Source organism: Lancefieldella rimae ATCC 49626, from assembly GCF_000174015.1.
GTDB classification, from domain to species: Bacteria; Actinomycetota; Coriobacteriia; order Coriobacteriales; family Atopobiaceae; genus Lancefieldella; species Lancefieldella rimae.
In genome coordinates this window covers 1-57,671 of sequence record NZ_ACFE01000005.1, presented here as the reverse complement: position 1 = coordinate 57,671, position 57,671 = coordinate 1, and the positions used below count along the sequence as shown (strand labels likewise).

The 57,671-nt window shown below is 50.1% G+C and carries 48 protein-coding genes and 1 tRNA gene (1 of these 49 running past the window's edge); 46 read left to right on the top strand and 3 right to left on the bottom strand.

Going from position 1 to position 57,671, the window contains the following annotated elements:
- From ATORI0001_RS07170 to ATORI0001_RS07040, 27 genes are all read left to right on the top strand, one after another.
- Positions 1 to 987, top strand: the 3' portion of a protein-coding gene (locus ATORI0001_RS07170) for an SGNH/GDSL hydrolase family protein (RefSeq protein WP_003150461.1). It extends 153 nt beyond the left edge of the window; only the last 987 of its 1,140 coding nucleotides appear in the window; its start codon lies off the left edge, out of view; its stop codon occupies positions 985 to 987.
- Between the two features lie 55 nt (positions 988 to 1,042).
- Positions 1,043 to 2,284, top strand: a complete 1,242-nt coding sequence (locus ATORI0001_RS07165) for a deoxyguanosinetriphosphate triphosphohydrolase family protein (protein ID WP_003150488.1) — start codon at positions 1,043 to 1,045, stop codon at positions 2,282 to 2,284.
- 41 nt (positions 2,285 to 2,325) lie between these two features.
- Positions 2,326 to 3,723: a replication-associated recombination protein A gene (locus ATORI0001_RS07160; RefSeq protein WP_003150454.1), complete on the top strand. Its 1,398-nt coding sequence runs from the start codon at positions 2,326 to 2,328 to the stop codon at positions 3,721 to 3,723.
- Positions 3,724 to 3,800: 77 nt separating this feature from the next.
- Positions 3,801 to 4,448: a hypothetical protein gene (locus tag ATORI0001_RS07155; RefSeq protein WP_003150476.1), complete on the top strand. Its 648-nt coding sequence runs from the start codon at positions 3,801 to 3,803 to the stop codon at positions 4,446 to 4,448.
- Positions 4,449 to 4,456: 8 nt separating this feature from the next.
- Positions 4,457 to 4,846 (top strand): ATP-binding protein, encoded by a 390-nt coding sequence (locus ATORI0001_RS07150; protein ID WP_003150465.1) that lies wholly within the window; start codon positions 4,457 to 4,459, stop codon positions 4,844 to 4,846.
- On the top strand, positions 4,836 to 5,666 hold the full coding sequence (locus ATORI0001_RS07145; protein ID WP_003150463.1) for an RNA polymerase sigma factor SigF: 831 nt from the start codon (positions 4,836 to 4,838) through the stop codon (positions 5,664 to 5,666). The genes ATORI0001_RS07150 and ATORI0001_RS07145 overlap by 11 nt, the downstream gene beginning before the upstream one ends.
- A gap of 17 nt (positions 5,667 to 5,683) precedes the next feature.
- On the top strand, positions 5,684 to 7,096 hold the full coding sequence (locus ATORI0001_RS07140) for an AI-2E family transporter (RefSeq protein ID WP_003150602.1): 1,413 nt from the start codon (positions 5,684 to 5,686) through the stop codon (positions 7,094 to 7,096).
- A 16-nt stretch (positions 7,097 to 7,112) separates the two neighbouring features.
- Positions 7,113 to 9,761, top strand: coding sequence for an alanine--tRNA ligase (gene alaS, locus ATORI0001_RS07135; RefSeq protein ID WP_003150516.1), 2,649 nt, complete (start codon positions 7,113 to 7,115; stop codon positions 9,759 to 9,761).
- Positions 9,762 to 9,765: 4 nt separating this feature from the next.
- Entirely contained in the window at positions 9,766 to 10,188 is a 423-nt protein-coding gene (ruvX, locus tag ATORI0001_RS07130; RefSeq protein ID WP_003150591.1) for a Holliday junction resolvase RuvX, read from the top strand.
- Complete coding sequence (gene mltG / locus ATORI0001_RS07125) at positions 10,189 to 11,511, top strand: endolytic transglycosylase MltG (RefSeq protein ID WP_003150613.1); 1,323 nt, start codon at positions 10,189 to 10,191, stop codon at positions 11,509 to 11,511. It begins immediately after the preceding gene.
- A complete protein-coding gene (locus tag ATORI0001_RS07120; RefSeq protein ID WP_222926886.1) occupies positions 11,468 to 12,019 on the top strand; it encodes a YqeG family HAD IIIA-type phosphatase in 552 nt (183 codons plus the stop codon). Before mltG ends, ATORI0001_RS07120 begins: the two co-directional genes overlap by 44 nt.
- 66 nt (positions 12,020 to 12,085) lie before the next feature.
- Complete coding sequence (locus ATORI0001_RS07115) at positions 12,086 to 12,634, top strand: shikimate kinase (protein ID WP_003150592.1); 549 nt, start codon at positions 12,086 to 12,088, stop codon at positions 12,632 to 12,634.
- Positions 12,631 to 13,743, top strand: a complete 1,113-nt coding sequence (locus ATORI0001_RS07110; RefSeq protein WP_003150569.1) for a dehydroquinate synthase/iron-containing alcohol dehydrogenase family protein — start codon at positions 12,631 to 12,633, stop codon at positions 13,741 to 13,743. The genes ATORI0001_RS07115 and ATORI0001_RS07110 overlap by 4 nt, the downstream gene beginning before the upstream one ends.
- Positions 13,744 to 13,812: 69 nt before the next feature.
- Complete coding sequence (locus ATORI0001_RS07105; protein WP_003150524.1) at positions 13,813 to 14,937, top strand: M24 family metallopeptidase; 1,125 nt, start codon at positions 13,813 to 13,815, stop codon at positions 14,935 to 14,937.
- A gap of 147 nt (positions 14,938 to 15,084) precedes the next feature.
- Positions 15,085 to 16,083, top strand: coding sequence for a mannose/fructose/sorbose PTS transporter subunit IIB (locus ATORI0001_RS07100; protein ID WP_003150496.1), 999 nt, complete (start codon positions 15,085 to 15,087; stop codon positions 16,081 to 16,083).
- A gap of 15 nt (positions 16,084 to 16,098) precedes the next feature.
- Positions 16,099 to 16,914 carry a PTS mannose/fructose/sorbose transporter subunit IIC gene (locus ATORI0001_RS07095; protein WP_003150466.1) on the top strand — a complete coding sequence of 272 codons (816 nt, stop codon included), beginning with the start codon at positions 16,099 to 16,101 and terminating at the stop codon, positions 16,912 to 16,914.
- 21 nt (positions 16,915 to 16,935) lie between these two features.
- Positions 16,936 to 17,853: a PTS system mannose/fructose/sorbose family transporter subunit IID gene (locus ATORI0001_RS07090; protein WP_003150472.1), complete on the top strand. Its 918-nt coding sequence runs from the start codon at positions 16,936 to 16,938 to the stop codon at positions 17,851 to 17,853.
- Positions 17,854 to 17,947: 94 nt separating this feature from the next.
- Positions 17,948 to 18,352 (top strand): DUF956 family protein, encoded by a 405-nt coding sequence (locus tag ATORI0001_RS07085; RefSeq protein WP_003150533.1) that lies wholly within the window; start codon positions 17,948 to 17,950, stop codon positions 18,350 to 18,352.
- A gap of 159 nt (positions 18,353 to 18,511) precedes the next feature.
- Positions 18,512 to 19,075, top strand: coding sequence for an elongation factor P (gene efp, locus ATORI0001_RS07080; protein WP_040324674.1), 564 nt, complete (start codon positions 18,512 to 18,514; stop codon positions 19,073 to 19,075).
- A gap of 44 nt (positions 19,076 to 19,119) precedes the next feature.
- Complete coding sequence (locus ATORI0001_RS07075; protein WP_003150560.1) at positions 19,120 to 19,485, top strand: Asp23/Gls24 family envelope stress response protein; 366 nt, start codon at positions 19,120 to 19,122, stop codon at positions 19,483 to 19,485.
- Between the two features lie 2 nt (positions 19,486 to 19,487).
- Entirely contained in the window at positions 19,488 to 19,973 is a 486-nt protein-coding gene (nusB, locus tag ATORI0001_RS07070) for a transcription antitermination factor NusB (protein WP_003150584.1), read from the top strand.
- A gap of 2 nt (positions 19,974 to 19,975) precedes the next feature.
- Positions 19,976 to 20,269 carry an exodeoxyribonuclease VII small subunit gene (locus ATORI0001_RS07065; protein WP_003150615.1) on the top strand — a complete coding sequence of 98 codons (294 nt, stop codon included), beginning with the start codon at positions 19,976 to 19,978 and terminating at the stop codon, positions 20,267 to 20,269.
- Entirely contained in the window at positions 20,270 to 21,073 is an 804-nt protein-coding gene (locus ATORI0001_RS07060) for a TlyA family RNA methyltransferase (protein WP_003150588.1), read from the top strand. It begins immediately after the preceding gene.
- A gap of 70 nt (positions 21,074 to 21,143) precedes the next feature.
- A complete protein-coding gene (locus ATORI0001_RS07055; protein WP_003150580.1) occupies positions 21,144 to 22,004 on the top strand; it encodes an NAD(+)/NADH kinase in 861 nt (286 codons plus the stop codon).
- The gene (recN, locus tag ATORI0001_RS07050) at positions 22,001 to 23,644 is read left to right on the top strand and encodes a DNA repair protein RecN (protein WP_003150595.1); all 1,644 of its coding nucleotides are present in this window, start codon (positions 22,001 to 22,003) and stop codon (positions 23,642 to 23,644) included. Before ATORI0001_RS07055 ends, recN begins: the two co-directional genes overlap by 4 nt.
- A gap of 148 nt (positions 23,645 to 23,792) precedes the next feature.
- Entirely contained in the window at positions 23,793 to 25,442 is a 1,650-nt protein-coding gene (locus tag ATORI0001_RS07045) for a CTP synthase (protein WP_003150510.1), read from the top strand.
- 77 nt (positions 25,443 to 25,519) lie between these two features.
- Complete coding sequence (locus ATORI0001_RS07040) at positions 25,520 to 26,455, top strand: site-specific tyrosine recombinase (RefSeq protein WP_003150566.1); 936 nt, start codon at positions 25,520 to 25,522, stop codon at positions 26,453 to 26,455.
- Positions 26,456 to 26,463: 8 nt separating this feature from the next.
- Here the strand turns inward: ATORI0001_RS07040 and ftsH are convergent, their stop codons facing one another.
- On the bottom strand, positions 26,464 to 28,389 hold the full coding sequence (gene ftsH, locus ATORI0001_RS07035; RefSeq protein ID WP_187446072.1) for an ATP-dependent zinc metalloprotease FtsH: 1,926 nt from the start codon (positions 28,387 to 28,389) through the stop codon (positions 26,464 to 26,466).
- Positions 28,390 to 28,457: 68 nt separating this feature from the next.
- Positions 28,458 to 29,237, bottom strand: coding sequence for a class I SAM-dependent methyltransferase (locus ATORI0001_RS07030; RefSeq protein ID WP_003150486.1), 780 nt, complete (start codon positions 29,235 to 29,237; stop codon positions 28,458 to 28,460).
- A gap of 462 nt (positions 29,238 to 29,699) precedes the next feature.
- Between ATORI0001_RS07030 and ileS the strand changes: the two genes are divergently transcribed.
- The 19 genes from ileS to ATORI0001_RS06935 all read left to right on the top strand — a co-directional run bounded on the left by ileS (position 29,700) and on the right by ATORI0001_RS06935 (position 56,388).
- Complete coding sequence (gene ileS, locus ATORI0001_RS07025; RefSeq protein WP_003150535.1) at positions 29,700 to 32,513, top strand: isoleucine--tRNA ligase; 2,814 nt, start codon at positions 29,700 to 29,702, stop codon at positions 32,511 to 32,513.
- 8 nt (positions 32,514 to 32,521) lie between these two features.
- Positions 32,522 to 33,106, top strand: coding sequence for a signal peptidase II (gene lspA, locus ATORI0001_RS07020; RefSeq protein WP_003150636.1), 585 nt, complete (start codon positions 32,522 to 32,524; stop codon positions 33,104 to 33,106).
- Positions 33,099 to 34,115, top strand: a complete 1,017-nt coding sequence (locus ATORI0001_RS07015; protein WP_003150576.1) for an RluA family pseudouridine synthase — start codon at positions 33,099 to 33,101, stop codon at positions 34,113 to 34,115. Before lspA ends, ATORI0001_RS07015 begins: the two co-directional genes overlap by 8 nt.
- A gap of 8 nt (positions 34,116 to 34,123) precedes the next feature.
- On the top strand, positions 34,124 to 35,416 hold the full coding sequence (locus tag ATORI0001_RS07010; protein ID WP_141752199.1) for a glycosyltransferase family 2 protein: 1,293 nt from the start codon (positions 34,124 to 34,126) through the stop codon (positions 35,414 to 35,416).
- A 107-nt stretch (positions 35,417 to 35,523) separates the two neighbouring features.
- Positions 35,524 to 37,047 (top strand): IMP dehydrogenase, encoded by a 1,524-nt coding sequence (locus ATORI0001_RS07005; RefSeq protein ID WP_003150526.1) that lies wholly within the window; start codon positions 35,524 to 35,526, stop codon positions 37,045 to 37,047.
- A gap of 74 nt (positions 37,048 to 37,121) precedes the next feature.
- Positions 37,122 to 39,701 carry a leucine--tRNA ligase gene (leuS, locus tag ATORI0001_RS07000; protein ID WP_003150531.1) on the top strand — a complete coding sequence of 860 codons (2,580 nt, stop codon included), beginning with the start codon at positions 37,122 to 37,124 and terminating at the stop codon, positions 39,699 to 39,701.
- A gap of 123 nt (positions 39,702 to 39,824) precedes the next feature.
- Positions 39,825 to 40,319, top strand: a complete 495-nt coding sequence (locus tag ATORI0001_RS06995) for a ribosome maturation factor RimP (RefSeq protein WP_003150599.1) — start codon at positions 39,825 to 39,827, stop codon at positions 40,317 to 40,319.
- A gap of 15 nt (positions 40,320 to 40,334) precedes the next feature.
- On the top strand, positions 40,335 to 41,582 hold the full coding sequence (gene nusA / locus ATORI0001_RS06990; protein ID WP_003150620.1) for a transcription termination factor NusA: 1,248 nt from the start codon (positions 40,335 to 40,337) through the stop codon (positions 41,580 to 41,582).
- A gap of 41 nt (positions 41,583 to 41,623) precedes the next feature.
- Complete coding sequence (gene infB / locus ATORI0001_RS06985) at positions 41,624 to 44,266, top strand: translation initiation factor IF-2 (RefSeq protein ID WP_003150534.1); 2,643 nt, start codon at positions 41,624 to 41,626, stop codon at positions 44,264 to 44,266.
- Positions 44,267 to 44,281: 15 nt separating this feature from the next.
- The gene (gene rbfA, locus ATORI0001_RS06980) at positions 44,282 to 44,698 is read left to right on the top strand and encodes a 30S ribosome-binding factor RbfA (protein WP_003150490.1); all 417 of its coding nucleotides are present in this window, start codon (positions 44,282 to 44,284) and stop codon (positions 44,696 to 44,698) included.
- Between the two features lie 2 nt (positions 44,699 to 44,700).
- Positions 44,701 to 45,726, top strand: a complete 1,026-nt coding sequence (locus ATORI0001_RS06975) for a DHH family phosphoesterase (protein ID WP_003150578.1) — start codon at positions 44,701 to 44,703, stop codon at positions 45,724 to 45,726.
- A gap of 11 nt (positions 45,727 to 45,737) precedes the next feature.
- Entirely contained in the window at positions 45,738 to 46,721 is a 984-nt protein-coding gene (gene truB, locus ATORI0001_RS06970) for a tRNA pseudouridine(55) synthase TruB (RefSeq protein ID WP_003150617.1), read from the top strand.
- Positions 46,718 to 47,761 carry a riboflavin biosynthesis protein RibF gene (ribF, locus tag ATORI0001_RS06965; protein ID WP_003150506.1) on the top strand — a complete coding sequence of 348 codons (1,044 nt, stop codon included), beginning with the start codon at positions 46,718 to 46,720 and terminating at the stop codon, positions 47,759 to 47,761. Before truB ends, ribF begins: the two co-directional genes overlap by 4 nt.
- On the top strand, positions 47,751 to 49,637 hold the full coding sequence (gene dnaG, locus ATORI0001_RS06960) for a DNA primase (protein WP_003150604.1): 1,887 nt from the start codon (positions 47,751 to 47,753) through the stop codon (positions 49,635 to 49,637). Before ribF ends, dnaG begins: the two co-directional genes overlap by 11 nt.
- A 126-nt stretch (positions 49,638 to 49,763) precedes the next feature.
- Positions 49,764 to 51,131, top strand: a complete 1,368-nt coding sequence (gene rpoD, locus ATORI0001_RS06955) for an RNA polymerase sigma factor RpoD (RefSeq protein ID WP_003150470.1) — start codon at positions 49,764 to 49,766, stop codon at positions 51,129 to 51,131.
- Between the two features lie 101 nt (positions 51,132 to 51,232).
- A tRNA-Asn gene (locus ATORI0001_RS06950) sits at positions 51,233 to 51,307 on the top strand.
- A 471-nt stretch (positions 51,308 to 51,778) separates the two neighbouring features.
- Positions 51,779 to 53,071 (top strand): substrate-binding domain-containing protein, encoded by a 1,293-nt coding sequence (locus ATORI0001_RS06945; RefSeq protein WP_244851849.1) that lies wholly within the window; start codon positions 51,779 to 51,781, stop codon positions 53,069 to 53,071.
- Between the two features lie 135 nt (positions 53,072 to 53,206).
- Positions 53,207 to 54,715, top strand: a complete 1,509-nt coding sequence (locus ATORI0001_RS06940) for a sugar ABC transporter ATP-binding protein (RefSeq protein ID WP_003150456.1) — start codon at positions 53,207 to 53,209, stop codon at positions 54,713 to 54,715.
- A gap of 17 nt (positions 54,716 to 54,732) precedes the next feature.
- Positions 54,733 to 56,388 carry an ABC transporter permease subunit gene (locus ATORI0001_RS06935; RefSeq protein ID WP_155811577.1) on the top strand — a complete coding sequence of 552 codons (1,656 nt, stop codon included), beginning with the start codon at positions 54,733 to 54,735 and terminating at the stop codon, positions 56,386 to 56,388.
- A 194-nt stretch (positions 56,389 to 56,582) separates the two neighbouring features.
- Here the strand turns inward: ATORI0001_RS06935 and ATORI0001_RS07700 are convergent.
- On the bottom strand, positions 56,583 to 57,671 hold a 1,089-nt coding region (locus ATORI0001_RS07700; protein WP_155811576.1), incomplete at its 5' end, for a L,D-transpeptidase family protein.

The following is a 57,671-nucleotide window of genomic DNA, read 5'->3' as shown; positions in this document are numbered from 1 at the left end:
CTGGCTTGGCATCCCGGACTCTATCGCCAAATGGCGCGATGCACGTCCGGTGTTTTGCTTTCTTTTACAACCGACTCTCAACATATTGCGCTTGAGCTCTTGGTAGAAAAACCGCCGCAAGGCACCCAAGCGGTACTGCGTCAGGTACCTTCAGGCATACAGGATTCCTTGGCCGTTAGTGTCGATAAGAAGCAAACGGTCCTGGTACCTATTTCGATAGACAATGAGAACAAGACCTCACGACTCTCTTTTGGAGAGCCCGATGTTTTGCGTTTTAGCGTAGAGGACCAAGAAGATACAAAAGGGACGCCGCGGCTTCCGGGGTTTGGTGAGGTTCATCAGGTACGGATATGGTTTCCTTGTCTGACAGGTGTTTTGGTCCGAACCCTTTTTGGAGACGGATCGTTCTTCTCGCCAGTAGAGGCACAAAAAGGACTGGTAGTCATAGGAGATTCTATCGCCCAAGGTTTTGTGGCGGGAAGCCCGACTCGGACGTGGCCCGCACAGCTTGCGCATAAACTCAAACTCAGTCTGTGTAATCAAAGCATTGGCGGACAAATCTTTCAGGCAGAAGTGATTGAGAAGCCAAATGTGGCTTGGGATATAGAGCTTGTAATTGTAGCCTTGGGTTCAAATTATCGTTTTGAAAAAACCAATAAAGGGCAGGTAAAGCAGGATATCAGGCGGACATTGCATGAAGTTGCACAAGAATATAAAAACTCCCGAATCATTGCAATAACACCATTTCCTCACTTTGAAACACGGTATCCCACGCATCCTCTTTCTTGTTTTTCTGACGTAGAGGATTTTATTTTTGAATCGGCGAGATCCGAGCATATTGAAGTCATTCGTGGAGCGGATCTGATTGACGCAAACCCCAAACTCTTTGCGGACGATGACCATCCCAATGTACACGGAGCCACTCAGATAGCATCTCGTCTTGCAGATGCTCTCAAAGAAGTTTCCAAGACTTTCGAGCGGTTTTAATTTGTGTCCGGACACACCTTTATCATAGTTTCAAAATTAAGGATTGGAGGCGTACATGATACGCATGAACACCCTTGCTCCAACGCTTACAGGGTCCGTATCAAAAGAGCTTGAGAAAGAAATTGCGGCCCAGGTGAATTCGGGTACGTTGAGCCCGTTTGCGTGTCGGGAGGAGGCTATAGTACGTCGTGATATGTCGCGCGATACAGACAGTGCGCTCAGGCCTGCTTTTGTGCGCGATACCGAGAAAATCCTGCATACGCCGGCATACAATCGACTGAACGGAAAAACGCAGGTATTTTCGTTTCGCTCCCATGACGACATTACGAGACGCGGCTTACATGAACAGCTTGTTGGCCGCATAGCGCGTGATATCGGACGAGCTCTTGGGCTTAATCTCGATCTCATTGAAGCCATTGCCCTCGGTCATGATGTTGGACATACTCCCTTTGGTCATGCGGGTGAGTATTTCTTAAATGACGTGTATCAAAAACACACGGGGCGTTGGTTTTTCCATAACGTCCAGAGCGTGCGCGTACTCGATGGGCTCTACAAGAGAAATCTTTCTTTGCAGACGCTTGATGGGGTCATTTGTCATAACGGTGAGTTCGAACAGCAGATTTTGGAAATGAGCAATCTCGGCTCGTTTGAAGAATTTGATCGGATTGTTGAAGATTGCTGGGTAAGGGGAGATCAGACCATTGGTCATCTGCGGCCTATGACGCTTGAAGGCTGTGTGGTGCGCATCTCAGATATCATTGCGTATGTGGGAAAAGATCGCCAAGATGCCATTCGTGCCGGCGCAGCCACTGAAAAGTCCTTTGATGACGGTCTTGGTGGTGCGTATAATACGTGGGCTCTTTCTGCCTTTACGGCGGATATTATTGAGCACAGTTTTGGTAAGAACCGCATCTCAATGAGTGAAGCGGCATTTCAAGAGATGAAGCGTGCTAAACGTGAGAATTATCAGAAGATCTATGGTTCAGCGGAGGCCAATGGAGATTTTTCTGAGGATATTAAAGACCTTTTTGCCAGGCTTTATGACTATGAGCTTTCTGTTCTTGCCTCAGGAAATACGTCACACGCTCTTTTTAAGCATCATATAGAGCCACTCCAGAAACATCTTTCCTATTACGGCAATACCTATGATTGGGAACAGGACCCCCATCGTGTCGTGGTAGATTTCATCTCTGCAATGACTGATGATTACTTTGTAGCAACCTGTGAAGCTCTCTTTCCGGAAGCTCGCAAGCTGTTTCCTCAAAGGTCTTATTTTGAGGATGGGGTTTATGTGTAAGTGCAGGTGTCTCTTGGCAGTCGGTTCGTTACAATAGATGTATGGATACATTGTTTTCAGGCATACATCGTGCTGCCAAGCACGCAAATGCGCCCCTTGCCGCCCGCATGAGGCCCCAGACACTTGAGGGGTATGTGGGACAGACGCAGGCGGTGGGCGAGGGTTCATGGCTGCGTCGCGCCATTGAGCACGATACCCTTTCTTCTGTGTTGCTCTATGGGCCTGCGGGTACCGGAAAGACAACGCTCGCGCATATTATTGCAAACAGCACCCATGCGGCGTTTGTTGAGGTTTCGGCAATTACGGGTACGGTAAAAGACTTGCGTCGTGAAATAGAAGCTGCCGAGTCTCGTCTTCTTACCGCAGGAACGCGTACGATTCTATTTATTGACGAGATCCATCGATTTAATCGCTCTCAGCAAGATGCTCTGCTCCATGCAGTGGAAGATCGTACGGTAGTGCTTATCGGTGCCACTACGGAAAATCCGTATTTTGAGGTCAATAGCGCACTGATTTCACGCTCTCGCGTCGTGGAGCTCTATCCGCTTGATGATGAAGCCATTTCTCATCTGATTGAGCGTGCATGTGAAAGTTCTGATGGTCTTGCGGGCGCGTATACGCTTAACCCCGATGCTCTGCAAGAGATTGTTACCCTTGCGGGCGGCGATGCAAGAGCGGCCCTCACGTCTCTTGAGCTTGCAAGCCAGATGGCGTCTCCGGCTGAAAATACCGAGACAAAAGATGCAGACCAAAAGGATGTGGGTCAAAAAGAACCCATTGTTATTACGTTGCAGCATGTTTTGGAGGCAAATCCTCGCCGCGGCCTGCCTTATGATAAGGCGGGTGATATGCACTATGACGTTATCTCTGCTTTTATCAAGTCCATGAGAGGATCCGATCCTGACGCTGCTCTTTATTGGCTTGCGCGTATGATTGATGCCGGAGAAGATCCTAAGTTTATTGCTCGCCGTATTATGATTTTGGCATCCGAAGATATCGGTAACGCCGATCCGGAGGCCTTGCTTATTGCCGAGGCGGCGTTTCGGTCGGCAGAAGTCATCGGATATCCGGAGTGCCGCATCAATCTTGCTCAGGCGGTACTCTATATGGCACTGGCTCCCAAATCAAATGCCGCTGAAGCAGGCATTGATGCTGCTTTGGCAGAAGTGCGAAAAGGTCCTCGCCGTGAGGTTCCTCCGTATTTGCGAGATCGTCACAGGCCCGGTTCGGATGAGTATGGAGCTTATCTGTACCCCCACAATTACCCAGGAGGATGGGTCGAGCAGCGCTACTTGCCCAAAGGTCTTTCCCGTGGCGCGTTCTTCTCGCCGTCTGATCGAGGTTGGGAGGCGTGGAGGCTTGAGGCCATTGCCCGCGACAGAGGGGAAACAACATCTTCACAAACAAACAAAAAATCCAAGCCCAAAGGGTCAAAGTAGTTTGAGATGGGTAGAATAGGAACTGTCACTGATTGCTTGCCCCGTGGTACTGCATCGTCTGTAAGGAGAGGTACTCAATGAATTACATAGATATCGTACTGATACTTTTGGTAATCGCCGGTATTTGGGCGGTAGTTGAAATTGCCTTGACGGTGCGTTCGGCACGCAAGTCGATTGAAGAGGTAACCGTTTCGGCTAATCAGACTATCGAGCAGGCGCAGCCCATCATAGCCAAGCTTGATGGCATGATGGATGATCTTGATCCCACAATCAAGCAGATTCCCGCTCTTATGGAAAAGGTCGATACTACCGTTGACAGCGCTAATACCTCTCTTGAGAGCCTTAATGTGGTTTTAGGAGACGTTGCCGCGGTGTCAGGAGCCGCATCGGCAGTAACGGCAACCGTAAGCAAAGCCGCCTCCGATGCAGTAAGCGGTGTCGTCGATTCCGTCTCTAAGCTCGGAAGCGGTATTGGCTCTGTGGTAAATCCCTCAAAGCTTGCCGCTGCCGCTCAGGCTCGCCTTCACGGTGCTTCAAAAGAAGCAAGAGAAGGAACGGATGAAGTTTTGGAAGAGCTTCCTTTGCTATCTCAAGAGAGAACATCTCCAAAGCCAAAGCATGACGGCCCTGCATATGTTGACTATGGTGATGAGGCTAAAGGAACAAAATCCTCTTTTGTGGTAAACACCACACAGGATACCAAGCCGTCAAAAGATAAAGAGTAGTGGTGGGGATGAATCAAAAGGTCGTAACCCTTACGGTTCCAGCTGATGGTACCTTTGCTCGCTCGGTTCGTATGACTGCCGCAAATTTAGCGGTTCTTGTGGGTATGAACGTCGATGAGCTTGAAGATATCCGCATGGCTGCTGAGGAAGGGTTTGTGTATGCCTGTGGCACGCAGCCAGAAAACGTTGAAGTTATATTTACTCTCCAAGATGGCTCCATAGCCATGGACTTTAGCCTTGGCGAGAAGGATCCCGAGGATTGTGGAGATGTGGCTGAGGGTCAGCCTTTGGAGCTTGTCGAGTTACTTCTTTCGGCAATTTGTGACGATTTTTCTCTTGACGATGAAGGCTATACACTCCACCTTCTTAAGGTGACAGGCGGACCTTATGCCGGATAACGATGCTGCCAAACAAAAAGCGGCACGCAGGGCGGCACGTAGGATTTCCAGGGGCACTCCTGCATGGGATAAAGACCGTACGCGCAAGCTCTTCGCGCAGTATCAAGAGACACATGATTCCGAGGTAAGAGATCAGCTTATTGTGAGCCATCTTAATCTCGTGCGCTTTTTGGCTTCAAAATTCAAAAACCGTGGCGAGCCGCTTGATGATTTGATTCAAGTTGGAACAATCGGTCTTATCAAAGCAATTGACCGCTTTGATCCTTCAAGAGGTCTTGAGTTTACTACGTATGCCACACCTACCATTATGGGAGAGATCAAACGTCATTTCCGCGATAAGGGCTGGTCTGTTCGGGTTCCTCGTCGCCTGCAAGAGTTGTCTGCAAAAGTGAACCAAATAACTGATGAGCTTACGACAGAGCTTCAACGCAGTCCCTCCATTGAGGAGATTGCCAAAAAACTTGGGGTTTCCGTCGATGAGGTACTTGAGGCGATGGAGTCTTCAGGTGCGTATAGCTCGGTTCCTCTTGAGGGTGGAGGATCATCGGTTGACGGCGATGAAGCTCCCTCCATTATTGATCAGTACATTACTGAAGACGAAGCGCTTGCCGGATCTGACGATCGAATTGTCTTGGAAGATGCCATTGCTGATTTTTCTCCTCGAGAACAAGAGATTATTCGGATGCGTTTTGTTGAAGGTTTGACACAGGTTGAAATTGCCGAAAAACTCGGCATTTCTCAAGTACAGGTATCTCGTCTTCTGAGACGTACGCTCAAACGCATTCAAGAAAAGATTGATCCTGAAAGTGTGACCCGATAGGGCCGGAGGAGAGGCTTGTGCAAGGTAAAAACAAGCGCTTTACCAGCGTTCCTTTGGTAAATGAATCGGCATGGCGACGCCGTGGTATTGTTGCGTGGGCTTTGCTCGGTATGGCCGGTGTGTTTGTTGTGGTAATTATGGCGCTTGGAAGCGTGAGTCAAGCGGTAGAGCTTCTCGCCATTGGTGGAATCGTTGCATTTATATGTGCGCCTCTTACCAATAAGCTTGAGACGTGGAAGGTGCCGCGTGCTCTTTCGGCACTCATTGCGCTTATCGTTGTGCTGCTTATTCTTGTAGGCTTTATTGCGTTAATTGCGCAGCCGTTGATAGACGAATCGCTCATCTTGCTGAGAAACGCCCCTCTGTATGCAAGGCAGATTCAAGATATGGTGCAAGAAGCGTGGATAACCTATGACGCCATAGGAAATTCGGCTGTTCGCAGTACCGTCAATTCAATTATTCTGCAGGCATCCAATCTTGGTGTTTCGTTTGCGGGGGAAGCGTTTCGGTGGCTTTCCGCAAATGCCCTGAGCAATATTTCCACGCTAGGCGAGCACTTCATGAGTTTCTTTTTGGGACTGGTACTCGCGTATTGGCTTGCCAAGGATTATCCCGTTATGGTAAGAGAGCTTGCCGTCATTGCGGGTCCTCAACGAGACGATGAAGTGAGGTTGCTTCTTGCCATTTTAAGCCGTTCCGTTGGCGGATATATGCGCAGCACCATTGTGACGTCTATAGCAAACGGCGTACTTGCCTATGTCGGTTGTTTGTGTATTCAAAACCCCTATGCGGGGCTTATCGGTACCATTGTGGGTGTTTTGCATATCATACCGGTTGTTGGCCCTGTTTTTTCTGCCGGTATTGCGTTGATTCTTTCGGTATTACAAAGTCCAATGCTCGGGCTTTGGACGCTTTTAGTTCTTGTCGTTGCTCAAAACGTAACCGACAATGTCCTGTCTCCTGTGGTCATGGCCTCAAGTGTTAAGGTGCACCCGGGGCTTTCTCTCGTAGGCATTATGATTGGCGGTGCCCTCGGGGGCATTGTGGGAACAATTTTAGCCATTCCTATCACCGCAGCTCTTCGAGGAGTTTTTGTATATTACTTCGAGGCGCATACCGGCAGACAGATTGTCTCCTATGATGGAGCGCTTTTTAACAGTACGCCGTTTCATGACGCAGACGGCAATATTCATCCTGCGTTTGATGCTTTGGATGACGATTCGTTCTTTGAGTCCACGCGCTTGGTCGACAAGAGCGAGGCGGTTTGTGTTGAAGCGGATGAAAAGCCGGAAAAAACAATCAATATCGCCGAAGATATTGCAAAAGTTTTTTCAAAATTTTCAACTCCTGAAAATATAGGCGACCAACAAGTGTCGAGTACGGTAGACTCAGAAGCCGAAAACAAGTCGTCTTTGCCGAAAGAGAAATAGAACTGGAGCACTTTATATGTCTAATTACAAGACCATGACCACAGCTGAGATTCGCAAGAATTTCCTTGCCTTCTTTGAGTCAAAGGGATGCAAGGTATATCCCTCATCGTCGCTGGTACCCTCAGATCCGTCGCTTCTTCTCGCCAATGCGGGAATGAATCAGTTCAAAGAATACTATCAGGGCATTAAAACGATGAAGGAGATCGGTGCCACTTCATGTCAGAAGTGTTTGCGCACCAATGATATCGACAACATCGGCGATAATCGTCACCTGTCCTTCTTTGAAATGCTGGGCAATTTCTCGTTTGGAGGTTATACCAAACGAGATGCGTGTACATGGGCCATGGAGTTCATTTCAAGTCCAGAGCATCTTGGTCTGCCGCTTGATCGTCTGTATTTTACGGTATTTACCGATGATGATGAGGCTGCCGAGATTTGGCACTCGTTAGGTGTTGCCGAAGATCATATTTCTCGTTTGGGCGAGGAGGACAACTTCTGGGCAGCCGGTCCAACGGGTCCGTGTGGCCCTTGTTCTGAGATTTACTTCGATCAAGGTCCTGAGTTTTCCGGCGAGAAGCCCGGCGATGACGGAGACCGCTACCTTGAGTTTTGGAATCTCGTCTTTACGCAATACGATCGTCAAGAAGACGGCTCTATGCCGGAGCTCCCGCACCGCAACATTGATACCGGCATGGGCCTTGAGCGTATTGCCGCCATCATGCAGCATGCGGGCTCCAACTATGAGGGCGACATTATGACGTCTCTTATTGAGCTTGGTGAGAAGCTTTCGGGTAAGCGTTATCAAGCCGGAAACGAAGAGGTTGATCGCAGTCTCCGTATTTTGGCCGACCACAGCCGTGCGGTGTCATTTATGATTGGCGACGGAATTCTGCCCGGAAACGAAGGTCGTAGCTATATCTTACGACGGCTCCTGCGCCATGCGGTGTATCATGGCCGTCTTGTGGGCATCCAAAAAACATTTATGGCTGAATATGCAAATGAGGTCGTGCGCCTGCTTGGAGATGCGTATTCTGAGCTTGTTGAGAAACGCGTACTTATTGAAGGCATTTTGACGGCAGAAGAAGAGCGGTTTGGCACAACCCTTGAAGCCGGTGAATCCAAACTGGAAGATGAGCTGAAAAAGCTTACCGGAGATGAGTGCCTTTCCGGAGATGTGGCCTTCCTGCTTCATGACACCTACGGTTTTCCCATTGACCTTACGCGCGAGATTGCGGCCCGTGCGGGACACGCCGTTAATGAGGCGCAGTTTGATGCTGCAATGGCAGAGCAGAAGCAGCGCGCGCGTGCAAGTGCCAATCGCGATGCGTGGGGCAAAGCGCAGTCCGTGTGGGTGGCGCTTTCCGATCGCCTTGATGAAACGGTCTTTGACGGTTATAACCACAATGAACTGGAAGGCTGTAGGGTTGTCGCTTTGGTAAAAGGCGGGCAAGAAGTTGATTGCGCGGCCGTAGGCGATGAGGTTGAGGTAGTGCTTGACCGTACGCCATTCTATGCGGAGATGGGCGGTCAGGTAGGGGATACCGGTACGCTTTCGGCGGATAATCTTTTTGTTCAAGTGAGCGATACAAAGCACAAGGAAGGCAACCTCATTGCGCATGTGGGGCAGGTAGAAGAGGGAGAGCTTCATACAGGTGATGTCCTGATAGCCGTGATTGATACCGGCCGCCGCGAGCTTATCCGTCGCAACCATACCGCAACGCACCTTCTTGATGCGGCTCTCAAACTGATACTTGGTTCCCATGTGAATCAGGCGGGATCGCTTGTTGCCCCTGATCGTTTGCGGTTCGATTTCACGCATTTTGAAGCGCTTACTTCAGACGAGCTTGCCCGCATTGAGGGAATGATTAATGCCGAGATTTTTGCCGCCAAACCCATTGTTACTCAGATCATGAACATCGATGAAGCCAAAGCCGCAGGTGCGGTGGCGCTTTTTGGCGAGAAGTACGGTGATGTGGTCCGCGTTGTTTCGGTGGGAGAGGAAGACCATCCGTTTTCTCGGGAACTTTGTGGTGGAACCCATGCGAAAAACACTGCTGAGCTTGGTCTTTTTAAGATCGTATCTGAGAGCTCCGTTGGTGCGAACTCCCGTCGTATCGAGGCGGTGACTTCAATGGGCGCTATCAGCTATGTAGACGAGCGTCTTGTCCAGCTTGATATGGTTGCACACGGCTTAAAGGTTCGCCCCGAAGCGGTGGCTGCCCGCGTTGAACAGCTGCAGAGCGATCTTCGTGAGGCACATAAAAAAGCAGAGGCGGCAACGGTTGGCGCCGGTTCAAACCGGATAGCGGAAGCGCTGCATAATGCCCATGAGCTTGATGGTTATCGCTGCGTCATTACAAGGCTTGACGATCTTTCCGGCAAAGATCTGCGTTCTGTTTGGGACGGAATACGAGATGCCTCAGACGGCCATCCCGTGGCGTGCGTTATCGCATCCGTAACGCCCGATAAAAAAGTCGCTCTTCTCGCGGGGGCAACGGATACGGCAGTAGCCGCAGGCTTTAGCGCCGGCACTCTTATCAAAGATATTGCCGGCTTGGTGGGAGGTCGCGGCGGCGGTCGGCCAAACATGGCTCAGGCCGGCGGCGTTGATATCTCGGGTATTGATGTGGCGCTTGAGGCGGCAAAACAAAAGCTCGGAATATAGGCTCATGCGGGTTTTAGCGTTGGATATTGGGGATGCTCGAGTCGGGATCGCGGTAAGCGATCCCGATGGTCGTATTGCATCTCCGGTATGCGTGCTTCCGGCTCAAGAGGTCTTCTCGCATGCGCGTTCTTTTAGATCGGTGCTTGAAGATTGGGAGCCTGAGCTTTTGGTGTGCGGAAAGCCCCTTACACTTTCGGGAGAAGAAGGACCTCAGGCGCAAAAGATCATGGAACAGGCAAAAAAAATTGCCGACCGGACGGGTCTTCCAGTAGAATTAACCGATGAAAGGCTGTCTTCTTCAGAGGCTAAACGAATCTTACGGGCACAAGGGCTCAGCGAGAAGACCATGCGGGGCAAAGTTGATATGGTGGCTGCATCACTGTTTTTACAAGCTTGGCTTGATCGCAGCGCGACTGAGGGAGAATAAATGGCAGTTGAGCCTGAAACCGATACATCTTTTGTTGGCGGAACACACTTTAAAGAGGGCAAAGAGGCCCCAAAAGCTTCAGAGGAGTTCCCCGAAGATTGCGCCGTAGCAAAAGAGACGCTGCAGGATACTACGGAAGTAAAATCCGGGCTGGAAACCACACGGGCAAAATCGCCCTTGAAGATGGCGCATATTTCAACTCGGAGTGCCGCGGCCACTAAAAGAGCGGCTCGCGGAGCCATCAATCACCGAAATAAGCAGGCGCGTCGTCGGTCGAGGGTATTTATGGCTCTGCTTACGCTTGCGCTTATCGTGGCGGCCGCAGGTATTTTTATCTTTGTGGTTATTCCAAAAATCACCGATGCCGTCAATCCAACACAGACCATAACAAACGGAGAAGAGGTAACCGTAACAATTCCTGACGGAGCGGGTGCGTCTGCCGTTGCGGATATCTTGTACAAGAATAAAGTCATTGCAAACAAAGCTGAATTTCTCGCACAACTGAAAAAGCAGCAGGCAGATCAGACGATTAAAAGCGGTACGTATAAGATTGTTACCGGTATGACACCGGCAGAGATTATACGTTTGTTGTCCGAGGGACCAAACGTTGCCGCTGAGGGCTTGGTCATTCCTGAAGGATACACCGTTTCACAGGTGGCAGAAGCTGTCGAGAAGTACTACGGTATTTCGAAGGATGAGTTTATGGCTCAGGCCAAAGCATCAAACTACGTAGATGATTATCCGTTTTTACAAGATGCCGTCAACGCCAATGATTCACTTGAGGGATATCTTTTCCCAAAGACGTATAACCTTGACGGCACTCCTGATGCCAACAGCATTATTCGTGCCATGCTTGACCAGTACCAGCAAGAGATCGAGGACGTTAATTTTGACGCGGCTCGGGTCAACTTAAAAGCCCGGTATGGTCTTGACTTTACCGATCAGCAAATCCTTACGGTGGCATCAATCATTGAGAAAGAAGCCTCAAATCAAGAAGACAGAGGAAACGTCTCATCGGTTCTGTATAACCGTATGTCGCAGAATATGCCCCTGCAAAGTGACACAACGCTGGCGTACTCACTTGGCCGTGAGGCAACCGCCGATGAGTTGCAGAGCATGACGGACGATCCATACAATACCTATGCTCATGACGGACTTCCGCCCACACCCATCTGCTCACCGGGACTCAATTCAATCAAAGCGGCTCTTGAACCCAATACAACGGAGTATCTGTATTTCTGGATTACCAAAAATGAGCACGTGTTCTCCAAAACCTACGATGAGCACCTTGAGGCAATTCAAAATTCAAAGGACAAAGCATAGCGTCATGGGAATCTTTTCTGCGTCGGCATATGTTGCATCGGTTGATCGCATCGACGTTGATGCACTGGTAGATGGTGGGATTAAACTCGTTCTTCTCGATCGAGACAATACGTGTGTGCCAAGAGACGCCAAGGTGCCTCCCAAAGATGTCTGTTCTTGGTTTGAGTATGCGCAGTCAAAAGGGCTGACGCTTTGTCTTGTCTCCAACAACATCCATCTTGATCAGGTGCAGAGAAGTGCGCGCGAACTTGGAATTGACGGTGTTGGCTGTGCCTTAAAGCCTCTTCCTACTGCAGTTTTTGCGGCACTTCGACGTTTTGGCGTAGAAAAACATGAGGCCGTTTTCATTGGGGACCAACTTTTTACCGACGTTGCGGCAGGGAATTTGGCTGGTATCAAAACAATTCTTGTGCGTCCACAATCGGAAGTTGATCTTTGGTATACGAAGCTTTTGCGCCATGTGGAGCGTATTGTTTTGGGCCATGTAAAATTTGAAGGGGAAGAATAAACCCCAATAGAGTTCACCAGACGTTGCCGCCAGATGATACACTTTTCTTGATTGTCTGGAGGGATTTTGAAGTTTGATGACACAAGATACATCGTTCATGAAGGCTGCGACCATATTTTCTTTGTAGGATTTTTGGGTGCAGGCAAGTCAACTTTGGCACGTAATTTAGGCGAGATGTTTCATCGCAGATATGTTGACACGGATCGGTTGGCTGAAAAAGCTGCGGGCAAATCGCTCGGTGATATATACGCCACAGACGGAGAGATTTACTTTCGCAACATAGAAACCAAAGTTTTACGAGATCTTCGATCAAAAAAATCTCTCTTGGTGAGTTGTGGGGGAGGTATCGTTGAGAGGGCAAAAAACGTTGAGCTCATGCATGAGATGGGAGTCATTGTGTATCTCGACGGTAGTCTTGAAGATTCACTGCGACAAATTCAGCGGGTTGACCGTCGTCCCGATTTAGGAACGCTCGATCATGCGCGCCGTCTCTATGAGCATAGACGTCCACTTTATGAAGCGGCAGCCGATATAACCATTGACATACGAGAAAAAACATTCCAGCAAGTTACCTTGGCTTCAGGCAAACTGCTCTGGGAAAGGGGTCTTTTATGAATAAGGAGCTTGAGCCTACCTATATCAAACAGTGGGTTTCTCTCCCCATCGGATCCATGGCCTTGCGTGTGGGCTCCGGTGTTCTTGATAGTTTTAGCGCGGAGATGCGAGTTGCGGTAGGTCATCCGGAGCGCTGTGTCATTACATATTCAACGTCCGTTCCGGATGATATCGTGGAGCTTCTCACGCACGATCTTACAACGATTGGCTTTACCGTTAAAAAGTATCCCATGCCGGATGGCGATCAGGCAACTTCATATAACCAAGCCGAGAAGCTCTTCTCGCAGCTTGCTGAGGCAAAACTTACCGGCGATGACTTACTTGTCGCAATCGGTGATTCGGGAGTCGTATCAAGTGCATCGTTTGTGGCAAACGCATGGTGCGGAGGTGTTTCTCTTGCGCTGGTGCCGCTTGATTTGGAGGCAGCAATACTGTCTTGCGTGCAGCCAAGGGCGCTGAGCGTTATGGCAGAAAGACCGCGGACCATTACGTGTCCCGGAGTTGCCCGGTACTGTTTTGTGGATCTGGACACGATTCCTTTGGGTCTTGATGACGAACATGCCAATTTTGCTCGTGCGCTTATGGTGTCAACGGCAATGTCGGAAAGCGTAACGGCGTTTAGCCGTGTATGGGATACTGCCGATGACCTACGGGAAGGCAATCTCGATGCCATGGCTGAGCAGATTGCCGATGCAATAAAGGTTCGCGGGCGTCTTACTGCATCGGCAGCAATCGCCATCAGGCAGTCGGTACAATATGGTTTCGATTTCATGTATGCCATGGAGCGCTTTGTTCCCGGCCAATCACGTGCGGCGCTTTTCGCCGATGGGCTTCGTTTTGCCGCACGGATTTCGGTAGCCAAAGAAGATTTGGACATTGATGATATGCTCGCTCAAGACGAGCTCTTGGAGAAGTTGGGAATAGGATCGGTAACGTGCGATATCAGCGCAGAGCAGATGATTGCGGCGCTCAAAGCCGAATGTTTCCGTTCGACAAATCGTTTTATGATTGTCTTGCCCCTTGATATAAGTCGTGTAAGACTGTCATCGGTTGATGAAGATCTTCTTTGCGAACATGCACAGGCATGGTGCGATGCACACAGGGCATAGCGTAAGAAGTGCTTCTCGCCACAGTGTTTTATAACGGCGGTTTTAATCATTCTCGAGAAGGGATGTTATATGGCAAATGCACAGGTTGGCGCAAAGCGGGTTGCCCGTTTTCGCGAGGTTATGGCCGAGAAGGGCTATGATGCGGTTGTTCTTCGGCATAACCCGGATCTTCGGTGGCTGACGGACTCTGAACGTACGTTTGACTTTGAGGATGCCCATACGGCGTTCATTACGTCCGATGAGCTCTATCTGCATACGGATTCTCGCTACTTTGGCACCTTTAAGGATCGCCTGGGTAACGATACTCCTTGGCAGATTGATATGGACAACATTGGCCATGCGGCATGGGCGGCGCAGCATGTAGCAGCGTCCCGCGCCCGTGTGGTGGCTGTCGAGGATACCGTTGAGCTGGCATTTTTTGATGATCTTGAGAGAGAGCTTGCCGATCGGAGCGTTTCTGCATTGATGCCTCGTATGCACGGTGCCATCGCCGATCTTCGGATTGTCAAAGATCCTGCCGAAATTGAGCTTATGCGTCATGCTCAAACCATTACCGATAAGGCATTTTTGCACATGCTTGACTACATCAAGCCGGGCCTTACCGAGCAGCAGATTCGTGCTGAACTTGAGAATTACATGCTTTCTCACGGCGCGGATGCACTCTCCTTTGACTCTATTGTGGCCTCCGGTCCCAACGGTGCCAATCCACACGCACAGCCTGGCGAGCGCGTGGTGGAGAAGGGCGATATGATTGTTATGGACTATGGTGCGGGATACTTGGATTATCACTCGGATATGACACGTACCGTCGTACTCGGTCAGCCTTCCGAAGAGCAGCAGCATGTCTATGACGTCGTGCGTCTTGCAAACGAGACCTGTGCACGTGCAATCCATGCGGGTGTTTTAGGCTCTGATATCCACAACCTTGCCGTTAAGGTTATCTCCGATGCAGGGTATGGTGAGTATTTCGGACATGGCTTGGGTCATGGCGTTGGTGTCGAGATTCATGAGCGTCCGTTCTGCAACGCTCGCTATAACAAGCCTCTTCCTGCCGGTTCTGTTGTTACTGATGAACCAGGCATTTACCTGCCGGGCAAGTTTGGTATCCGCTTGGAAGACTTTGGAGTGGTTACCGAGGACAGCTACGATGTCTTCACTCAGTCTACGCATGACCTTATGGTGATAGATTGTTAGGCGGGTGCTTCTGAGAGCTTTTGGATAGCCATAAAAATAGCAACATAATTTCTGAAGAAGTAATAAAATTAAAAGCACATTGTCCGGTTATGTAAGGCCGGACGCGTATAAGGTAATGTTTGCGGCAACACTTAAAAGGAGGTAGAAGTGGTTAGTATCGTTCTTGCCAGCCATGGTAAGTTTGCCGAGGGCATACAAGATTCTGGCGGTATGATCTTTGGCCCACAGGAGGGTGTGGTTGCTGTCACCCTTACGCCCAATATGGGGCCGGATGATTTGCACCAAAAGCTTCTTGATGCAATTGCCACGCTTGAAGATCAAGAACACGTACTTTTCTTGGTTGATCTATGGGGAGGCACTCCCTTCAACCAGGTTTCTCGTATTCTTGAGGAGCAGAACAAAGAGGATTGGGTGGCTGTTACCGGCCTCAATCTTCCCATGTTGGTGGCAGCGTATGGCTCTCGTTTGGGTGCTACAACCGCACAAGAGGTGGCAAAGGAGATCTTCCCTGAGGCTCGCTCAGGCGTAAAGATCAAGCCAGAAGACCTTGAGCCAAAAGATGCCACGGCTTCTGCTCAGGTACCTGCGGCAGTCTCTCGCGGAGCCATTCCTGAGGGAACGGTTATCGGAGACGGTAAGCTCAAGATTGTTCTCGCACGTATTGACACCCGTCTGTTGCATGGTCAGGTAGCAACCACGTGGACCAAGATGACCAATCCGGACCGTATTATCGTCTGCTCCGATGGCGTTGCAAATGATGAACTGCGTAAGACGATGATTGTCCAGGCGGCTCCTCCAGGAGTTCACGTACACGTCGTACCAATCAAGAAGATCATCGAGATTGCACACGATCCTCGCTTTGGCAACACCAAAGCCATGCTGCTCTTTGAAACCCCGCAGGATATGCTTCGAGCCATTGAAGGCGGCGTTGACATCAAAGAAGCCAACCTCGGATCCATGGCGCACTCCGTCGGTAAGGTTGTTGTTACCAATGCGGTTGCCATGGACAAGAAGGACGTTGAGACCCTTGAAGCCATCAGGGATCACGGGGTCAAGTTCGATGTCCGTAAGGTTCCTGCCGATGGCGCTGAGAATTTTGATGCAATGCTTAAGAAAGCCACGTCCGAGCTTGCTGCTCAAAAGTAATTGAAGGAGGTAGACATGACGCCTATTACGATATTACTCGTCGTTATTGTCGCTTTTCTCGCCGGCATGGAGGGCATTCTTGATGAATGGGAATTCCATCAGCCTCTTGTTGCCTGCACACTTATCGGTCTTGTGACCGGCCATCCTGCTGAAGGTATTATTTTGGGTGGCTCGCTTCAGATGATTGCTCTCGGTTGGGCAAATATCGGCGCCGCCGTTGCTCCTGACGCAGCGCTCGCCTCGGTTGCTTCTGCCATTATTATGGTGCTTGCACTCAATGGTGGAGATACCGATACCTCAGCCGCCATCAACACCTCTATTGCTTTGGCAATTCCTCTGTCCGTTGCAGGTCTTTTCTTGACCATGATTGCCCGTACCATTGCAACCGGTATCGTGCACGCCATGGACGCAGCTGCCGAGAAGGGCAATTTTGGTGCCATTGAGAGATGGCATATTGTAGCCATCTGCATGCAGGGCGCTCGTATTGCAATTCCTGCTGCGGCTTTGTGCTTTATTGATCCAGCCATCGTAACCGACGCACTGAACGCCATGCCTGCATGGCTGACCGGTGGTATGGCCGTTGGCGGCGGTATGGTCGCTGCCGTTGGTTATGCAATGGTTATTAACATGATGGCTACTCGCGAGGTTTGGCCTTTCTTTGCTCTTGGCTTTGTTTTTGCAGCCATTCAGCCACTCACCCTTATTGCTCTTGGTGTTATCGGTGTTTGCTTGGCCATTATTTATATCGGCCTCAAAGACCTTGCAAAGCAGGGTGGCGGTTCCGGCGGTGGATCAGGCGATCCTCTCGGCGACATCATCGACAACTACTAATCCTGAAGGAGTGTGATAACAATGGCAGAAAAGATTCAGCTTTCTCAGAAAGACCGCATGGCGGTAGCGATTCGTCATCAATACCTTCAGGGTTCTTGGAACTATGAACGTATGCAGAATGGCGGATGGGCGTTTTCGATGATTCCTGCAATCAAGAAACTCTATCCTAAGAAGGAAGATCAGATTGCAGCTCTCAAGCGCCATCTTGAGTTCTACAACACACACCCATATGTGTCTGCACCGGTCATCGGTGTTACGCTTGCACTCGAAGAGGGTCGCGCCAATGGCGAGCCTATCGATGACGTTGCCATTCAGGGTGTCAAGGTTGGTATGATGGGACCTCTGGCCGGCGTTGGCGATCCGGTATTTTGGTTTACCGTTCGCCCCATTTTGGGCGCTCTGGGCGCTTCTTTGGCGCTTGGCGGCTCAATTCTCGGCCCCATTCTTTTCTTCGTGTTGTGGAATGTCATCCGTCTTGCCTTCCTCTGGTACACCCAGGAGTTTGGCTATAAGGCCGGAGCTTCCATTTCCTCCGATCTTTCCGGCGGTATGCTCGGCAAGGTTACCGAGGGCGCATCTATTTTGGGTATGTTTATCATCGGTGCGTTGGTTGAGCGTTGGGTTTCCATCTCATTTACTCCGATAGTTTCTACCATCCCTCAGCAGGCGGGTGCATATATTGATTGGTCAAGCATCCCTGCAGGAGCTGACGGAATTCATAAGGCACTGAGCTTGTACGCACAGCTTGGACCAACCGGCCTTGAGCAAATGAAGGTCACAACGCTTCAGCAGAACCTTGATTCGTTGATTCCCGGTCTTGCTGCGGTTGGCCTGACGCTTCTGTGCTGCTATTTGTTAAAGAAGAAGGTTTCCCCAATAGTCATCATCTTGGCACTCTTTGCCGTTGGCGTTATTGGTCGCTTCTTTAACTTCATGTAATAAGATGCGCGTAGGATACCAACGTATTTACAGGTAGCCTGTATAAAGGTGGGTCGCACTCTATAATGAGTGCGACCCATTTTGAAAGGAAGCTATGGCACAGTCTCAAAACAGCAGCGTTGATTTGACTATAAAAGCAAGCTCGTTTCACGGTCTGACAACCTATGGGGATGTTCTCATTGGCAACAAAGCTTTTGAGTTTTATAACGAGAAAAATCCCGAGGACTATATCCAGATCCCGTGGGATGAGGTTGATCATGTAGCCGCTTCGGTTATAGGGAAGGGGAAAGCCATTTCTCGCTTTGCTCTTTTTACCAAGAAAAACGGTACGTATTCCTTTTCCACTCGTGACAACAAGGCAACTCTTCGTGCGATTCGCGCTCATGTTGGAGAAGACAAGCTCCTTCAGTCTCCGAATTTCTGGTATGTGTTTAAGCACGGGTTGCTGTCGCTTCCGCATGCATTGAGCCTCATACGAGATTCCCGGAAAAAGAAGTAGCATTTTATTGACAGTCTTGGTTTTCGTGTACAAAACGACGGAGCCGGGACATGTAGCGTCCCAAAACTGCTAAAATGCACCATGCATATACCCGATCGCCCGTGTTTTGGAGAGATAATCCAAGCACTTCTCGCGACATACAAGAAGAAAGAGATAGACGTGGCAACCATTAGTACGGCAGATTTCAGAAATGGCATGGGCCTTAAGATTAACGACAAGTACTACACAATCGTGGAATTTCAACACGTAAAGCCTGGTAAGGGCGGAGCGTTTGTCCGTTACAAGATCCGTGATCTTAAAAGTGGTCGTGTCATTGATCAGACTTGCAATGCCGGAACCAAATTTGAAAACGTGCAGCTCATCACCAAAGAGATGCAGTATCTCTACAATGACGGTGAGTCATATTACTTTATGGACAACGAGACCTATGACCAGATTGCCGTTCCCGCTGATTTTATTGGTGAGAAGAGTGTTTGGTTCAAAGAGAATGATACGTGCCAGCTTCTTTACGCTGACACCGAGCTTCTTGGTGTTGAGCCTCCCATGTTCATTGAGGTTGAGATTACGGAGACCGATCCGGGCTTTAAGGGAGATACGGTGCAGGGTGGCTCAAAGCCTGCCACCGTTGAAACGGGTGCAACCCTTCAGGTTCCCATGTATTTAAATCAAGGTGAGCGCATTAAGGTTGATACGCGCGTGGGCAAGTTTGTTTCCCGCGTATAATGCACGCATGAATGTACGTCTCGCATCTATGTTGAGGAGGTCGTATGGCTGACAGTGAGCTTCGCATTGCCGGTATCGGTATTTCAAAAGAAGTGGTTTCTGCAATTGTCTCACGTGCTGCGGGAAGTGTAGCCGGAGTAGCTTCTGTAGGTGGAAACGATACCATTGCGTCAAATCTGATTAACGTCTTTACCAATAAATCCATTGCTCCAAGTCAAGTGGTTGAGTCGGTTGTTGAAAACGACGCTTTGCATATTGGGGTTCATCTTGCTGTTTTTTACGGCTATCCGTTCACGAAACTTGCCGCCGAAGTTCGCGGAGTTGTAGCAACTGCGGTGAACGAACAGATTGGTGTCAGTATTTCTGCGGTTGATATCTATATCGACAGCCTCGTCTTTCCCAAGGAGTAGCTTTGAGCGCAAAGTTCTTTGGCCGCACATTAGCTCGAAGCCAGGCACTGCAGCTTCTTTTTCAGGCTGAGCAGACAAATCGTACCGTAGAGGAGGTTCTCCAGGGAGAATACGTTCTCTCTGAAGGACCTCTCGATCCGTATGCAGAAAAGCTTGCCTGCGGTACCGATGGCATTCGAGACGATCTTGACATGATACTGAATGCCTATTCACACGGGTGGAGCGTCTCTCGTATGCCCTCCGTTGACAGAAACCTGCTCCAACTGTCGCTTTACGAGATGCTTGAGGTTTCCGAAGTCGATGTTTCGATAACCATCAACGAGGTTATCGAGCTTTCGCACGCGTATTGCGGAGATGAATCTCCTCGCTTTATTAATGGCATTTTGGGGCGTGTAGCCGCCGACATAGCGGAAGGTATGGATGTATATGAGCATTCTCGCTGTGTAAGTGCGGGCGAGAAGAGCGCGTCTCAAGAGGATGGCGAGTAGCTATGGCAAAGCCTGATACCTCTGCATATCAAACGTTTGATCAAATTACCGATCGTCTTGATGACATTGTGTCTCAAGTCCGCAACAAAGATGTTTCGCTGGAACATTCTCTTGACCTTTTTGATGAGGCCATTGCTTTGGGGTCAAAAGCAGTAGACATGGTTGATACCACGGAGTTTACTGCTGAGGAAGAAGCACGTCTTGCAGATGTGCATACCGATTCCCAAGACGGTGAGCCTACGGAGCCTGCACTATCCGATACACCGCAAGCGGTATCTGAGAGCCCTGAGGCGTAAGTGGTAAAGCGCACTTCCAAGCGCCGCCTTGATGCTGAGCTCGTACGTCAGGGCTTGTTTCCCGATACAAAGACAGCGCTGCGCTCTATCCTTGCAGGTGATGTTTCCACACACGACAGACGGCTGAGCTTTGCGGGCGAGCCGGTAGAAGAGGGCATTTTTCTCCACGTCAAAGGAAAAACTCCCTATGTAAGCAGGGGAGGTCTCAAACTCGAGAAAGCCTTGGATACTTTCTGCGTTGATCCTCAAGGGCTTACCTGCCTTGATGTCGGGGCTTCTACCGGAGGATTTACTGACTGTCTGCTTCGTCGCGGTGCACGTCATGTAGTCTCTGTCGATGTGGGATATGCTCAGTTTGACTGGGCACTCAGAAACGATAGCCGCGTAAAACTGCTTGAGCGTACCAATATCGTAGAGCTTCCGTCTTTGGGATATGACGCCGCGTTCGATTTGGCGGTATGTGATGTTTCTTTCACTTCAATCGAGAATATCTTGGATACAGTACTTTGCACGCTTAAGTCACAAGGAGCTTTTATTACGTTGGTAAAACCTCAGTTTGAAGCCCAAAAAGCAGAGGTTGGTGAGGGAGGCATTGTACGAAGTCCGGCAGTGCGTCTGAAGACGCTTACCCATGTGGCAGAGCTTTTCTCGAAAGCTTCACTGGGGCCTCTCGCCGCTTGTGAAAGTCCGATTTACGGAGCAAAGGGAAATACCGAGTATCTGTTATATGGGAAAAAGGGCAGTCTCCCGGCAACCTTAGATTTAGAAGCAGTGGTAAAAAAGCATACATTTGTTCGTGTATAGAGAAGCGGCATTCGCTATACTTTATGGTGGTTGTTGGTTGAGATGATACGGCACAGGAGAGTGGTTCTACGTGAAAGTGCTTCTCGTCCCTAATTATTCACGCGAGGTAGCGGTAAGCAGTGCCCATATGCTGGAAGAATGGCTTTTTGACCAAGGCTGCGACGTCGTATGGGCTCATGATAAAAAACTTTTCCCCCATAAGAGGATCGATCCTTCCGACTGCCAGTTGGTTATTTCGCTTGGTGGCGACGGAACGCTTTTACGGGCAGCTCGAATTGTGGGGTATTCAGAAATTCCAATCATCGGTATTTCTTACGGCCATTTGGGGTTTTTGACATCCGCTACACCTGATGAAATGCTTCAAACGCTCACCGATGCCTTGTCAGGAGAACTTCATGTATCGCGGCGAGCTACATTGGAGATAGAATCGGTTTACGAGGCGCCGGACGGCACCCAATATAGCGAGAAGAGCTTTGCTTTGAATGACTTTGCGGTTTCTCGTGGCGGAAACGGAGACATGATTGAGTTTAGCGTTTCCGTCTCGGGCAACTACATTGATACGCTCAGAGGAGACGGCTTTATTGTCAGCACCGCTACGGGCTCTACCGGCTATGCACTTGCAGCGGGAGGCCCTATTGTGACTCCTGAGTTTACGGGCATGTCGTGCGTTCCCATTGCACCGCACACCATTATGGCGCGTGCGTTTTTAACGTCGTCTTCCGATATTGTGGAGATTACCATGTCGCGAGAACGTCCGGCATATTGTCACTTCTTTGCAGACGGACAAAATGTTGTTCATCCGGATGGAGCGGTGGCAATTTGCGCTACCGTAAAGCGTGGACCCGGCGATATTATTTTGCTTGACCGAAGCGCGCAAAGTTTCTATCGCTCAGTGTCCCGTGTGTTTTATGGCAAGGCAAATAACTCATGATTGACGAGCTTTTTGTTCAAAACGTTGCACTTATCGAAGAGGCATCTCTTGTGCCTGCCAAAGGTCTTACGGTGCTTACCGGTGAAACCGGTGCCGGTAAAACCGCTCTGCTTTCCGCCATTAAGCTTTTGATAGGAGAGCGCGGTGACGTAACTGCCATTCGGGAAGGCAGCGATGAGCTTCACGTAGAAGCACGGTTTTTTCTGGCTGACTCGGGTGAAGAAGGAACCATCGTACGTCGTCGTATGAACACGGATGGCCGTGGTCGGGTAGAAATTGACGGTCATATGGCTTCGGTAGGAGAGCTTGCGGAAAAAATAGGAACAACGGTTGATCTGTGCGGACAGCATGAGCATCAACGTCTTTTGGACGTACATACGCACGTCGCTCTTCTCGATGCATGGATTGGAGCGCAGGCGTGTGAAGCGCTGGCGCACTATCGGTCTTGCTTGGCGGTGGCAAAGCAGGCGCACAGTGAACTTGAGCGTGTTCGTGCGATGAGTAGTGCGGCCACTTCAAAAATAGAAGAAGCAGCCTTCGTCGTGCGAAAGATTGGCGAGGTAGGACCCAAAAAAGGGGAGTATGAAGCACTTCAAGGACAACTGCCTCGCTTGGAGCATGCAGAGGCACTCATGGAGGCCACCCATCTTGCCCATGGTACCCTCTCTGATGACGAGGGAGCAACGGATAGGATAGCAGAGGCACTTTCGGCGCTTCGAGGGGTCTCCTCTTTTGATACAAAGCTTGCAACGCTCGCAGAAACTCTTGAGTCTTCGCTGATTGACCTGGAAGATACCGCTTCTGAGCTCCGGTCATACACCGATACGCTTGAGTTTGACGAGCAAGCGCTTGAGCGGCTGCAGTCTCGTTTTGCTGCGTTTCAGGGTCTTATGCGTACGTATGGTCCTACGATGGAAGATGTGTTTGCCCGTGCCAAAGAAGCCCAAGAGGTCATGGATGCTCTTGAGGACGGTGATGAGCGCATTGCTCAGGCGGAAGCAGCGTGCGCGGCAGCCGAGAAGAACCTTGAGGCAGCCGCCGATGCACTTGATGAGGTACGTATACATAACGCACCCAAACTTGCGGCAGAGATTACGCATCAGATGGCCTTTCTTGAAATGGGAACCGCTGAGATTACCATTGAACACAAACGTCTGAACCGTACACAATGGACCGATGCAGGACCAAGTCAGGTGGAGTTTTTGTATAAGCCGGGCAAAGAGCTTCGTGCGCGACCCTTGCGCAAGATTGCATCCGGCGGAGAAGTTTCGCGTGTAATGCTGGCGTGTAAGGTAGTTCTTGGATTGGCGGATGGCTGCAAGACGCTTGTGTTTGATGAGGTGGACGCCGGCGTTGGAGGAACCGCTGCGGTGGCACTTGCAGAAGTGCTTGCACGTCTTGCTCAGACCCACCAAGTAATCGTAGTCACTCATTTGGCGCAGGTAGCGGTAATGGGAGAAAAGCACTACGTGGTGCACAAGTCAGAAGACGCACTTCCAAAGACAATGCTTGGTGAAGTTTCGGGAGAGGCTCGCGTAGAGGAGATTGCGCGTATGCTTTCGGGATCGCTTTCAAAGGCTTCGTGTGCGCATGCGCGCGAGATGCTTAAAGAGGCAGCGGGTGCACTCAACGCGGGGTAGCACGAGTTCTTCTCGCCTGAGCGTTTTAACGTTATGTGCAATTGATTTTCTCGCTACACTTTGCACGAGAACGCGATAGTATAGAGACCCGTAGAAGTGGTTTTGGCAGTGCCGGATGGCTTGCTTTGGGTTTACGGGAGATTATTTCATGACCAAACATATTTTTGTAACAGGTGGCGTCGTTTCTTCACTGGGAAAGGGAATTACGGCGGCTTCATTGGGTCGTTTGTTAAAGGCTCGTGGATATAAGGTCATGATGCAGAAAGCCGATCCGTATCTCAATGTTGACCCGGGTACCATGAGTCCGTTTCAGCATGGAGAAGTATTTGTAACGGAGGACGGCAAAGAAACCGATTTGGATCTTGGCCATTATGAGCGCTTTATTGACGAGAACCTCACGCGTGAGTCTAATTTCACTACGGGCTTGATTTATCAGTCGCTTATTCAGCGCGAACGCGCCGGGGATTTTTTGGGCGGTACGGTACAGGTCATTCCGCATGTGACCAATGCCATTAAAGCCCGTTTTGCACGTATTGAAGAGGTTACCGATGCCGACGTGGTTATTACCGAGCTTGGCGGCACTATCGGAGATATCGAGTCTCAGCCATTTGTGGAGGCAATTCGCCAATTCCGTAAAGAGCGCGGTATGGCCAACGTTGCCATCATCCACGTTTCATTGGTGCCTTATATCGCCGCGGCACATGAAGTAAAAACGAAACCCACACAGCACTCCGTTAAAGAGCTGCGCTCAATGGGTATTCAACCCGACTTCATTGTGTGCCGCTCAAGTCATGCGGTTGAGCCGTCAATTCGTGAGAAAATTGCTAACTTCTGTGATGTTGATGCTGACTGCGTGTTTGAAAACAATGATCTGCCTTCAATTTATGACGTCCCGGCACATCTCAAAGAGCAGGGATTCGACCGCAAAGTTTGTGAGCGCCTTGGACTTGATACGCGTGTTTCGGATCTGTCCGGATGGCAGGACTTTACAGCATCAATGCACACAGCAAATGCCCTTGCTACTACTACTCGAATTTACGTGGTCGGTAAATACACGCAGCTTCCTGACGCATATCTTTCCGTGATTGAGGCGCTGCACCACTCAGGAATCTTCTATGGCCGCCATGTGGATATCCGACTGGTCAACGGTGAGGAGCTCACTGAAGAAAGCGTTGATGAAGAGCTGAAGGATGCGGATGGCATCCTTGTTCCGGGTGGTTTTGGTATCCGTGGTGTTGACGGCAAGATGGTTGCTATACGAAGGGCTCGCGAACAAAAGATCCCGTATCTCGGGGTTTGTCTTGGCATGCAAACGGCGGTTATTGAGTTTGCACGCGATGTCGTCGGTCTTGAAGGGGCAAACTCGGCTGAATTTGCTCCTGAGACGACCTACCCGGTCATTGATCTTATGCCCGATCAAGAAGACATTACCGATAAGGGCGGAACCATGCGTCTCGGTTCATATCCCTGCAAGGTAGTGCCTGCAACTCTTGCCTTTGAAGCGTATGGAAGTGAGCTTATCTACGAGCGTCACCGTCACCGTTTTGAGTTCAATAACGCATATCGCAAGCAGCTGAGTGAGGCAGGCTTGGTTATTTCCGGCGTTTCACCGGATGAGAGACTTGTTGAGATGGTGGAGCTTCCAAAAGACGTACACCCGTGGTTTGTGGCTTCACAGGCACACCCTGAGTTCAAAAGCCGTCCCACTTCGCCGGCTCCGCTCTTTCGTGAGTTTGCTCGTGCGGCAATTGCCCATCATGAAGAAATTGATCGCCATGATGTCCGTCCCGTACGCTAGGTGTAAACACGTACGCTTTCAGCGAGGTTGTGCCTGGTATCTTTTATGAGAATCGCTTTTGTTGAAAAGGATCTGCCGTGGATCTTGTTCAAGCGCTCAAGGAATTTTTAGCCTACGTTGCCGTTGAGAGGGGACTCTCCCACAACACGCTCGATGCGTATGAGCGTGATCTTAACGGTTATTCCGACTGGCTTTCCAGTTGTGGGATACATAACCCGTGTGCGGTAACGCAGCAGATTCTTGAGACCTATATCGCGGAGCTCAGAGAAATAGGTCTTGCGCCGGCTTCTGTGGAGCGCCATACCGCAGCCATTCGTAATTTCCACCGCTTTTTGGTGGCCGAGCAGATTTGCGCAACGTCACCTGCCGACGATCTTTCTTCAACGGCACGTCCACTGCGTCTTCCGGATGTAATATCTCGTGAGAAGGCTGCAGAACTTCTCGACCAGCCGTTTGAGAGAAGTCCTCGCGGCATACGAGACAAGGCCATACTTGAGGTGTTGTATGGATGCGGACTGCGCGTGAGCGAGGTAAGTGGGCTTGAAGTGCGCGGCGTACTTCTTGATGAAGAGCTTTTGCGCGTATTTGGCAAGGGATCAAAAGAACGTGTGGTTCCTATTTTTGGCACCGCACAGGAGGCGCTTCGTGAATATCTCGAAGGAGCACGAGGGGCGTTTCTTATTCACGGGCAGTCACCCTATGTGTTCTTAAACCGCAGAGGAGGACGTCTTTCTCGTCAGTGGATTCATACTTCCGTTGCTGCGTATGGACGAGCCGTGGGTATTGAGAATTTACACCCCCATACCCTGCGTCATTCTTTTGCAACACATCTTTTAGAGGGTGGTGCAGATTTACGCTCGGTACAAGAGCTTCTTGGCCATGTTGATATTTCTACGACGCAACTCTATACGCATGTGGATCGCTCGCATGTGCGAGAAGTGTATCTAAGTGCTCATCCGCGAGCTCACGAGGCCTTTCGTAAAGACGGAAAACCTCGTGAGTCTCATCGTTGACTTTTGATTTAGTGGGTATCCGTGTTTGGAGTATGCGAGCTTGAGCCTGACGGAGAAGCAAATCCATTATCCCGATTCAAGATATTCATAAACTCTTCGCCCGTAATTGTTTCCTTCTTCTGCAAGTAGTGTGCAATCTCGTGGAGCTTGAAACGATTTTCTTGCAAGGTTTTCAGTGCACTTTGGTGGCACTCTTCAACAATACGGCGTACCTCTTCATCAATTTCCTCGGCAGTTTTTTGGGAGCAGGTGAGAGCAGATCCACCGCCAAGGTATCGGCTTTGTTGCTGGGAAAGAGTAACCATGCCGAGCTTATCGGACATGCCATATTGCGTAACCATGGCACGAGCAATGCTTGTGGCACGCTCAATGTCATTGGAGGCTCCGTTGGTCATCTCACCGAAAATGAGCTCCTCGGCGGCACGTCCACCACAAAGTACCGCAATTTCATTCATGGCTTCGCTTCTGCTCATGAGGTGCTTCTCGTCATCATCAACCTGCATGGTGAAGCCCAGTGCGCCCGACGTACGCGGAACGATGGTAATCTTGGTTACCGGCGCCGATCCTTTTTGCAGGGCTCCAACGATGGCATGGCCGGTTTCGTGATATGCAACCACGTCTTTTTCGTGCTCCGTAAGAACGGCGTTCTTTTTCTTGGCGCCTGCGATAACAACGTCAACAGACTCAGTAAGGTCTTCCGTGGTAACGCGGCGACGTCCCATACGAACGGCACGCAGGGCTGCTTCGTTGATAATGTTTGCAAGGTCGGCACCGGAGGCGCCTGGTGTGGATTTTGCTACAAGCGAGAGATCCACGCCGGGCTCCATCTTGACATCGTTTGCATGCACCTTAAGGATGTCCTCGCGACCGGCAAGGTCAGGAAGTTCCACGGGAATGCGCCGGTCAAAGCGGCCGGGGCGAAGCAGTGCCTGGTCCAGCGTTTCGGGACGGTTGGTTGCGGCCAAAACAACGATACCCTTGTGGTTGTCAAAGCCGTCCATTTCAGAGAGGAGCTGGTTGAGCGTCTGTTCACGCTCATCGTTGGTATTCAGGGGGGCATCGCGGCGCTTACCAACGGCGTCGATCTCATCGATAAAGATGATGCAAGGTGCTTTTTCGTTTGCCTGTTTGAAGAGGTCACGAACCTTTGCGGCGCCGCGACCAACAAACATCTCAACAAACTCGGAACCTGCAATCTGGAAGAAGGGGACTCCCGCTTCACCAGCAACGGCTTTGGCAATGAGCGTTTTTCCGGTGCCCGGAGGACCTACCAAAAGCGCACCGCGCGGTGAGCGAGCACCAATCTCGGTGTACTTATCGGGGGTCTTTAGAAAGCCAACGATTTCCTGCATGGATTCCTTGGCTTCTTCTTGTCCGGCAACGTCTTTGAAAGTGACGCCGGTGTCTTCTCCCTTAATCTCTTTGGCGTTGGAGCGTCCAAGGCCACCGCCAAATCCGCCAAACGGATTGCCTCCACCAAAGTTCATAGAGGGGTTGTCGTCACCCATAGCACGTTTGAGTGCGCGGTTCACAAAGTATCCGGCAACAAGGAAGATGAGAAGCGGTATACCAAATTCAATCAGGATGTTCATCCATAGGTTTGCCGTGGGATCCGGGATGGTTGCGGAGAAATCCACGCCCTTGTCCTGCAGTGTTTTTACAAGATCAACATCATGAGGAAATGCTTTGGTGGTGTAGATTTTTTCTGAATCGCCTTCGCCCTCGGTGAAACGAATAACCTTGGTACCCTCGTTAAGGTCTACTTTTTTGACTTTACCATCTTTTACGTCACTCAAAAACTGGCTATACGATACGTCTTGCACCTGTGATTTTGTTACGTTAGGGAGAAGTCCCTGGTTGATTACAAGATACACTACGATGGCAAGGAGTACATAAAGCAACATCGATCTGCGTCGCCTGTTGTCGTTATCCATACACAGCCTTTCTTACTTCTGGGCTATATAAAACTTGCTATAGAGCCACTCACATATTGAGGTATGTTCTACCCAATTTTTGTGGCCTTAACCGCCAGCATGGAAGGAATGTTGAGTTCATGGAGGCGGCCCTCACCGTTGGTATCTTCATAGAGATCATCGATGGAAAATCCTGCCTTGAGCGTGGCGAGAAGGACTTCGGCAACAGTATGAGAAAACTGTATACCCCAATCACCATCAATCATTTGATGTGCTACCTCTTTATCAAGAGTGGGATCAACGGGCAGTCTACGTACAATGCACTTCTCGTCATCGTCAACGATGTCATTATAGGGAGTGCTGAAACCAAAGAGGAAGGTGCCTTGGGGCTTGAGCACTCGTGCAACCTCTTTCCAAACAGGTGCAACTTCGCGGATGTAGCAAATTGAAACCGGATTGAACACGAGATCAAAAGAGGCATCTTCAAACGGAAGGGGACGTGTCATGTCAGCACGGATAGTAGTAATCTCATAATTTTCTTGAGCTGCGAAAGTTATTTCAGAATCAATTTGGGCTTGTGAATAATCAAGTACGGTGCAATGCGCGCCGGCTGCGGTAAGAATGGGCATCTGCTGTGCGCCGCCTGAAGCAAGGCCAAGTACTCGGGTATTTTTAAGGTTTCCAAACCATGAGTGAGGCACTGGTTTTGTAGGCGTAAGCACAATATTCCAGTTTCCCGTAAGTGCTTGTTGATACGTCTTATGTGATATGGGCTGAGACCATTCCCAACCTTCGGCTGCCCAGCGGTCAACGGTTTCTGCGTTGAGGTCCTGATAACGTTTTGAAAGAATGTCTGCAGTATCGGTCATACTTCTCCAAATCGACGAAAACAAATGGCAAAAAATATACCATCTTTGACGTTTTGAAGATATCTGACAGCCGTTTTAAACGGTCCGTTCTCTTTCCGTCAATTTCGGCAAGGGTAAACGGGCAAATTGAGGGGTGGTATTGCTTGTGAGGCGTGCTACTATGGTGCACATCGGCTGTGAAGAGGAGAGTAGCTCGGGCAGCGCAAACTACAGAGAGTGGGAAAGCTGAGAGCCCGCGTTTGCGTCCGTGTGAAAATCACCTTGGAGCTGCAGTTCAAAAGCGTGGCGAGAAGATCTTCTCGCCCAAGCGTAAGTAGATGCTGCCGGATATGGTCGCCGTAACAGACCAACCGAGTATGCGATCATTCGCCGCTGGGTGGTTACAAGCGAAGTGTAGACGTAAGCGCTTCGTCCCAGCAACAGGGGACGGGCGCTTTTTTGTGCCCAGAAAGGTTGTTTTGGATGGCAAACGAGTATAAGAAGACCACAAACTTGCCACGCACAGGGTTCCCCATGCGTGCGTCGCTGGCGCAAAATGAGCCCAAGCGTTTGGCTTTGTGGAACCAAAATGCCCTCTATGAGCTGCTTATGAAGAAGAACGAGGGTCACGAGAAGTTCGTGCTCCATGATGGCCCTCCCTATGCCAATGGCCCCATTCACCTAGGCCATGCACAGAACAAGATTTCCAAAGACATCATCAATCGCTACAAGGCCATGCGCGGTTTTCAAACTCCCTATATCCCCGGATGGGACTGCCACGGCCAGCCCATTGAACATAAGGTTGAGGAAATGCTCGGCACCGAGAAGTTCAATGCACTGCCTACGGAAAAGATTCGTGAACTCTGCCGAAAGATGGCCGTTGAGCAGGTTGACACGCAGCGCCAGGGCTTTAAGCGCCTTGGTGTTTTGGCAAAGTGGGACGATCCGTATCTGACGTATACACCCGATTACGATGCAACCGATATTGAGATTTTTAAGGCTATCTTTGACAAGGGAGCGGTATATCGCGGGACCAAGCCGGTGCACTGGTGTACACACTGCCATACCGCTTTGGCTGAGGCAGAGATTGAATACCACGACGTCACCTCCATGGCCATTTTTGTTCGCTTTGAACTTACGAGCGTTCCTGAAGGCCTTGAGGCGTATGTGGGTAAAACGTGGGTTGATATTTGGACTACGACGCCTTGGACATTGCCGGCCGATGAGGCGGTTATTCTGCATCCTGAAGCAACCTATGTGGCGCTTGAGCTTTCTGACGGTCATGTTGAGATTGTGGCAGAAGCGCTTGCACAAAAATGTGCCGAGAAGTTCGGCTACGACAGCTATACTCTGGCAAAAGACTCAAGCGGCAATACTTGGAAAAAGACAGGCGTTGAGCTTGCGGGTAATACCTACAAGCAACCCATCTTTGGCGAGCAGGGCCGCGAAGGCGCGTTTATCTATGCCGACTACGTAACCCTTGACGACGGTACCGGCGTTGTCCACTCAGCACCCGGTCATGGCGTTGACGACTACAATGCCGGCGTAAAGTTTGACATTCCTCAGACCATGCCGGTTGACGATGACGGCCATTTCTTTACCGGAGAAGGCCCCGGTACGGGTGGTCCCTTCTCGGGTATGGAGGTCAATGAGGCAAATCCCGTCATTGTTGAGTGGTTGCGTGAGCGTGGCGTGCTTATTCTCGCAGAAGACATTACCCACAGCTATCCACACTGTTGGCGCTGCAAGAATCCCGTTATCTTCCGCGCCACCAGCCAATGGTTTGTTTCCATGGATAAGACAAACCTCCGTCAGGAGGCGCTCGATGAGCTCTCCAAGGTGGCCTTCTATCCTGCGAATGCCGTAAAGCGTATTGGCTCGATGGTTGAGGGACGTCCCGACTGGTGTATTTCTCGCCAGCGCAACTGGGGTGTACCAATTCCTGCCTATACCTGCGAGGACTGCGGCGAGACGATCATCAACGATGATACGCTTGACGCCGTGATCAAACTCTTTAGGGCGAAGGGCTCCGACGCCTGGTTTACCGATGACCCTGCAAGTTATTTAGGGGATGCGTGCACTTGTCCTCAATGTGGCGGACATCATCTCAAAGCCAATAAGGACATCCTGGACGTATGGTGGGACTCAGGCGTTTCCCATACGGCAGTGTGCAAACATCGGCCTGAACTTCGTTTCCCGGCCGATATGTATTTGGAAGGCTCGGATCAGCACCGCGGATGGTTCATGAGTTCGCTCATGACGTCTGTGGGTGCGTATGATATGGCACCGTATAAAGCCGTTGTTTCCCAGGGCTTTACCCTTGACGGTCAGGGCCGCAAGATGAGTAAGTCTTTGGGTAATGTTATTGACCCCAATAAGGTGTGTGCCGAGCGCGGTGCGGATGTGTTGCGCCTGTGGGTTGCCTCCGTTGATACTTCCAATGACGTTCCTTGCGACGATGCCATTTTGGCTCAGGTCGGAGATGCCTATCGTCGTTTCCGCAATACCATTCGTTTCCTTTTAGGTGAGCTTGAAGGTCAATTCAATCCTGCAACCGATGCCGTTCCTGTTGCAAAACTTACTGCGTATGATCGTTTGGTATTGGCTCGCATGTGCGAGGTACATGATGTCGTGACCGAGGCGTATGAGGGCTATCGGTTTAATAACGTTTTCCGCGTGCTCTATGACTACATCATTGAACTTTCCAATGGATACCTCAATGCCACCAAAGACCGCATGTATTGTGATGCCGCTGATTCCGAGTCCCGCCGCTGCGCACAGACAGTGTGGGCGGAAATCCTCTCTATGCTTGTGCATGATTTGCAGCCTATTTTGGTATACACCACCGATGAGGCAATGGAATTTTTACCTGAATCTTTGCGCGAGGGTCAGAAATTCGCAGCACTTCTCGATTGGTACCAGGCACCGTTAACACGCCTAGAATACGAGAAACTCCTTCCTGCCTACCAGGTACTTTCCGATGCTCGTGCGGCATATACCAAGGCATATGAGACGGCACTTGAGGCCGGAGAGATTACGGAAAAGACTACGCAGGCAACGCGCGCCGAGGTAGTGCTTCCCGCCGAGGCATTCCAATGCGTAAACGATGCTGATGTAGACTTTGCCGAGGTATTTGTATGCTCTGCGGTAACTGTTTCAGAAGGTGCCGAGCTTGCCGTCTCTGTCTTTTTGGCGGATGGAGAGCGCTGCGACCGTTGCTGGAACTGGCGCAACCTCGGTGAGGATCATCTCTGTCACCGCTGCCATGAGGTGGTTGCACAGAGCACGATTGAATAGGAGTACGTGTGACTGTTCGCACGCAACAAAGTCTTGGTATCCGCCTGGCAATCTTTTGCTGGGCGGGTGCCATTGCTTTTTCACTTGATCAGTTAACGAAGCGCTGGGTTCTCTCAAACATCCCTGCAGGTTCAAGGCGGCCGTTTATTCCAGGCATGCTTGATCTCTTTCATGTCCAAAACGATGGCGCCGCTTTTTCCATCGGGAGCGGGCGACCTCTGTTTTTTGCAGCCCTTACCGCCGTTGTGGTACTTGGCATGATATATGCAGTCATGCGCGAGAAAAACCTGCCGTTGCCGCTCATTGCCATCCTCGGACTTGTGGCCGGTGGCGGCATCGGTAATGGTCTTGAGCGCGTGGCTCATGGGAGTGTAACTGATTTTTTGGCTACCACGTTTATGAACTTTGCGATTTTTAATGTGGCGGACATCTTTGTGACATGCGGCATTATCGCGGCGTGTATCTACTGGTTTGTGTGGGATTCCAAAAGACGCTCTGATAAAAATGGTGAGGACGCCGGTGAGAAAGAGAGCGGAGCCAACAAAGAGAACGATGAGGACGGCGAGAAGGACGGCGAAGTAGCGCGTGGCTGAACGCGTCTTTGACATACTGGTGGGACCGGAAGGTGATGGCATCAGGATTGACGCTTTTCTCGCTGCTCAAGATGAGCTTCCTTCACGGAGTGCTTGTGCAAAGCTTGTTGAAGAGGGCAAGGTATTCATTAATGGGACGCCGGTATCTTCTAAGTCTGAGAAAGTGTTGCTTGGTGATCGCCTTATGGTAGTGCTTCCAAAGGGAGAACCTGAGGCGGGGCTTCTTGTTCCAAATCCTGACATTCCACTTGATATCCGCTTTGAAGATCAATATCTTATCGTGCTTTCCAAACAGGCAGGGCTTGTCTGTCATCCTTCACCCGGACATATTGACGATACCCTTGCCAATGCCTTGGTGGCTCATTGTGGCTACGAGCATTTGGGGCTTTTGCAGGGCGAGGATCGCCCTGGTATCGTACATCGCTTGGATATGGATACCTCGGGTCTTATGGTGGCGGCCAAGTCTGATGAGGTTCAGAAAGCTCTTCAAGATCTTATTCGCCTTCGAGTGCTCGATCGTCGTTACGTGGTTTTGGTACAGGGCTATGTTGCCCCTGACGAGGGGACCATTGAAACGGGCATTGCTCGCTCCATACGTGATCGCTTAAAGATGACGGTAACGGATGCACCCGGTGCTCGAGAAGCCATTACTACCTTCCGGACGCTTGAACGTTTTGAGGCAGGTCGTAGAGGTGAGGGTTATTCGCTTTTGGAGTGTCATCTTTACACAGGACGTACCCATCAGATTCGTGTCCACATGCGTCATGTGGGTCATCCCGTGGTAGGAGATCAGCTGTACGGCCGTAAAGACGAGCGACTTAATTTAGGTCTCAAGCGTCAGTTTCTCCATTCTTGGCACATTCAGTTTGAACATCCGGTTACGGGAGAAACGATAGAGCTTACAGACTCTCTGCCGCAAGACCTTCTCGCTGCGTTAAAATCACAAGAAGAGCTTTCTATGGGAAGAACAGCAGCCGGTACGGAGATTTGTCCTCGGCTTGGAGCGTAGGGGTATATATGCCAATGCAACTAAATAGGCTTGGGTTGACACCAATTGTTATTTTTAACCTGGTTATATGGCTCTTCTTTACGTTGGCATACTTCTATCAGATCATCTATATCATTCGCGTGATGTTCAAGGGTGAGGTGCGTCTTCCACCTGCCAAAAAGCAGCATCGGTATGCTTTTTTTATTGCCGCTCATAATGAAGAGCCTGTGATTGGAAATCTGGTGCGTTCAATCTTGGCACAGGATTATCCGCGGGAGCTTATGGACGTCTTTGTGGTAGCCGATGCCTGTACGGATAAGACCGCAGAAGAGGCACGCAAAGCGGGAGCCATTACGTGGGAGAGAAATGACCTTGCCCGTAAGGGAAAAAGCTGGGTTATGGATTATGGGTTTAATCGCATCCTCAATGAATATGGAGATACCTACGAGGCGTTTGTGGTTATGGACGCAGATAACCTCGTGGCCCCAAATTACCTTTCCGTTATCAATCAAGCGTTTGATGCAGGGTATCTGGTTTGTACAAGCTATCGAAATTCAAAGAACTTTGACTCCAGTTGGATAAGCTCGGCATATGCCACATGGTTTATGCGTGAGGCAAAGTTTTTGAACAACGCCCGAATGATGATGGGCACTAGCTGCGCTATTTCCGGTTCCGGATGGATGGTATCCGCCCGTATTGTCAAAGGTATGCATGGGTGGGATTTTCATACACTTACGGAAGACATTCAGTTTTCAACGTTTTGCTGCGCTCATAATATTCAGATTGGGTATGCTCCGGCGGAGTTTTTCGACGAGCAGCCTTTGACGTTTAAAGCTTCATGGATACAACGCCTACGTTGGACCAAGGGTTTTTACCAGGTGTTTTTCTCGTATGGAACTGATCTCTTAAAAGGAATTATAAAAGGACAATTTGCTTCGTACGACATGCTTATGACCGTTGCTCCCGGCATGATTTTGACACTGCTTTCAACGTTCATTAACGGTACGTACTTGTTGGTGGGATATCTAAGTCACGGATTTATCGCCACAGATGCAGAGCTCGCTCTTTGCTCGGGTTCTCTTGTGATGACGGTCTTTTCCATGTACATCGTCTTTTTTATTCTCGGCGTGATCACTACAGTATCTGAGCACAAGCACTTTCATGTTAAGAAGCGCTGGCGCATTTTTACCAATCTCTTTACGTTTCCGATTTTCATGATTACCTACGTTCCCATTACCATCGTGGCTCTTTTCAAAAAAGTGGAATGGGTGCCCACAAAGCATGACATTGCGGTTAATTTTGAGGATGTCGTAGCCGATTAACACGTGATGTCAAAACTGGTTTTATATGGATGTTGGATGCATATGGTGTTAAAGTGTCAAGGCAAAAGACTTTGGGTGGCTATAAGGCCGGAAAGGAGCCATACGTAATGGCAAAGTTCTTCGAGGGTGAGTCACATACCTTTTCTGAATATCTGCTCGTTCCAGGTTATTCTTCTGCTGAGAACATTCCTGCAAACGTGTCGCTCAAAACTCCTCTTGTTAAGTTTAAAAAGGGAGAAGAACCTGCCCTAAGTCTTAACATTCCTATGGTTTCTGCAGTTATGCAGGCTGTTTCCGGTCCTCGTCTTGCGATTGCGTTGGCACAGCAAGGCGGCCTTTCCTTTATTTATGGCTCTCAATCCGCTGAGGATGAAGCTCAGATGATTCGTGAGGTTAAGAGCTATAAAGCAGGATTTGTTGTGTCCGATTCCACACTGACGCCCGACATGACCTTGGCCGAGGTACTTGAACTAAAAGAGAAAACCGGACACTCAACAATGCCTGTGACCGCTGATGGTACCTCATATGGCAAGCTTGTGGGTATCGTGACGTCTCGGGATTATCGTCCTTCTCGCGATGATATAACCAAGAAAGTTGCCGAGTTTATGACTCCCGTGGATGAGATTATTTCTGCTCCTGAGACCACAACACTCAAAGAAGCAAACGATATCATCTGGAACAATAAACTCAATGCGCTTCCCATTGTGGATACCAGCGGATATTTGGTAAGCCTTGTATTCCGCAAAGACTATGATTCTCATAAATCGGCTCCGAATGAGCTGCTTGACGCATCAAAGCGCTATCTGGTTGGTGCGGGCATCAATACGCGTGATTATGAAACCCGTGTGCCGCTTTTGGTAGAGGCTGGCGCGGATGTGCTTTGTATTGATTCTTCCGAGGGATATTCGGAGTGGCAGGCTCGTACGCTCAAGTGGATTCGCCAGACCTATGGGGATTCAGTCAAAGTAGGAGCAGGAAACGTTGTCGATGCAGAAGGCTTCAGGTTCCTTGCAGATGCAGGAGCTGACTTTGTCAAGATCGGCATCGGCGGAGGCTCCATCTGCATTACGCGAGAGCAGAAGGGCATTGGCCGCGGCCAAGCCACCTCGGTTATTGACGTAGCCCGTGCACGTGATGCGTACTTTGAGGAAACAGGCATCTACATTCCCATTTGCTCCGACGGCGGTATTGTGTATGACTACCACATGACTCTTGCCCTTGCGATGGGTTCCGATTTCATGATGTTGGGTCGCTATTTTGCACGTTTTGATGAGAGTCCTTCTAATCGCGTGAACGTTAACGGCTCCTATATGAAAGAATATTGGGGTGAAGGTTCTGCTCGCGCGCGTAATTGGCAGCGCTACGATCTTGGCGGCAACAAGCGTGGCCTCTCGTTTGTTGAGGGCGTTGATTCCTATGTTCCGTATGCCGGACCGCTTAAAGAGGGAGTTGAAGGCTCGCTTTTGAAGGTAAAGTCCACGATGTGCAACTGCGGTGCTTTGGATATCAACGAACTTCGCGAGAAAGCAAAGATCACCTTGGTGTCTGCGACTTCCATCGTTGAGGGTGGCGCGCATGACGTGCTGCTGAAAGATCAACACCAGCAAGTCAGTTACAATTTCCGTTCGTAGTATGAAGTTCAGGTAATGCAAACAACAGCCACTGGAGTTTTCCGGTGGCGTTTGCTTTAGAAAGGAGTCGTCAGATGGCAGAGCAATCTGATACCGAGAAAAACAACCAGCCACAAGATGATTTTCCTGCCTATGACGCTGAGGCAATAGAAACAAAGTGGCAGCATATTTGGGATGAAGAAGGCCTATACAAAACAGAAGAAGACCCTGCGCGGCCAAAGAAATATGTACTCGAAATGTTTCCGTATCCTTCGGGCGATCTTCATATGGGGCACGCACGCAATTACACCATCGGTGACGCCATGGCTCGCCAAGCCCGCATGAGAGGCTATGACGTACTGCATCCTATGGGCTTTGACGCCTTTGGTCTTCCTGCAGAAAATGCTGCTATCAAACACAATACGCAACCTTCAGTCTGGACACACAAAAACATCGATCAAGCCGTGAAGACGATGTTTCGTATGGGTTTTGCATACGACAAAGACCGTATGTTCAATACCTGTGATCCCGAATATTACAAGTGGGGTCAGTGGATCTTTTTGAAGATGTACGAGAAGGGACTGGTATACCGCGCAACGTCTCCGGTAAATTGGTGTCCCAATGATAAAACCGTTCTCGCAAACGAGCAGGTTGTTAACGGCCGGTGTTGGAGATGTGGCGCCGTTCCCGAAAAACGCGAACTTTCTCAGTGGTATCTTCGTATTACCGATTATGCCCAGGAACTTCTCGACGATCTTAACCAGCTAGACGGATGGCCCGAGCGAGTAAAAGCCATGCAGGCAAACTGGATTGGTCGCTCGGAGGGCGCGGAGATTGATTTTGTTTTAGCAGACGTTGACGGCGTCACACCCACTGACACCAAAATCACCGTCTTTACCACCCGTGCGGACACTATTTATGGTTGTACGTTTATGCTGTTGCCGCCTGAGTCCTCGCTTGCGGCAGAACTTGTTGCCGACACAGAATATGAGGCTGCCTTTACCGATTTGAAGGAAGCTGCCACAAAAGTTACTTCCATTGAGCGGCAAGGAACCGACCGCGAGAAGCACGGCGTATTCACGGGACGCTACGCACTCAATCCCGTTACCGGCGAATCCGTTCCTATTTGGGTGTCTGATTATGTGCTTCTCGATTACGGTACCGGCGCCGTTATGGGTGTGCCTGCCGGCGATAAGCGCGACTTTGATTTTGCCAAGAAGTATGACCTTCCCATCGTTCCTATCATCTGTGAAGAAGGCACTGATATTTACGATGAGCTTAAAGGAGTTCAAGAGCGCCGTATGACTTCGGTGGATTGGGATGGCCCTATGGATACGACGGGCATCCTTGTTCAATCCGGTGAGTTCACGGGCCTTCGAGGAGGCAAGCATTCCGAAGCAGAGAAAGCCGTCGTTGCATTTTTAACCAAACATAGCGTCGGGCGACGCACGGTACAGTTCCGTTTGCGTGACTGGCTTATTTCACGTCAGAGGTATTGGGGAAATCCGATTCCTATGATCCACTGCGATCATTGCGGGGATGTGCCGGTACCCTATGACGAACTTCCCGTGAAACTTCCTGATGACCTTGACCTTTCCGCAGGTGACACGCTTGCCGAGTGCAAAGAGTTCTATGAAACAATCTGTCCGACTTGCGGACGTCCCGCACATCGCATTACCGATACGATGGATACCTTCACCTGCTCAAGTTGGTATTACCTGAGATATTGCGACCCACATAATGAAGAGCTGCCGTTTTCAAAGGAATCCGTCGATCGCTGGATGCCGGTCGATAATTACATCGGCGGTATTGAACACGCTATTTTGCACCTGCTGTATTCGAGGTTCTTTACCAAGGTTCTGCGTGATCTTGGCATGATCGGAATTGACGAGCCGTTTAAGAATCTGTTGACGCAGGGAATGGTGAAAGATGAACATGGCGACACCATGTCAAAATCTAAGGGCAACGTGGTGCCTCCAAGCTCTGTTATTGAACCATACGGTGCCGACACCATGCGTCTAGCCATTCTTTTCGTGGCACCACCCGAAAAAGATTTCGATTGGGATGAAAAAGCTGTTGCCGGAGCAAATCGCTTTATTAAGCGCGCCTGGCGTATTGTCTGGGAGCTTACCAAAACAGCAGACGCTTCTGCGACTCTTGATCCTACAACGCTTGATGCGGCGTCAGCGGCACTGAACCGAGAACTGCACGCACTGGGTCTTCGCTGTACTCATGAGTTTGATGAAGGTCAGTTCAATACGGCAATTTCGGCGATTATGGAACTCATCAATGCGGTCAGCTCATATCTCAATGACGTAGCGGAGAGCGAGCGCTCACAAGCTCTTTGTTATCGAGTTGCCTCTGATATTGTCGCCATGCTTGCACCCATCATTCCGCACTGGGCAGAAGAGCTTCAGCATACCGCTCTCCACAAAGAGACACCGGTCTACCATGAACCGTGGCCAATCTTTGACGAAGCGCAGGCAAAAAGCAATACCATTGAAATTGCAGTGCAGATTAAGGGCAAGGTGCGCGCCCGAATCATGGTTGATGCCGATGCATCTGAGGACGAACTTTCTCATGCGGCACAACAGGCGGTTGCACAGCAGCTTGAGGGAAGAGAGATTCGCAAGGTCATTGTAGTTCCGGGACGTCTTGTAAATATCGTAGCTTAGCAGGAAATTACTTGACGAGAAGGACCTCATGGCGTAGAGTATTTCTGCTATGAAGTTGTACTTGTGGGAAGTGGGACGGAGTTTTCGTCCCGCTTCCTTTCTATATGTAGATAAGGAGGTTTCATGTCAGTTGAGGGTTCCGTAGAGCGCATTATTTCCGTGCTTGAAGAGAGAGCTCTTGGTCATGATATCGATATCGTTGATGTTGAAGTGGTAGGATCTGCTAAGGCACCTGTCGTGCGAGTTCGTATTGATCATGCCGACGAGGACGGTAAAACCATCAGTCTTGATGAAGTGGCAGCGGAGACAGGATGGATTTCTGATGCCCTTGATGAGATTGATGTATTTCCGGGGTCTTTTACGTTGGAAGTGTCTTCGCCGGGCATGGACAGACCTTTGCGTCGAGTCCGTGATTTCGAGCGCTTTTCCGGCAGTCAGGTTTCTTTGCAGACCACGGCTTTGGAGGGGCGTCGTCGGTATACCGGCAAACTTTTAGGCATTCAAGAAAATATTGTTTCACTTGAGTCTGACGGTATGACCTATGACATACCTCTTACTGAGATAAAAAAGTGCACGCTTAAACCAACGTTTGACTTTTCGGGTCAAAACAAGAACTAAGAGGAAGGAATTGACATGGCATCTGAGATGATGGAAGCCCTGATGACGCTTTGCCAAGAAAAACATATTGATGAGCTGTATCTTCTTGATCGTCTTGAGCAGTCTTTGGCAAAGAGCTACGCAGACGTACTACATCTGAGTTATGGCGCACGAGTAACCATTGATCGTACAACCGGCAAGGTGTATGTATACGAACTCGTACCCAAAGGTGAACCTGATGAGGAAACGGGAGAGTATGCGGAATTTGATGAGGTTGATGTAACCCCCGAGGGCACCAGTCGTTTTGCGGCTCAACATGCAAAAAATGAGATTCGCGCTCTGGTACGTGACGCTGCACGTCAACAGATTTATGAGGAGTTCTCGCATCGTATCGGCGATATCATCACAGGAACGGTGCTTCAGTCAACGCCTGACTTTACCATTATCAAAATTCGTGAGGGCGTTGAGGCTGAGCTTCCTCATTTTGACCTCAGAAGGTTTCCGGAAGAGCGTGACGAGAGGCCCTTTGGCGAGCGTTATGGACACAATCAGCGCATCAAGGCAATAATCATTGATGTACGCAATCCAAACAACGCGCAACCGGCAGTTCGTGGTGAGCGTCAGCGTCCGCCTATCGTCGTTTCCCGTACACACCCCGATCTTATCCGCCGCCTCTTTGAGCTTGAGGTTCCTGAGGTATACGAGGGAATTGTGAGCATCCGCTCCGTTGCTCGCGAGCCGGGTATCCGTTCCAAGATTGCGGTTTCTTCTTCCGACGAGCGCCTTGATCCCGTTGGTGCCTGCGTGGGTCCAAAGGGAAGCCGCGTGCGTACGGTTGTCTCTGAGCTTAGAGGCGAGCGTGTTGACGTGGTGCCATGGTTCGATGATCCGGCACGCTGCGTTGCTTCCGCACTTTCTCCCGCACGTGTTTCTCGCGTGATTATCGATGCTGAAACCCGTCATGCCACCGTTATTGTTCCTGACGATCAGCTTTCTTTGGCCATCGGTAAGGAAGGTCAGAATGCACGACTTGCTGCTCGTCTAACGGGTCTGCACATTGACATCAAAAACGAGACGCTGGCAGCCAAGATTTTGCGCGACCTTCCGGCTACTCCCGCCGATCTTCCTGAGCAGACAAAGAAAGAAGAGGCTCATCGCTGCATCTATGTGAGCCCTGATGGCGTGCCTTGCCGCAACATGGCTCGCCCGGGTTCAAACTACTGCGGCATTCACGAGAGGATGGCTGAAGTTCAGGTTTCTGATGACGAAGACTCGCTTATCTAAGACGTGTTCTGCTGTAAGACTACGATCGGAAGGTTTCATATATGGCAAAAATGCGCGTACATGACCTTGCTAAAGAATATGGCATGCAAAGTAAAGAGATGCTTGAGCATCTTGCTGAAATGAAGATTCCTGCCAAGTCTCCATCTTCAACGCTTGAAGATGCCTATGTGGCAATGGCTCGCAAAAAGCTCAAGCCTATCCTTGAGGCTCGTGCTGCGGAGATTAGAAAGAAACAGGCTGAGGCTAAAAAGAGGGAAGAGGAAGAGAAGAAGCGTGCTGCCGCAGAGGCTGAGGCAGAGCGTCTTGCTGCCGAGAAGCGCCGTGAAGTTGAGCGTGCCGCCGAGGAGAAGAAGCGTGCTGCCGAAGAAGCGGCTCGCAAGAAGGCTGAGGCTCAAAAGGCCGCCCAGGCAGAGGCCGAGCGGAAGGCAGCAGAGGAGGCCGAGCGCAAGCGCGTCAAAGATACGGCTCCAAAATCCACGCCGTCTTTCAATACGCTCCTTGATCAGATTGCCCAGCAGGAAGAAGTTTTAAAGCAGCAGGCTGCTGAGTCGGCTGCACAGAAGAAATCGGAGAAGAGCAACAGAAATCACGCGCGGGCAAAGGCTGAAGAAAGCATTGGTAACGAGCGCCGCAACAATAGATATGCAAATCGTAAAGATCTTGATGCGCAAGAGGACCGTCCTTCTCAGGGCCGCCGTAAAAAGAATCGCCGCGGGGGAGAAGAGAGTGAAGATCGCTATAGCCGTATGGCCCGTGAGGCAGAGGCATATAACCGCAGCAAGGTTTTAGATGAAGCCCGCCGTGATATCGAAGAAGCGTCAAGAGAGTCTACGGGACGTCGTAAAAAGCGTAAAGAGCGTCGTCAGAAGCAGGCTGCCGAGGCCGCAATGGAGCAGAGGATTGAAGAAGCGCTTGCAAATGACCAGGATATCTCTCAGCTTGATACGGTCAAAGTTCCTCAGGGTTCAACCGTCTCCGAGCTTGCAGATCTTCTCGGCGTTTCCGCCAATGACATTATCAAACGCCTCTTTTTGCTTGGAAGCCCACTGACGCTTACCGAGACCATGTCCGATGATTTGATTGATCTTGTTGCGGAAGATTTGGGCCGGGAAATTAAGATCATGACAAAGGAAGAAGAAAATTCCTTTACTTTCTATGACGATCCAAAAGATCTTAAGCCCCGTCCTCCTGTCGTTACCGTTATGGGCCACGTTGACCACGGTAAGACTTCGCTTCTGGACGCCATCCGGCATACGGGTGTTGCTGCCGGTGAGGCAGGCGGTATTACGCAGGCCATCGGTGCTTCTCAAGTTACCATCAACGGCCGCCGTATTACCTTTATTGACACGCCCGGTCACGAGACGTTTACCGCCATGCGTGCCCGTGGTGCAAAGGTGACCGACATCGTTATTTTGATTGTTGCGGCGGACGACGGCGTGATGCCGCAGACCATTGAATCCATCAACCACGCAAAGGCTGCAGGCGTTCCCATTGTCGTTGCCGTTAACAAAATCGATAAGCCCGGCGCCGATCCAACCCGTGTCCGGCAAGAACTTACCGAGCATGGTGTCATTCCTGAAGAGTGGGGCGGACAGAACATGTTCGTTGATATTTCCGCTAAGAAGGGCCAGGGTATTGACGAGCTTCTTGAAACCGTTTTGTTGCAGGCAGACGTACTTGAGCTGAAAGCCAACCCTGATACCTTTGCTTCCGGTAATGTTTTGGAGGCAAAGCTCGATCGCGGTCGCGGTTCCGTTGCAACGGTTTTGGTAACCCGCGGTACGCTGCACGTTGGTGATGCTCTTGTGGCGGGTATGGCATTTGGCCGCGTCCGTGCCATGCTTGATCCTAAGGGCAATGCCGTAACACAGGCCGGACCTTCGGATGCCGTTGAGATCCTTGGTCTTCAAACGGTACCCGGCGCCGGCGATGAATTCCGTGTCTTCCCTGAAGAACGTGATGCCCGCGAGCTTGCCGATCAGCGTGCTTTGAAGGCCCGTATTGAGGAGCAGAATCGCGTCAAGCACGTTACGCTTGAAAACCTCTTTGATACGATGGCCGATGCTGACGTTAAAGAGCTCAACCTCATTATCAAAGCGGACGTCCAAGGATCCATCGAGGCGCTGCAGGACTCTTTGGACAAGATGGATCAATCCGAGGTTCGTATCACTACCATTCACTCCGCAGTTGGTGCCATTACCGAAACGGATGTTGTTTTGGCGGATGCTTCAAATGCCATCATCATCGGCTTCGGTGTTCGTCCTGATGCAAAAGCGCGTCTTGCCGCCGAGCGCGATGGTGTTGAGATTCGTACCTACAGCGTCATCTATAAGGCCATTGAGGATATCGATGCGGCACGTATCGGTATGCTTAAACCAACCGAGCAGGAGATACAAACAGGCATTGCAGATGTCCGAGATACCTTTAAGGTCCCGAAGGTTGGCATTGCAGCAGGCTGCATGATTGTTGAGGGTGAAATTTCCCGCGACGATCAGATCCGTTTGGTACGTGATGGCATTGTGGTATACGACGGGCATATTGCGTCGCTTCGTCGCTTCAAAGACGACGTCAAGAGCGTCAAATCAGGCTTTGAATGCGGTATCGGTCTTGAGAACTTCCAAGACATCAAGCCGGGTGATCAGCTTGAGGCCTATCGTATCGAGCAGGTGGCTCGTACAGAATAGAAGAGAGGGAAAACTATGAAGCAAAATCAGTATTCCCGCCGTACCAATGAGATTGCTCGCGAGAAACTCGCGAATATCCTTCTGTTTGAAATATCCGATCCCGATCTCCAGCTTGTGACCGTCACAGGCTGTGAGGTCTCGGTCGATAAGTCCTTTATGAGGGTATTCATCTCATGTGAACCCGATCGCTATGAAGTGGTAACAGCGGCATGCAAACGGGCAAAAGGGCGCATCCGCACGCTTTTGGGTCATGCACTCAAGTGGCGGGTAACTCCGGATCTTGAGTTTAAGATTGATACGACAACCGATGAAGCAGAGCGTATTGCACGTGCGCTTGAGCAGGTTCCCTCTACTCTTGAAATAGAAAAAGACGAGTTTGGCTACCCGATTGTCTCAGATTCAACCGTTTCAGACGAAAGTCCAAAGGAGTAAGGTTGCTTGATCTTTCAACCAACATCCAAAAAACTGAATTTGATGAGGTTATCGCATTAATTGAAAAAGCCTCGTCGATTGTTGTATGTGCGCATACCTCGCCGGACGGAGATGCCATTGGCTCGGGCTTGGCTTTGACGAGCATAATCAGGCGTCATTGGCCTCTGAAGCATGTCGTGCATCTTTTGGCTGATGCAGCCGGAGAGATTCCTCGCATCTATCAGTTTTTACCGGGGTCTGACGATTGTGTGAGCGCTTCTGTATATGAAGGTACTCCGGACCTTTTTATCTGTGTTGACTTGTCTGCGCCGGATCGTCTTGCCGACGCACAGCCTATTCTCGCCCGCTCAAAGATGGTTGCCGTATTCGATCATCATCCGTCTTCAAAACCTTTTTGGGATGCGGGACTTGTACGTCCCGGTGCCGCAGCGGCCGGCGTTATCGTTACGGAGTTTGCGCTTCATTTGGGAGTGCGTTTGTCAAAAGAAGAAGCGCAATGCCTTTTTTGCGCGTTGGTTACCGATACCGGTCGTTTTCAGTATCAAAATGCAGATAATGAAGCATTTGCGATTGCCGGTATTTTGGTGGGGGCGGGCGCAAGTCCTGCCGAGGTGGCGTTGCATGTCTATCAAAGCGACAGCTTGGCCTATATGCACCTTGCCGCAAAAGTCATGGGCCGAATTCGTACATTTGGCGAGGGCAGGCTTTCCTACAGCTATATTACGGCGCAAGACCTTGCCACTTCAGGAGTTCCCGTCTCGGAGATGGACGGTCTTGTGGATATTGTCCGTTGTGTTGACGGTACCGAAATTGCACTCTTTTTGAAAGAAGTTGCAGATGGTGTGGTTCGGGGCAACCTGCGTTCTAAGTCGGATTTAGACATTTCAGATATCGCGCGCGAGCTGGGTGGCGGCGGTCATAAGGCAGCTGCAGGTTTTACCATTCACGCTACCGTTGATGAAGCATTTTCCTGCATCTTGCCTAAGATCTTGGCCCTGTTTGAAGACAAAACTCATACTCTCCGATAGAGGCGTGATAGATGAAACGTACGGCAAGCACCATCAATGCCCTTCTCGCCATTGACAAGCCGGTTGGAATGACAAGTCATGATGTTGTTTCGCATGTTCGGCGAGCTTTACATGAGAAGCGCGTCGGACACGCGGGTACGCTCGATCCGCTTGCGAGTGGCGTTTTGATAGTGGGTGTCGGGCTTGCAACCAGGCTTTTAGGCATGCTTACCCTTGCCGAGAAGTGCTACCGGGCAACCATTTCGTTTGGAGCTGAAACACAGACCGATGATTCCGAAGGGGCAGTTGTGAGAACAGCACCCGTTCCTTCGGAGTTATTTGACAGTGCTTACGCGAAACGTGTTTTGGAAAAGCTCGTAGGAGAGCATGAGCAAATACCTCCTCAGTTCTCTGCCGTATCCGTTGAGGGAAAACGTGCGTATGCATTGGCCAGAGAAGGTAAGGCACCTGAGCTTGCGGCACGTCACATCACCATTCACCAGGCACAGCTTGTATCCATTGAGAGAGATTCTCAAGCCGATTCTCTTGTGCCCAATACATGTCTGTGGGTTGTTGATTTTTGCGTATCAAAGGGCACCTACATCAGAAGTATCGCGCGAGATTTGGGTAGAGAGCTGGGCTGTGGTGCGCATATCTCCGCGTTGAGACGAGTGGTTTCCGGAACAATCAGCTTAGCCGACTGCGTGGAGCTTGCTTTGTTTGAGGAGCGCGGTGGAACTCTCTGGAACGAGTGCTGCCTTGACCCGGTACGCGCTCTGGAACTTCCCATTCGGCAGGTAAGCTCACAAGAACTTACGGACGTGTTGGTCGGAAGACATATCGCGGCAGGTGAGGTAGAAGAGACGGACAAAGGTACTTCTCGCCGTATGCCATTGCAGCAGGAAAAAGTTGCAATCGTGCATGACCGTCGCCTTTTTGGGGTGTGGTACTGCCAAGGATCCGAGTTGATTTGCAAAGCAAATTTTCCCCAGGGAATCAGTGGGGTTATAGCATGATTGAAGCTACGAGACAAAAGATTACACGCGCCGTCTTTGCGCACGCGCTGCTGCCAACTCCAATAGAGCTGTCCGGGGGAGTTTTCTACTCCTGTGCACCCGACGTGCTTGGGCATGAGTGCGTGTGTGCCATTGGGGTATTCGATGGCTTGCATGAGGGCCACAAGGCGCTTATCGCAGAAGCTCGTGCCGATGCTCAAAGGCGTGAAGTGCCTTTGGTTGCAGTGACATTTGACCCTGACCCTGCAGAGGTTGTATGCAGCCGTTCTCCTCGACGTCTTCTGCAAGACGAGACGAGGATTCGTGCGCTTACCACCTGCTCGGTTGATGCAATTTTGGTTCATGCGTTTACTCCCGAGTTTGCGGGCCTCTCCGTGTGCGAGTATGTTGAGAAGGCACTGCTGCCCTATATCCACCCCGTTGCGATACATGTCGGATCCGATTTTGGCTTTGGAGCCCGTGGTGAGGGACGTGCGCGCGACCTTGCAACTTTGGGCACAAAGCATGGGTTTGAAGTCATTGCGCATCAACTGATTGAAAAAGACGGCTCTGCAATTAGCTCCACTCGCATCAGAAATCTTATAGAAGCTGCCCGGATTGACGAGGCCGCAGCTCTTTTGGGTAGGCCGCATTTTCTTTCGGGTACGGTTATGCATGGTCGCGGTCAAGGCGCATCATTTGGCTTTCCGACTGCCAACATTAGCCTCTCTCCAAAAGACTGCATGCCGGCCGATGGCGTATATGCGTGCTATATAGTGGATACGCAAAAGCCTGGGGGAGAAGAAATTTGGCCTGCCGCCGTCAATGTGGGAGTACCTCGCAGTTTTGAGGTCAAGAAAACCCCTCTTCTTGAGGCCAACCTTCTTGGATTTAAGGGCAACCTCTATGGGCATACTTTAAACTGTGTATTTATGAATTACCTTCGACCTCCGATTGTCTTTCAGAGTGTCGAGGAGTTGAGCACAACGGTTCTCAAAAACATTGAGTGGGTGCGGACACATTTGGATTCAGTGGCGCAGGAGGCAAGCTGTGATAACTGATGAGGATAAAGAGAGAGTTCGTCAAGCAACTGACTTTGTGCAGCTTGTTGGTGAGACCGTTGATCTTCGACAACGAGGCAACGAGTTTTGGGGCTGCTGTCCTTTTCATGGTGAGAAGAGCCCGTCGTTTAAGGTAAACCCCCAAACGGGCCTCTGGCATTGTTTTGGCTGCTCCGACGGCGGCGATGTCTTCAGCTATGTCCAGAAGCGAGAAAACCTTGAATTTCCCGATGCCATCCGATATTTAGCGGACAGAGCCGGCATTACGCTTTCGGAGGAGAAACAGTATACGAAAGGTCCTCGAAAGAAGCGGCTTTTTGACTGTCTGGCTGCGGCCGATGATTTCTTCCACCTCATGCTTATGCGGGGTAAAGGGGAGGACTTTGCCGCCGCGCGCAGCTATCTTGCCGGGCGTGGTTTTGGCGGAGACGTTTGCAAGCGGTGGAATCTTGGATATGCGCCGGGAAGAGGAACGCTTGTCGCGCACTTGCGAGAATTGGGCTTTACCAATAAGGAAATGATTGCCGCCAACCTTGCCGTTGATAGAGGAGGGCGTACCTCGGATTGGTTTTATGGGCGCGTCATGTTTCCCATTCATGACGAGCGGGGCCGGACAATCGCTTTTGGCGGACGTATTCTTACTAAGGCGGAAAATGCCCCCAAATACCTCAATACACGAGATACGGTGGTTTTTAATAAAGGAAAGCACCTTTTTGCATACGACCGAGCCAAAGAAACCATTGCCGCCACCGGCGTCGCCATTGTGTGCGAGGGCTATACCGACGTCATTGCCATGCATGAGGCTGGGTTTACCAATACCGTTGCGGCGTTGGGTACGGCCTTTAGACTTGATCACGTAAAATTGCTTGAACGGCAGCGGGTCAAAAAGATTATCTGTATGTTTGACGGCGATGCGGCAGGTCAGAGAGCTGCTGCTCGTTCTGTGCAGTTTATCGATAAGACCGCCGCTGCTTTTTTGTGTGTCGTGTTACCGGACAATCAAGACCCGATGGAGTTTCTTGCGGCACATGGCGCGGATGCCCTTAAACCATATCTTGCCCGTGCGCGTCCTTTGATGGATTTCGTATTTGAGAGCAAACTGGGTGAATTTGATCTTTCTATTCCGGGGAATCGTGTTGCCGCACTGCATGCGTTGGCAGAAATCTTGGCTCCGCTTAAAAATTCAGTGCTTCTTGATGAGTATGCCTTGCGCTTGGCAGATACATTGGGAGTTAATGTTGCCGAGGCAAAACGTACTATCACGGCCACGCCCATAAAAGAGATTTCAGAGCCGCGCTACCAAAATACTCAGCCGATACCTCCAGAGGAGCGCACAAATACAAGAGGCACTTCTCGCGTGGATATTGCCTCACACGCAGACAATACTTCTCGCTCTATGGCCTCTACGTATGATCTGCGGGCACTTTCGCATGACGACCGCACGCAGTTACAGTCGGAACGAGAGCTCCTATCTGCCATGGCATCACGCATTGATGCGGTGCGGGCGTATGGACAGCGCATTGCCGCTCTTTCGTGGGTTGATAGTCGTCATGAGTCCATGGCATGGGCCATGCTTGCAACACCGCAAGGTACGTCTTCACATGATGTGATTGCGGCAGCTGAGGTGGTTGAGCCACATGCGCTGCAGGTGCTTTCTGCCGGAAAGGTGTTTTCCGCAGAAGGTATGAACGAGCAGGAAAAGCTCAATTTAATCGTCGATACGCTTGAGTTCTTCTCCCTTAAACGACAAATACGGGCGCTTCGTCTGAAGATGCGCGAGAGCCCAACCAATAAATCTCAGGAATTTCTTGAAGAGATTTCCCGGATGCAGGTTCGCATGAATGAGATTGGCTCGCGCTTATCAACGAGCCAGTAGTCAAAGCACAACAAAGATAACAATGTGCAACAAAGCAGAACAAAGCGCCATAAAGAGAAAAAGTTTTGCAATAAGTTGCTGGTAAGTGGGTATACTTCCTCCAGTTGTTCCGTCGAAAGGATTTACGTGGCTGCAAAGAAGACAAAAGAGAGTGTTAAACTTCCCGATGAGCTTGCCAAAGTTGCAGATGAATTGGTTATTTCCGCAAAAGGATCGGGCTCAATATCAGAAGATGATATTCAGATTGCTCTGCAGGAAGTTGATGTCTCTGACAGCGAACTTTCTCTTCTTTATGAGACGCTTCGTAGCAAAAACGTTGAAATCACTTCCGTATCCGACGGATCGGTAGAGTTTTCCGATACGGTCTCTGATGATGATTTCGTGAGCGCTGACGATGATTTTGACGATGCTCCTCTCGACGATGAGGACGAAGACGATGAAGATGCCGGCGTGCTCAATGAGGCGCGGCAGGTTAAAGAGGCGTTGAGGTCGGTTCCTAAAGCAAAAACTTCCAAACCCAAGCGCTCTTCTCGCGCTCGTGCCCGTCGAGCCGATACCTCTACCGTTATGCTTACGGGAGATCCGGTACGCATGTACCTCAAGGAGATCGGCAAAGTTGACCTTCTCACCGCATCGGAAGAGGTCAATCTTGCAATGAAAATTGAAGCCGGTACCGAGGCAACGCAGAAGCTTGAAGACTTTGAAGACGAGAAAATTGAGCTTTCAAGAGCAGAGCAGCGTCGTCTGATGCGTATTGAGCAGGTTGGTCTTGATGCAAAACAGCAGCTTATCAGTGCTAATCTGAGACTTGTTGTTTCCATTGCCAAACGATATGTTGGCCGTGGCATGCTGTTTTTGGATCTTATTCAAGAAGGTAATCTGGGCCTTATTCGAGCAGTCGAGAAGTTCGACTATACCAAGGGATTTAAGTTTTCCACGTACGCAACGTGGTGGATCCGTCAGGCCATTACACGTGCGATTGCCGATCAGGCACGTACGATTCGTATTCCCGTGCATATGGTTGAGACCATCAACAAGCTTATCCGCGTACAGCGCCAGCTTCTGCAAGATCTTGGCCGCGATCCCACGCCGGAAGAGATTGGTGCCGAGATGGGGATGTCTCCTGATCGCGTACGTGAAATTCAGAAGATTTCCCAAGAACCGGTTTCGCTTGAAACGCCTATCGGTGAAGAGGAAGATTCTCAGCTTGGCGATTTCATTGAGGATTCAACGGCGATTGCACCTCCGGACGCAGCATCTGATTCCATGCTTCGTGAGCAATTGGAGCAGGTACTTGATGGTCTTGCGGATCGTGAACGTAAAGTTATCAAGTTCCGCTTTGGCCTTGAGGACGGTCGTCCCCGCACGCTTGAAGAGGTTGGTCGCGAGTTTGGCGTAACGCGTGAGCGTATTCGTCAGATTGAGTCAAAGACGTTGGCAAAGCTTCGCCATCCGTCGCGTTCTTCTCGCCTGAAAGATTATATGGAAGAATAGAGAAACCAATCAAATTAGTACTTGCATGGGTGCAAGACTGTCTTTATACTTAAACACCGCAAAGGATTTCTCGTCTTTGTACGAGCGGTACTTTTACATATTCCCCGATGGCGCAGCGGTAGCGCAGCTGACTGTTAATCAGCGTGTCGCAGGTTCGAATCCTGCTCGGGGAGCCAGAATTTTCGGGCCGAGGCATTTGTCTCGGCCTTTTTGTAGACAGCGGAGCCTCTTTGGGAGCTTTGACGACGGTTCGACGGTTCGCGCAGACCTGTGATGTACTTTTTCAAAGCGAAAGGAGCGATTTCTTAGCAAAATGTGCATCACAGCCCCGACTTTTGAAGCAGAAAAGTACATCACAGCTTTCAGAATCTACATCACAGCCCGCAGTATCTATATCACGACCCACAAGAAAATACATCACAGCCCGAGAATTTGCCGCGCAGGCTTTCTAAGATTTCCCCTATGGTCGGAAAAACTTCTCGTCACAAAAAGAACGCAATTTTTGTTATCAACCTCCGTTTACCACTCACAAACGACCGTCTGGCGAACTTATGGGTACGTTAACACTCAAGTTTGATACCGTATCCAATAAGGTTGGCGTCGCGTAAAAGGGCGCGACATACAGAGAAAGGGCAAATCCTATGGATATGTCTCGTCGTAAGTTTGTTGAGTTCTGTGGTCTTGGCGTTCTGAGCGTCGCTGGCACCAGTGTTCTTGCTGGTTGTGATGGTGGCAAGAAGGGCGATGATTCCGGTAAGGAAAATTCTGCCGGTGGTGCTGTTGCCAATAAGGATAAGCCGGTTGTCTTCTTCAACCGTCAGCCTTCCAATAGCTCAACCGGTGAGCTTGATATGACCACCTTGAACTTCAATAAAGATACCTACTACGTTGGCTTTGATGCGAATCAGGGTGCTGAAGAGCAGGGCAAGATGGTTCTTGAGTATGTTAAGAAAAACGCCGCTAAGCTTGACCACAACAACGATGGCACCATTGGCTACGTCCTTGCCATCGGCGACATCGGACACAACGATTCCATCGCACGTACGCGCGGCGTCCGCAAGGCTTTGGGTACGGCTGTCGAGAAAGACGGCAAGATCGTGTCTGATCCCGTCGGAAAGAACCTGGATGGCTCGGCAACGGTTGTTCAGGACGGTAAGCTTGAGGCAGACGGCAAGACGTATGTAATCCGTGAGCTTGCGTCTCAGGAAATGAAGAACTCTGCCGGTGCCACATGGGATGCCGCAACTGCAGGTAACGCCATTTCCGCATGGGCAGCCGACTTTGGCGACCAGATTGACGTCGTTGTCTCCAATAATGACGGTATGGGCATGGCAATGTTTAATGCCTATTCCAAGAAAGAAGGCCTCCCGACCTTTGGGTACGATGCCAACTCTGACGCGGTTGCAGCTATTGCAGACGGATTTACCGGCACCATTTCCCAGCACCCCGATGTTCAGGCATATCTGACGCTCCGCCTGCTTCGCAATGCTCTTGATGGCGTTGACATCAACACCGGTATTTCCACGAAAGATGACGCAGGTAACGTTTTGTCCGAGAAGGACTACAAGTACAGTGCAGATGAGCGCTCCTACTACGCTTTGAACGTTGCCGTTACCGGCGAAAACTACAAAGACTTCATGGATGCCACCACAACATATCCCGATGCTTCCAAGCAGCTTGATGCATCCAAGAGCCCTGAGAAGAAGGTATGGCTGAATATCTACAACTCCGCCGACAACTTCTTGAGCTCCACCTATCAGCCGCTTCTTCAGAAGTATGACAAGCTTCTGAACCTCAAGGTTGAATACATCGGTGGCGACGGCCAGACCGAGGCAAACATCACCAACCGTCTTGGTAACCCGAGCGAGTACGATGCCTTTGCCATCAACATGGTTAAGACCGACAACGGTTCTTCTTACACGCAGCTGCTCCAGAACTAGTAAACGTTGTAGACGCGTGGTACACGGGAGGAGGGGAGTTACTCCTCTCCTCCTTGTTTCTCGACAGCCGAGCTTCTTGCAGGTAAGAAGCATGTGGCGAGAAGAACGAGCACGGAGAAACAAAGGGGTGATAAAATGGCCGATTTGCAAGACGACATTGTTCTTTCGATCAAAGGGATGAGCAAGTCCTTTGGGCGAAACCGCGTACTTGACCATATCGATCTTGACGTGCGTAAGGGCAGCGTTATGGGTCTTATGGGAGAGAACGGTGCCGGCAAGTCCACCATGATGAAGTGCCTGTTTGGCACGTATCAAAAAGACGAGGGCCAGATTTTTCTCGATGGTAGGGAAGTAAGCTTCTCCGGACCAAAAGACGCCTTGGAAAACGGTGTTGCCATGGTCCACCAGGAGCTTAATCAGTGCCTTGAGCGCAATGTTATTGACAATCTTTTTCTTGGTCGTTATCCGGTTAATGCGATGGGCGTCATTGACGAAGGTCGCATGAAAAAAGAGGCAAACGAGCTGTTTCGTCGTTTGGGGATGACGGTTAATCTGACGCAACCGATGAAAAAGATGTCCGTTTCTCAGCGCCAGATGGTTGAGATTGCAAAGGCAATCTCCTATAACGCAAAAATAATTGTGCTTGACGAGCCGACTTCTTCACTCATGGCGCAAGAGGTCGAGAAGCTCTTTTCGATGATTCGCATGTTGAAAGAGCAGGGCATTTCTTTGGTGTATATCTCTCATAAGATGGATGAAATCTTTGAGATATGCGATGACATTTCGGTTTTGAGGGACGGCAAGCTGGTTATGACAAAGCCGTGTGCCGAGACCAACATGAACGAGCTTATCGCCGCCATGGTTGGTCGTTCTCTTGAGAATCGTTTTCCTGAAGTTGACAACAATCCGGGAGACACGTATCTCTCGGTACAGCACCTTTCGACAAAATATGCGCCATATCTGCAAGATGTGACTTTTGAAGTTAAGAAAGGTGAGATTTTTGGCCTCTATGGTCTGGTAGGCGCGGGGCGTACGGAACTTCTGGAGACTATCTTTGGCGTTCGTACGCGTGCTGCCGGCCGCGTGTATGTCAACGGTCACTTGATGAACTTCTCAAGTGCCACTGAGGCCATGGACCACGGCTTTGCCATGATTACCGAGGAACGTAAGGCAAATGGCCTCTTTTTGAAAGGCGACCTGACGTTTAATACGACCATTGCCAATCTCAATCAGTACAAATCGGGACCGCTTCTTTCCGATCCAAAGATGACGAAGGCAACCGTTAAAGAACTTAAGGTCATGAACACGAAAGCAATGGGACCCGACGATCTCATTTCAAGCCTCTCCGGCGGCAATCAGCAGAAAGTTATTTTCGGCAAATGGCTTGAGCGCTATCCTAAGGTTTTTTTGATGGACGAGCCAACTCGAGGCATCGACGTTGGTGCAAAATACGAAATCTACGAGCTCATTATTGATATGGCTAAGAAGGGGACAACCATTATCGTTGTCTCTTCCGAGATGCCTGAAATTTTAGGCATTACCAACCGTATCGGTGTTATGTCGGCAGGACGACTTTCCGGCATTGTAGATACCAAAGATACGAATCAAGAAGAACTCCTGCGCCTCAGCGCAAAGTACCTGTAGAAGGAAGGTTGATGTATATGCCAAACACAGGTGATACGGTCCTGACGGCTGAGCAGGAGTTGAAACTGCGCAAGCCTATTGATGAGTATATCGGCTCCATTCAAAAGAAGATTGACGATCTTCGTCTTGATGGCACCGACCAGGTTGTTCTTGCGATGAGCAACATTGAATCCGCAAAACGTGACAAGTCGATTACTGCCGATGAGCGCTCCGCACAAATTGCCGAGCAGAAGGCTCTTCTCGATAAGGCAAAGGCGGTTGAAGCATCGCATAAGGAAGAGATTTCCAAACTCATTGCCGATGCAGAAAGCTACCTTAAGCAGCACTTCTCGCCTGATTATTTGGAGCCCGTTAAAGCAAGCTGCAAAGCGGAGAAGGTCATAGCAAAGCAAGAGTACGAGAAGCGCTTGGCTCAGCTTGAAACAGAGCATACGCAGACACTCTCTGCCTTGACTGATTCCCAAGAAATAAAAGACGAAAAGTACGTCTACAAGAATCGTCAATTTGACGCAAAGGTGACCTACGAAAAAGAGCTCCAGCGTATTAAGGATCGCAGCCACGATGCGTTTAGCTATGAGTATCATTTGATTGACCAGTTGCGCATGTCGAAGTTTACGCTTCTTGAGACGCAGAAACAGAAGTGGGAGAACTATAAGTATTCCTTTAATATGCGCTCATTCCTTCTGCAAAACGGTCTGTATATTGTCATTTTGCTGGTCTTCATTGGTTTGTGTGTTGTGACTCCGGCCGTAAAAGGTACGCAGCTTTTAACCTATAACAACGTACTTAATATTTTGCAGCAGGCGTCTCCTCGCATGTTTCTGGCTTTGGGTGTTGCCGGTCTTATCTTGCTCACTGGTACCGATCTGTCCATCGGGCGTATGGTAGGTATGGGCATGACGGCTTCAACCATCATCATGCACCAAGGTATCAATACCGGTGGCGTCTTCGGTCACATCTTTGACTTTACCGGTCTTCCCATTCCCGTGCGCATTATATTTGCATTGCTTACCTGTATTTTGCTCTGTACAGTGTTCACCTCCATTGCCGGTTTCTTTACGGCAAAGTTCAAGATTCATCCGTTCATCTCGACGATGGCAAACATGCTCATCATCTTTGGCATTGTGACCTATGCCACAAAAGGCGTTTCTTTCGGCGCAATTGAAGCAAGCATCCCTACTGCAGTTATTCCTCGCGTCAACGGTTTCCCGACAATCATTTTGTGGGCGGTTGCCGCCATTGCGCTCGTGTGGTTCATTTGGAACAAAACCACCTTTGGTAAGAACCTCTATGCCGTCGGTGGCAACCCCGAAGCGGCGGCCGTTTCCGGTATCAATGTGTTCAAAGTCATGCTTGGTGCTTTTGTCATGGCCGGTATTTTGTACGGTTTTGGTTCTTGGCTTGAGTGCATGCGTATGGTCGGCTCCGGCTCCGCTGCATACGGGCAGGGTTGGGATATGGATGCCATTGCGGCCTGCGTAGTCGGTGGCGTTTCATTTACCGGCGGTATCGGTAAGATTTCGGGCGTCACAACGGGTGTGCTCATCTTCACCGCTCTGACGTATTCGCTTACTATCTTGGGTATTGATACGAACCTGCAGTTTGTATTCTCGGGTGTCATCATCCTTGCTGCGGTCACGCTCGATTCCTTGAAGTACGTACAGAAGAAGTAAGGTACACAGAGGACAAATGCGGCGCTGACGATACGAGCGTCTTTGATTTGAGCACTGACAATACGATTGCCTTTATGTAGATCAAACAGGGGCTGGTCTTTTAAGACCAGCCCCTGTTTTTGACCTTGTTTTTGAGCTTTCATGTAGAGATGGAGAGATACAAAGAAGAAGAGATACAAAGAAGGTTCGAGGGTTTACCAAATGTAAATCTTGGTTCCGTATGGAATGTTGTTATAGACCCACTTGGCATTTTCGGTGGCAAGACGCACACAGCCATGTGATCCGTGATACCCAAGTCGTCCGTCTCGCACGGTATATCCATCGCTGTTGTAAAGAATTGAATGAATGAGATAGTCTCCTGAAATTTGTGTGTAATACCAGCAGCGATATCCGGAACCGAAATAAAGACCTTTCATGCCGGCGCTGAACTGGCCATGAGGAGTCCACATACCAGGAGCACCCGTTGTACAATACCACTCGTGCCACGGAACCCAATTTCCGTATGAGCCGTAATAGACGGCAAAGCGGTTCTGGTGTGTATCAATTTGAATGAGCCATCTGGTTGCGCTGTAAATATTTTGCGCATAATAGAGCATATCGGGATAGTAACAGGGAGCTTCATACATGGCTCCGTCGGAGTCAGCGTGGTAGAGCTTTCCGCCCCAGCTTAGATATCCGGTCTTCATAGCTCCGCTTGTAGGGTCAAGATAGTAGTCTTTACCTCCGTCTTTAATCCATCCGGTGTCCATCTTTCCATTGGTTGCCAAGTGGTACCAATAACTTCCGCTTGGATGCACCCAGCCGGTTTGCATTAAACCGCTTGAATCGAGGAAGTACCAAGAACCGCCGTAGTTCAGCCATCCGGAAGCGGGCCGACCGTCGTCGTTGAAGAAATAATCTTTTCCGTCAATTTTTTGCCAGCCGGTCAGAAGTTTATGGTCCTCAGAAACATAGACTACAATGTCTCCCAAATCGACTTTACCCGTTGGCTGAGAGCCGTCGGCTGCAAAGAATTCACCGTTGATAATTCTTCCCGTGAGAGAACCTTCTTGAGTTGCCCATGCTTTATCACCATTGGGGAGCGTAACCCACTGCTTGCGAGCAAGACCCTCCGTTTTATCAAACCAATAATAGTTTCCACCCAGAGCAACCTCGCCGAGTTTTACCGGATGATCCGGCTGTTCTTCATCAAAGTAAAAAAGCTTACCGCCTGTGGTGTAATGCCATCCGGAAACAAAAGCACCTTCTTTGGAAGCAAATGATTTTGAGCCAGGCTTGGTTTC

Bases quoted from the DNA above. Each gene is read 5' to 3' on its own strand.
- ATORI0001_RS06995 (WP_003150599.1), top strand. From the start codon at position 39,825: ATGTCAGTTGAGGGTTCCGTAGAGCGCATTATTTCCGTGCTTGAAGAG.
- ATORI0001_RS07085 (WP_003150533.1), top strand. From the start codon at position 17,948: ATGGCACAGTCTCAAAACAGCAGCGTTGATTTGACTATAAAAGCAAGC.
- ftsH (WP_187446072.1), bottom strand. From the start codon at position 28,389: ATGGATAACGACAACAGGCGACGCAGATCGATGTTGCTTTATGTACTC.
- ATORI0001_RS07145 (WP_003150463.1), top strand. From the start codon at position 4,836: ATGCCGGATAACGATGCTGCCAAACAAAAAGCGGCACGCAGGGCGGCA.
- ATORI0001_RS06935 (WP_155811577.1), top strand. From the start codon at position 54,733: ATGCCAAACACAGGTGATACGGTCCTGACGGCTGAGCAGGAGTTGAAA.
- alaS (WP_003150516.1), top strand. From the start codon at position 7,113: ATGTCTAATTACAAGACCATGACCACAGCTGAGATTCGCAAGAATTTC.
- ATORI0001_RS07045 (WP_003150510.1), top strand. From the start codon at position 23,793: ATGACCAAACATATTTTTGTAACAGGTGGCGTCGTTTCTTCACTGGGA.
- ATORI0001_RS07120 (WP_222926886.1), top strand. From the start codon at position 11,468: ATGAGCACCTTGAGGCAATTCAAAATTCAAAGGACAAAGCATAGCGTC.
- ATORI0001_RS07065 (WP_003150615.1), top strand. From the start codon at position 19,976: ATGGCAAAGCCTGATACCTCTGCATATCAAACGTTTGATCAAATTACC.
- leuS (WP_003150531.1), top strand. From the start codon at position 37,122: ATGGCAGAGCAATCTGATACCGAGAAAAACAACCAGCCACAAGATGAT.
- ATORI0001_RS06945 (WP_244851849.1), top strand. From the start codon at position 51,779: ATGTCTCGTCGTAAGTTTGTTGAGTTCTGTGGTCTTGGCGTTCTGAGC.
- ATORI0001_RS07105 (WP_003150524.1), top strand. From the start codon at position 13,813: ATGGCAAATGCACAGGTTGGCGCAAAGCGGGTTGCCCGTTTTCGCGAG.
- ATORI0001_RS07165 (WP_003150488.1), top strand. From the start codon at position 1,043: ATGATACGCATGAACACCCTTGCTCCAACGCTTACAGGGTCCGTATCA.
- ribF (WP_003150506.1), top strand. From the start codon at position 46,718: ATGATTGAAGCTACGAGACAAAAGATTACACGCGCCGTCTTTGCGCAC.
- ATORI0001_RS07110 (WP_003150569.1), top strand. From the start codon at position 12,631: ATGAATAAGGAGCTTGAGCCTACCTATATCAAACAGTGGGTTTCTCTC.
- recN (WP_003150595.1), top strand. From the start codon at position 22,001: ATGATTGACGAGCTTTTTGTTCAAAACGTTGCACTTATCGAAGAGGCA.
- nusA (WP_003150620.1), top strand. From the start codon at position 40,335: ATGGCATCTGAGATGATGGAAGCCCTGATGACGCTTTGCCAAGAAAAA.
- ATORI0001_RS07090 (WP_003150472.1), top strand. From the start codon at position 16,936: ATGGCAGAAAAGATTCAGCTTTCTCAGAAAGACCGCATGGCGGTAGCG.
- ATORI0001_RS07010 (WP_141752199.1), top strand. From the start codon at position 34,124: ATGCCAATGCAACTAAATAGGCTTGGGTTGACACCAATTGTTATTTTT.
- ATORI0001_RS07155 (WP_003150476.1), top strand. From the start codon at position 3,801: ATGAATTACATAGATATCGTACTGATACTTTTGGTAATCGCCGGTATT.
- ATORI0001_RS07160 (WP_003150454.1), top strand. From the start codon at position 2,326: ATGGATACATTGTTTTCAGGCATACATCGTGCTGCCAAGCACGCAAAT.
- ATORI0001_RS07005 (WP_003150526.1), top strand. From the start codon at position 35,524: ATGGCAAAGTTCTTCGAGGGTGAGTCACATACCTTTTCTGAATATCTG.
- ATORI0001_RS07030 (WP_003150486.1), bottom strand. From the start codon at position 29,237: ATGACCGATACTGCAGACATTCTTTCAAAACGTTATCAGGACCTCAAC.
- rbfA (WP_003150490.1), top strand. From the start codon at position 44,282: ATGAAGCAAAATCAGTATTCCCGCCGTACCAATGAGATTGCTCGCGAG.
- ATORI0001_RS07150 (WP_003150465.1), top strand. From the start codon at position 4,457: ATGAATCAAAAGGTCGTAACCCTTACGGTTCCAGCTGATGGTACCTTT.
- ATORI0001_RS06940 (WP_003150456.1), top strand. From the start codon at position 53,207: ATGGCCGATTTGCAAGACGACATTGTTCTTTCGATCAAAGGGATGAGC.
- ileS (WP_003150535.1), top strand. From the start codon at position 29,700: ATGGCAAACGAGTATAAGAAGACCACAAACTTGCCACGCACAGGGTTC.
- infB (WP_003150534.1), top strand. From the start codon at position 41,624: ATGGCAAAAATGCGCGTACATGACCTTGCTAAAGAATATGGCATGCAA.
- truB (WP_003150617.1), top strand. From the start codon at position 45,738: ATGAAACGTACGGCAAGCACCATCAATGCCCTTCTCGCCATTGACAAG.
- mltG (WP_003150613.1), top strand. From the start codon at position 10,189: ATGGCAGTTGAGCCTGAAACCGATACATCTTTTGTTGGCGGAACACAC.
- ruvX (WP_003150591.1), top strand. From the start codon at position 9,766: ATGCGGGTTTTAGCGTTGGATATTGGGGATGCTCGAGTCGGGATCGCG.
- ATORI0001_RS07075 (WP_003150560.1), top strand. From the start codon at position 19,120: ATGGCTGACAGTGAGCTTCGCATTGCCGGTATCGGTATTTCAAAAGAA.
- ATORI0001_RS07095 (WP_003150466.1), top strand. From the start codon at position 16,099: ATGACGCCTATTACGATATTACTCGTCGTTATTGTCGCTTTTCTCGCC.